Raw genomic sequence first — 57,389 nt, 5'->3', positions numbered from 1 at the left:
CGGGTTCCAGCGGTCCCTGTCACCGTGGAAGGTGCGGTCGGCCGAACCCTCGATGGGGTGCTTGCCCTCCGTGCTCACCGTGTGGTCGCGACCGTAGGCCTTGTAGTCGCTGGTCCCCTCCCCCCGGTTCCCGGTCCACTGGAGGTCGATCGCATAGCGGTGCTCGAGCTTCATGGTTCGATTCTCGCACCCCGGCTAAACTGGCCATCATCATGACTGACACCCTGAGCACGCCCACGTTCACCGTGGAGCAAGAACGCCGCATCGTCACCGCCGTCCCCGGCCCGAAGTCTCAGGAGCTGCATCAGCGCCGCCTCGCCGTGGTGCCCACCGGCGTGTCGTCGGCCCTCCCCGTTTACATCGCCCGCGCGAACGGCGCCATCCTGGTCGACGTCGACGGCAACCAGTTCGTCGACTTCGGCGCCGGCATCGGCGTGACCACGGTCGGTCACACCGAGACCGCGGTCGTCGCGGCCGCCGCCGAGCAGCTGCAGGATGTCATCCACACGCTCTTCACCATCACGCCGTACGAGGAGTACGTCCGCGTCGCCGAGCTGCTCGCCGCGCACACGCCCGGCGACCACGCCAAGAAGACTGTGCTGGTCAACTCCGGCGCGGAGGCCGTCGAGAACGGCGTGAAGATCGCCCGCAAGCACACCGGCCGCCGCGCCGTCGCCGTGCTCGACCACGCGTACCACGGCCGCACCAACCTCACGATGGCCATGAACTACAAGGCCATGCCGTACGCGACCGGCTTCGGCCCGTTCGCCGGCGACGTCTACCACGCGCCCAACTCCTACCCGTACCGCGACGGCCTCAGCGGCGCCGAGGCGGCCGCGCGCACCATCGCGTACCTGGAGAAGGTCATCGGCGCGACCGATCTGGCCTGCCTCGTCGCCGAGCCGGTCCAGGGCGAGGGCGGCTTCGTCGTCCCGGCCGAGGGATACCTCCCGGCGCTGCAGGAGTGGTGCACGGCCAACGGCGTCGTCTTCATCGCCGACGAGATCCAGAGCGGCATGGCCCGCACCGGCGCGTTCTTCGCCAGCGAGCACTTCGGCCTCGTGCCCGACCTGGTGCTGAGCGCCAAGGGCATCGCGGGCGGCCTCCCGCTCGCCGCGGTCACCGGCCGCGCCGAGATCATGGACTCCGCCCAGCCCGGCGGCCTCGGCGGCACCTTCGGCGGCAACCCGGTCGCCGCGGCGGCCGCGATCGCGGTGTTCGAGCAGATCGAGAAGGGCGACCTCCTCGCCCACGGCGCGCGCATCGAGAAGGCCCTCAAGCCGGCGCTGGAGAAGCTGCAGCAGAAGTACGACATCATCGGCGACGTGCGCGGCATCGGCGCGATGGTCGCGATAGAGCTGGTCCAGCCCGGTACCGGCGAGACCACCAAGGTCCCGAACCCGGAGGCCGTGAGCGCGATCATCGCCTACGCGGCGCAGCAGGGCATCCTGTTCCTCAACGCCGGCACCTACGGCAACGTGCTCCGCTTCCTGCCGAGCCTCGCCGTGAGCGACGAGCTCATCGCGGACGCCCTGTCCGTCCTCGACGACGCCTTCGCCGCGCTGTGACACCGGAGGTCTTCGGAACCGCCGAGGCGGTGGAGCTGGCGGTCGTCGAGCGCAGCGGGTTCGTCGAGTCCCGCCACGCCGGCTCGGCCGTGGTGCTCGGGCCGGACGGCGACGTCGTCCTCTCCCTCGGCGCGCCCGACAAGCCGGTGTTCCCGCGCTCCTCGCTCAAGCCGTTCCAGGCCGTGGCGGTCATGGGCGCGGGCGTGACGCTGGAGGGCGCCGGCGCTGTGCTGGCGACCGCGAGCCACGCGGGAACGCCCGCCCACATCTCCGTGGTCCGCGGGCTGCTCGCGCAGGCCCAGCTCACCGAGGACGCCCTGCACTGCCCCGCCGACTGGCCGCTCGACAGCGCATCGCGCGAGAGCGCCATCCGCGACGGCGCGCAGCGCAGCCCGGTGTTCATGAACTGCTCGGGCAAGCACGCCGCGATGCTGCTGGCCTGCCGGGTGAACCACTGGCCGATGGAGAGCTACCTCAGCCAGCAGCACCCGCTGCAGCAGCACATCCGCGACACGACGGAGCGCCTGACCGGCGAGAAGGTCGTCGCGACCGGGGTCGACGGCTGCGGCGCGCCCGTCCACGCCATGTCGCTGCTGGCGCTCGCGCGCGGCATCCAGCGGATCGGCACGGCGTCGGAGGGCTCCCCCTTCGCGCTCTTCCGCAATGCGGCCGTTCTGCGGACCGCGGTGCTCGCCAACGGCTGGGCGATCGACGGCCCGGGCCGGGCCAACAGCGTCGTGATCGACGAGCTCGGCGTCTTCGCCAAGCTCGGCGCCGAGGGCGTCATGGTGATGGCGGCGCCGGACGGCACCACGGTCAGTCTGAAGGTGCTCGACGGCAGCCTGCGCGCGGCCTCCATCGTGGCGCTGTCGCTGCTCGCCGACGCGGGCGGGATCGAGCGCGCCGCGGTGGACGCCGTCGCCCCGAAACTGGACCTCGCGGTCCTCGGCAACGGCGTCCCCGTCGGCGCCATCCGCCCCTCCTACACCCGCTGACCCCCGCTGACCTCTCGCCGAGGGGCACGTTGTTTCACTTTTCGAGCTCAGAAGTGACAACAACGTGCCCCTCGGCGGATGGGTTACTGGGTGCGCGCGAGGCGCTTCGCGCGGGCGGCCGCGGTGAGCTGGGAGATCAGCACCACGAGGATCGTCAGGATGAAGACCGCCGACGCGATCACGTTCGCCTGGGCCGGGATGCCGCGGGACGCCGCGATGTAGATGTACATCGGGAACGTCGTCACCGCCCCGGCGTTGAAATTCGTGATGATGAAGTCGTCGAAGCTCAGCGAGAACGACAGCAGTGCGGCCGACAGGATGCCCGGCAGCAGCAGCGGGAACGTGATCCGCCAGAACACCGCGTTCGGCGACCCGTACAGGTCGCGGCCCGCCTCCTCCAGCGCCGGGTCGAGCGACGCGACGCGCGCCTTCACCGTCACCACCACGAAGCTGATGCAGAACATGACGTGGGCGATGATGATCGTCCCGAAGCCCTTGTTGACGCCGAGGCTCAGGAACTGCGCCGCCAGGCCCGCGCCGAGCACGACCTCCGGGCTCGCCATCGGCAGGAACAGCAGCAGGCTGGTCTGCGAACGGAACCGGAACCGGTAGCGCATCAGCGCGATCGCGATCATGGTGCCGAGCACCGTCGCGATCACCGTCGAGACGATGCCGATGATGATCGACGCCGCGAACGCGTCGCAGATGCCGGCCGCGTCGCAGACGTTCGTCCAGTTGCGGAGGGTGAACCCGCGCCAGGCGATGTTGTTCTTGATCGCGTCGTTGAACGAGAACACGAACGTGTAGACGATCGGGATGAGCAGGAACGCCAGCGCCAGGAAGGCGTAGACGCCGAGCCCGAGGCCCTGGAACCGGAAGCGTCTCACAGCAGGTCCTCCGTCCCGCTCCGCCGCACGTAGAACCCGACGATCACCAGGATGACGGCCATCAGGATGACCGACATCGCGGCCGCCGCCGGATAGTTCTGCAGCACCAGGAAGTTGCTCTCGATGACGTTGCCCATCATCGAGGTGTCGGCGGCGCCGAGGAAGTCCTGCGACGCGTTGATGTAGTCGCCTGCGGCCGGGATGAACGTCAGCAGCGTCCCGGAGACGATGCCGGGCATCGACAGCGGGATGGTGATCTTGCGGAACGTCATCCAGTTGCTGGCGTAGAGGTCGCGGCCGGCCTCCAGCAGCCGGGTGTCCAGCCGCTCCAGAGTCGAGTACAGCGGCAGGGTCATGAACGGGATGAAGTTGTACGTCAGACCGAAGATGACCGAGAACGGCGTGCCCGTGATGTGGGCGTCCGGCGGGAGGACGCTGATCGCCTTGAGCGAGCTCGCCACCCAGCCGTCGTCGCTCAGGATCGACTTCCACGCGAGCGTCCGCAGCAGGAAGCTGATGAAGAACGGCGCGATGACCAGCGTCATCAGGAGGTTCTGCAGCACCGGCTTAGCCCGCATCTTCACGCCGATGAAGTACGCCAGCGGGTAGCTGATCACGAGCGCCGCGGCCGTGGCGATCAGCGCGTAGCCGAACGAGCGCAGGATCTGCGGCCAGTACTCCCCGATCGCGTCGGTGTAGTTCTGCCACTGGAACGCCGCGACGTATTGCCCGATGTCGCCCTCCGGCGCCGGCGCCTGGAACGACGTGATGATCAGCGAGACCAGCGGCGTCAGGAAGAACAGCACCAGGTACAGCACGCCGGGCAGCAGCAGGACCAGCGCGATCCCGGACTTCCGCCGCGCCGCGTGCTCCTGGTCCTGGGTGGCGGGAGGCCCGGTGAAGGCGGCGATGGCCATCTACGCCTCCTCCAGCTCGGAGAGCAGCCGCTCCTTCGCCTGCGCCGCCACCGCCTGCGTGTCGGTGTCGTCGGCGAACTTCCCGTCGACCGGCGGCTCGTCGGCCAGCACGAACGTGTGGGAGGCCTCCCACGACACCCAGACCCGGTCGCCGAAGCCGGCGGCCGGCCCGCTCGCGAGGTTCTGCGCGAAGACGATCACCGTGCCGATGCCCGGCACGTCCACGAGGTACTGCGTGCTCACGCCGCTGAACGAGACGTCGATGACCCGGCCGGGGCCCAGCCGGTTCGCGCCGGACGGGATGGTCTCCTCCCCCGCGTGCAGCGTCAGCTTCTCCGGCCGGACGCCCACGGTCACCGTGCCGGAGCTGCGCTGGGCGCGCGAGCGCGGCACCAGGATGCGGTGGCCCGCGACCTCCACGCCGAGCGTGTCGCCCGCGCTGTCGAGCACGGGGCCCGCGAACAGGTTCGACTGGCCGAGGAAGTTCGCCACGAACACGGTCGACGGCAGCTCGTACAGCAGCTCGGGCGCGCCCATCTGCTCGATGCGGCCCTTGTTCATCACCGCGACCGTGTCCGCCATCGTCATGGCCTCCTCCTGGTCGTGCGTGACGTGCACGAAGGTGAGGCCGACCTCGGTCTGGATGGACTTCAGCTCCAGCTGCATCTGGCGGCGGAGCTTGAGGTCCAGAGCGCCGAGCGGCTCGTCCAGCAGCAGCAGCGCCGGGCGGTTCACGACCGCGCGGGCGAGCGCCACGCGCTGCTGCTGGCCGCCGGAGAGCTGGGACGGGCGCCGCGCCGCGAGGTGGTCGAGCTCGACCAGCCGGAGCGCCTCGTGCGCCTTGGCGACCGGGTCGCCGATGCGGCGGCGGCGGAGGCCGAAGGCGACGTTCTCCAGGATGGTCATGTGCGGGAAGAGCGCGTAGCTCTGGAACACCGTGTTCACCGGCCGCTGGTACGGCTTCGTGCTCGTGACGTCCTTCCCGCCGATGAGGATGCGGCCCTCGGTCGGCTCCTCCAGCCCGGCGACCAGCCGCAGGGTCGTCGTCTTGCCGCAGCCGCTCGGGCCGAGCAGGGCGAAGAACGACCCGGCGGGGATCGTCAGATCGAGGCTCTCGATGGCGGTGAACCCGGGGAACCGTTTCGTGATGCCGGCCAGCTGCAGATCGGCGCCCGACTCGGCGAAGACTCCTTTCGGCATCAGGCCCCCAGGATCACTTTCTGGAACGCCGCCTGATACTTCTGCTCCTCCGCCGGGGAGAGCGTGCGGAAGACGTGCACCTTCGAGAGGGTCTCCTCGTCGGGGAAGATCAGCTGGTTGTCGGCCAGCTTCGGGTCGATCTTCACGGCCGCCTCCTTGGCGCCCTGCACCGGCGTGATGTAGTTCACCCACGCGGCGACCTCGGCGGCGACCTCCGGCTCGTAGTAGTAGTCGATCAGCTTCTCGGCGTTGGCCTTGCGCGTCGAGCCGATCGGGATGACGAAGTTGTCGCTCCACAGGGTGCCGCCGGCCTCCGGGATGGCGAACTGCCAGTTGTCGCCGGCTTCGGCGTTGAGCTGGGTGATGTCGCCGGACCAGCAGATCGCGGCGAGGGTGTCGCCGGACTTCAGGTCGTTGAGGTACGAGTTGCCCTTGATGTTGCGGATCTGGCCGTCGTTGACCTCCTTGGTCAGCGTGTCGATGGCCTTGTTGTAGTCGGCGTCGCTGAACTGCTTGGAGATGTCGACGCCCTGCTGCAGCAGGAGGAGGCCCATGGTGTCGCGCATCTCGCTGAGCACGCCGACCTTGCCCTTGAGGTCCGGCTTCCACAGGTCGTCGATCGACTTCAGGCCGTTCGGGAGCTTCGACTTGTTCCAGCAGATTCCGGCGAAGCCGCTCTGCCAGGGCAGGGACTTGGTGCGGCCGGGGTCGAAGTCGACGTTCACCAGGTTGGAGGTGAGGTTCTTCTTGTTCGGGATGGCCGACTCGTCGAAGGCCTGCACGTAGCCGAGGCGGATCCAGCGCGCGATCATCCAGTCGGTGAGACAGACCGTGTCGGCGCCGATGTCCTTGCCGAGGGCGAGCTGGTCCTTGACCTTGGCGTAGTACGTGTTGTTGTCGTCCACAGCGACGTCGTACTTCACCTTCATGCCGGTCTGCTTCTGGAAGGCCTCCAGCGTCGGGTACTTGCCGTTGTCGTCCTGGTCGAGGTACGCCTGCCAGTTCGCCCAGGTGAGCGTCTTGTCGGTGGCCGACTGGTCCTTTGCCGCGGTGGGCTTGCCCGACGCGCCTCCGGTCGAGCAGGCCGCCAGCGCGAGCGCTGCGGCGCCGGCCGTCGCGCCGGCCAGCAGACCGCGGCGCGTGAGCTGGGACGCGCGGGCCGACTGGACCAGCCGGCGGATCATCGGGTCGTCAGGGAGAGGCCTTGTGTTCACTGCGGAGCTCCTTCGGGTCTATCTGGTGTTGCCTGGAGGGCTTGCGCCGGAAGCACGTCGTCGTGCCGCCGCGGTGGGTCGATCCTGGCATAGGACCGGTGCGATCCGCACCCTTCAGCGGCCGAATCGTCCATTTGGAAACATGATCGTCACGAAATCCGTTCCGATTCGTCCGAAAGACGGGGGAAATCGCACACAGCGTTCGGTGCGCGGATGAGCGACGAGACGAACTGACGAAATCAGCCCCGATCGGACGCCGAATTTACGGAATCAGCACGATGGTGAGCGGATTGCTATCGAAATCATCCGTGAAGACAGCTAAGGTGAAGTCGAACCATCACGTCGAAGTGTGAGGAGCTGAGGAGCCCCATGAAGGTCGCGATCCCCCGCGAGATCAAGAACAACGAATTCCGCGTGGCGATTACGCCCGCAGGTGTGCACGACCTGGTCGGAGCCGGCCACGACGTGTATGTCGAGACAGGAGCCGGGGTCGGCTCCTCCATCCCCGACGAGCTGTATGTGGGCGCGGGGGCGACGATCCTCCCCGACGCGGCCAGCACCTGGGCGGCGGGCGACCTCATCCTCAAGGTGAAGGAGCCCATCGCCTCCGAGTACGGCTACTTCCGCGAGGGCCTGGTGCTCTTCACCTACCTGCACCTCGCGGCCGACGAGGCGCTCACCCGCGCTCTCGTGGACGCCCGCGTGACCGCCATCGCGTACGAGACCGTCCAGCTCCCGAACCGGGCGCTGCCGCTGCTCGCCCCGATGAGCGAGGTCGCCGGCCGGCTCGCGCCGATCGTCGGCGCCAACACCATGCTCAAGCCGAACGGCGGCCCCGGCCTGCTGATCCCCGGCGTCCCCGGCACCCACCCCGCCGTCGTCACGGTGCTCGGCGGCGGCGTCGCCGGCACCAACGCGACGTCGGTCGCGGTCGGCCTCGGCGCGGAGGTGACGGTGCTCGACACGAACATCGCGCGCCTGCGCGAGCTCGACGCCCTGTACGCGGGCCGCATCAAGACGATCGCCTCGAACAGCTTCGAGATCGACAAGGCCGTCACGGAGTCCGACCTCGTCATCGGCTCGGTGCTGGTCCCCGGCGCGAAGGCGCCCAAGCTGGTCAGCAACGAGCTCGTCTCGCGGATGAAGCCGGGCAGCGTGCTCGTGGACATCGCCGTCGACCAGGGCGGCTGCTTCGCCGACTCGCACCCGACCACGCACGCCGACCCCACCTTCACGGTGCACCAGTCGCTGTTCTACTGCGTGGCGAACATGCCGGGCGCGGTGCCGCACACCTCCACCTACGCGCTGACGAACGCCACGCTGCCGTACGCGCGGGCCATCGCGAACAACGGCTGGCAGGCCGCGCTGCGCGCCGACGCGTCGCTGGCGCTCGGCCTCAACGTGCACGACGGCCGCGTCACCAACGCCGGTGTCGCCGAGGCGCACGGGATCGTGGACGCGCCGCTCGCGGACGCGCTGGTCTGATCCGTACGACGTGGGCTGGGCGGGAGACCGCTCAGCTCACGTCGAACCTCAGCTGACGTCGAACCACTGATCGCCGATGTCGACCCTGGTGCCGCGCTCCACCCGGTAGCGGCGACCGGCCTCGCACTGCCGCGCGATGCCGCCGAGCATGCGGGCCACCGTGCCGTTGCCGGAGTACCGGTCGCAGATCCAGAGGTCGTCGCCCTCCAGGCCGAACTCCAGGTGGGTCTTGGAGACGCTCCTGGCCGGGTCGGAGATCGCGACGAGCTGGTCGACGTGCTCCCCCGGCTGTGTGATCGGACGGCGGCCGACGAGGCCGCTGCCGCGCACCTCGACCGACTCCCCCGTCGAGAAGCTCAGCCGGTAGACGCGCGTGCGCGCGGCCGGAGGCGCGGGAGGGGCGCTGTCGAGCGACACGACGTCGATCGCCTCGGTCGGCGGCAGGCCGTCCTCGTCCAGCTCCACGTCGCCCGGGAAGCGCCCGGCCACCGCGGGCTTCGAGCGACCGACCGGCGGCTTGGCGAGCGGCGGGACAATGGAGGTGTCGGACGGCCGGGAGTCGGCCATCTCGGGAGGCCGCACGCGCGTGGCCGTCACCGAGCTTCCGCAGTTGCCGCAGAACAGGGTCCCGTCCTTCAGCTCCGCTCCGCACACCCGACACGTCATCGCCTGCTCGTCCTCTCTCCCGTCCTCCCACGGTAACCGAGGGAGCGCAGCGAGACGGCCGCGAGCCATCGCTTCCACCGCGTGTCGCGCCGATCGAGCTGGCCGCGGAGGGCGTCCACCGCCTTCCAGACCGAGTCGGCCTCCTCGCGGCTGGGGGACAGCGGGCTGAACACGGCACGGTCGGCGACCTGGGCGAGCGCCGCCGCCCGCGTGCCGCCGATGGTGGTGGCGAACTCCAGACGCGTCGCGGCGGGCGGCCGGTCGTAGCCGTGGTCGACGGCGGCGTCGGCGAACTCGCGCCAGCCGCCCACGATCCGCTCGGCAGCGGTCGGCGCCGACCTCCGCAGCGACCGTCGCCGCCACTTGGCCGCGATGACTGCGAGGAACGGCGCCGCGACAACGGCGACGACGAGCAGCGTCCAGCCGATGACGGTCAGGATCGCCAGCAGCGTCTCCAGCACCGGGTTGGGCGCAGGCGGGTTGGTGCTGTCGACCTGCGCGTTCGGCGGCTCCTCGTTCTGCTGGGGCGTGTCGTCGATCGGAGGCTGCACGTTCGTCTGCGGACGGGAGATCTCCGTCGGCTGCTGCGGCTGCTTCGGCGGGACGGCGCGCGCCGGCGGCGTCGGGTCGACCGTGACCCAGCCGCTCGTGGTCTGGACCTCGATCCACGCCGACGCGTCCGAGCCGAGGAAGGTGACGGGGCCCCGCGCGTCGGCGGGCGCCACGAAGCCCATCACCACGCGGGCCGGGAAGCCGAGCTGCCGGGCCATCAAGGCGGCCGTGACGGCGTACTGCTCCTGGTCCCCCAGCATCGGCACATCGGTCAGAAGCTCGGTGATCCGGTCGGCTCCGTGACCGGAGCGGCTGGCCGGCTCCTTCGTGCCGACGCCGTGGGAGAGGTAGCCGTCGGTCTGCAGCCCCTTCAGCGCGGCGGCGAGTTTGGGACCTGCGCCGGTGACGCCTGCGGTGTACTTCTGCAGGGTGGACTGCAGCTCGTCGGGGATGACCGTTGGGCGCGGCACCGAGTCCGACCCCGGATCCACCTTGGCGAGCTGCGCCGGGCTGAGCTTCGGCGGAGTGACGGAGTCGGCGACGTAGGTGTCGCCGTCGTGCAGGGAGGCCATCACGGCGCCGGTGCCCGTCACGTCGTTGTAGAAGTACGCGCCGGACAGGTTCGTCGCGTGCGGGCCGTAGAACTGGATCTGCTCCAACTGGCCGGAGCCGGGCACCCACGGGCCGCGGTAGCCGCGCACGGTCACCGTCAGCTGGGTCGGCTCGCCCTTCGTGCCGCTCTGGTCGAGCCGGTACGGCAGCCGCACGAACGACCCGGAGGCGCTGGAGACCGCGTCGGTGCCGACCGAGTAGGTGACGCCGTCGTAGGTGTCCAGCGTCGCGATCCTGACGCGCCCGTCGGCGGGCAGGCCGGACACGCTCAGCATGGGCTCGGAGGCCGCGGACGGCTCGAAGTACGACCGGAAGCCGGTCAGCGGGCTCGGATAGGCGCGCGGGTCGAAGGGCTGCTCGACCGCGGTCCGCACCACCTGGCGGTCATTGGCCGGGGGCACGAGCGCCGTGGCTCCGATGCCGACCGCCGCGGCGACCGCGAGCATCACGGCCGCACCCGTCGCCGTCAGCACCGCCGTCGAGCCGCGCTCGCGCCGGGTCTCGACGGTGAGGCCGCTCTGCTCGCGCAGCGTGCGCACCGCGGCGGTCCTCCTGCGCAGCCGCAGCCGGATGTTCCAGACCAGCAGGAGCGCGAACAGGGTGAGCACCTGCCAGAGCGGCGCCGCCGTCACCGCCGAGCCGAACGCGATCCCGGCGATCAGCACCAGGACGGGCGGGACGCCGGCGAGCTCGGGGAACCGCGACCGCAGGGCGATGCTGGTCGTGATCGTCGACGCCAGCAGCACGAGGATGAACGCGGGCACCAGCAGCGCCTCGTACGACCCGACGGGCACCGAGATCGTGACGAGCTGCTTCCAGGAGAGCCAGGTCCCCTGCACCAGGTCGAGGAAGCCCGCCCAGCTCGGGAGCAGGCCGCCGCCGCCCGCCAGGCTCGGCACCGCGAGCTGGACCCCGGTCGCCAGGTAGACGAGGACGATGACGCCGGCCACGACGATGCTGGGCCAGCGGAAGGTCGCGCCGAGCACGCCGATCGCGCCGCCGAGCGCCAGCGTCACCACCAGCATCGTGAGGAAGGCGCCGGACTGGTACACCGGCCAGAACGACCACGCCGCGAGAGCCACCGCCGCCAGCGCGAACGCGGTGTCGAGCGCGGCGGAACGCCAGGGCAGCCGGCCGATCATGTCGCGAGCCGTTTCGCGAGGCTGCGCTGGAGGTCCTCCAGGTAGCCGATGGTCAGCACGCTGAGGTCGGCGACTCGGCGCAGGCTCGGCACCGCTCCCTCGTCGCACACGATGGCGACCACGTCGACACCGAGCGGGAAGTGCGCCGCCGCGGAGCGCAGCTGCGTGGCCGTCACCGTCGAGCCGCAGAGCAGGAAGGCGATGGAGATGCCCGCGGCGTCCTCGCTGGCCACCTGGGCGAGCTCGGGCAGCCGCAGCGCGGACTCCGCTGTCTCCACCCCGGCCAGGTCGTCGAGCAGCCGGCCGCGGCCGACGGTGCTGAGCCGCCGCGCGCTGAACAGCACGCGCTTGGCGAAGTCGGGCGTCTCGGCGCTCGCGACCACGGAGACGGTGCGGGAGTCGAGCATCGCGCGCACGCCGAGTGAGCCGGTGGCGCTGACGGCCAGCTCGAACTCCTCCTCGGTGGCGTAGTCGGCTTCCGACAGGCTGAGCGCGACCAGGAGGTGGCTGCGGCGGGTCTCCTCGAACTGCCGCACCATGTAGCTGCCGGTCTTGGCGGTGCTCTTCCAGTGGATGTTGCGCCGCTCGTCGCCCGGCATGTACTCGCGCAGCGCGTGGAAGGCGACATCGGACTGGGTCAGGTCGCGGGTCGGGGCGCCCTCCAGGTCGCGCACGAAGCCCGTGCTCATGCTGGGGATGGCGATGGTGCGCGGGTGCACGAACAGGTCGAGCGACTCGGCCCACACCATCTCGCGGCGCAGCAGGCCGATGGGGTCGGCGCGCACGGTCCTGACCGGGCCGATCGGCACGATCCCGCGCCTGCTCGTGGGCACCACGAACACGTCGGAGTGCTCCTCGCCGCTCGCGAGGGCCGGCGCTGCGAACTCGGCGAGCCCCGCGCCGACCGGGACCTCCACCCGCACGCCGGGGAGCCGGCGCCGCACCGGGTTGCGGACGGTGACCTCCCCCGGCGCCCGGTCCCCGACGACCACGCGGTTGGTCGGGAGGGCCAGCCCGACGTCGTACGCGATCCGGCCGACCAGGTAGAGCGACGCGATCAGCAGCAGCGCGGCGGCCATCCAGCCTGCCACGACGGCTTCCGTCCAGCCCAGGACGTAGCCCGCCACCAGCGCGAGCACGGTCACGACGAACATCGACCAGCCGAGCGGGGTGATCACCCCGCCGAGGGCTCGCGCGGCCGACGCCACGGCCCGGCCGACGACGGAGCCGGTGCGGACCACCCAGACGATGGCGTCCGCGAGGGCGCCGTCGCGCTCGCCGACGATCCGGGCCCGCGCGTTCGTGAGCTCGACCTGGGTGCGGGTGACGGTGCTGGTCACACGGCGGCCCGATCGCTGGGCGGCGGCACCTCGATGAGGAGCTGGCCGACGACGCTGGAGGCGGTGACACCCTCGAACTCGGCCTCGGGGTCGAGCACCAGGCGGTGCGCGAGCACCGGCTCGGCCAGGGCCTTCACGTCGTCCGGGGTCACGTAGTAGCGGCCGGACGCCGCCGCGAGCGTCTTGGCGGCGCGGACGAGCGCGAGCGCGCCGCGGACGCTGACGCCGAGCCGGATCTCGTCGGCCGAGCGGCTGGCGTCGACCAGCCGGGACACGTAGTCGTTGATGGTCGGGTCCACGTGCACGCCGCGTGCCAGGTCCGCCATCTCGGTGACGGTCTCGGCCGAGATGATCTCGGGGACCACGATGTCGTGCGCCCGGCGCTCGGCGCCCTCCAGGATGCGGAGGGTGGCCTCGTGGTCCGGGTAGCCGATCGACGCCTTCATGAGGAAGCGGTCGAGCTGGGCCTCCGGGAGCCGGTAGGTGCCGGCCTGCTCGATGGGGTTCTGCGTCGCGATCACCATGAACGGCTCGCCGACCGGGTGACGCACACCGTCGACGGTGACCTGCTGCTCCTCCATGACCTCCAGCAGCGCCGACTGGGTCTTCGGCGACGCGCGGTTGATCTCGTCGGCCAGCACGATGTTGGCGAACACCGGACCGCGGTGGAACTCGAACGCGCCGGTGCGCTGGTCGTAGATGTTCACGCCCGTGATGTCGCCGGGCAGCAGGTCGGGGGTGAACTGGACGCGGTTGGTCGTCCCGCGCACGCTCTCGGCCATCGCGCGGGCGAGCGAGGTCTTGCCGGTGCCGGGGTAGTCCTCCAGCAGCAGGTGGCCCTCGCTCAGCAGCGCGACCAGGGCGAGGCGGATGACGTGCGACTTGCCGAGGAGCACGCGGTCGATGTTCTGGACGAGGCGGTCGAACACGCCCGAGAACCAGCCGGCCTGCTCGGGGGTCATCGTCATGCTGTCGCCTCTCGTGGGTGTGAGCAGCGCCGCGCCTGCGCGCGGGCCGTCCTCAGTATGCCTGTCGTCGCTCATGGCATGCCTGAGGCTGGGTACGGGGTGGAGTACGTGTCGCCGTTGGCGTAGACCTTCACGGTGAGGGTCGGCTGGCCGCCGCCCTGCGGTGCGACGCAGACCGCGGTCTGCCCGACCGGCGGCATGTCCACCTCGACGCCCGGCACGCAGCTGTAGGTGACCCGGGTGTAGCCAGGGCCCGTGGGCCAGCTCGTCCAGGTGAACGTGTTGGTGGGCTGGTCGAACCGGGCGCCGCCGATCGCGGTGCTGACCGCGACGCCGAGCGCCTTGGTGAAGTTCTCCGCCGAGCAGAGCTGCGTGCCGTCGGGGTAGGTCTCGCAGATCTGGGTGATGCTCAGCGTGAGCGGCACCCCGTAGTGCTGCTGGCTGAGCGCGCCCGCGACGGTGCCGCTGGTGCCGGAGAGCTGCCCGCTGTCGACCACCGTGGCGCCGCTCAGGAGCTGGTAGCTGATGACCGGGCTGGAGCCGCTGCCGGTCTGGTAGTCGACCGAGGCTTGGTAGTCCCACGTGGTCGACGTGCTCGGCGTCGGGCCGGTTACCGTGACGTCCCGCACCGACCCCGGCTGCTGGTGCGTCGTCGCCGGGACGACCGCGCTCGGCGTGCAGCCCTGGCCGTTGTAGGCGTAGACGACGAAGTTGTAGGTCTGGTTGGCCTGGAGCCCGGTGAAGGTGACGTTGCCGCCCTGCGTGTGGATGAACGACCCCGACGTCGGGTCGACGTGCAGCACCGGGTTGCCGGTGTCCACGCCCGTGACGCTGCAGCCGGGCTGCGCCGTGCCCTGGAACACCGCGGCGTAATAGTCGGTGATCGTCTTGCCGTTGGCGCCGAAGACGCTCGGCCACGACAGCGTGGCGCTCGACCCGTCCGCGTTGTTCGGCGTCGCGGTGGGGGCGGTCCCGGTCAGGACCGGCGCGCCGGCGGGCACACCGCTCCCCGCGGTCTGGTTCCAGGTCGTCCTGCCCTGGTAGAAGGCGTTGTGGCTCGCCACCGTGAACCCGATCGCCGCGCCGTTCGCGATCCCCGGGTCCGTGACGTTCAGGGCGTAGCTGCCGTTGTCGGCCGGCCCGACCTGGACGGCGTTGCTGATGCCGCCGACGGTGACGACGTACGAGGTGATCGGGCTGGCGCCGGGCGCGTCGGCCGGCCGGTTCCAGGTGATCCGGAGCCCGTTGTTCAGCGGGGTGGAGCTCACGTTGGCCGGTGCGTTCGGGATGACGTCCGACCAGACCGGCTCGACGTAGTTCGTCGGGTCGGACAGGCCGAGCGCGTTGCGGGCCTGCACGGCGAGCACGACGGCGTTCTGCGGTCCGTTGCCCGGAGTGGTGATCGCGCACACCGTCGTCGTGCACTGCGTGGTGCCGAGGACCGCTCCGGTCGCCGCGCTCGTCATGGTGACCTGGAAGCCGGTGATCGGCGAGTTGTTGAACGCGCCGGGCGTCCAGCTGAGCGTCAGGCTGCGGTCGCCGATCGCCCCGATCTGCACGTTGGAGACCGGCGCCGGGCGGTCCTGGACCGAGACGGTCACCGTCCCCCAGGTGTAGCGGTCCGGGTCGTTCGTCGCGTCGGCGACCTCGTACTGCAGGGTGGTGTCCTGGGGGGCGGCCGTGCTCGACGCCGTGACCTGCAGCACCGCGTTGTCGGCGCTCGGGGTGATGGAGACGCCGTCCGGGAGCGCCCCGCCCAGCCCGCGCACGGCGAGCACGCGCAGCGGCTTGCCCGGGAACGGGTTCGTGGCGGCGTCGTTCGCCAGCACGTCCACCGTCGTCGTCTGCCCGCGCGGGGCGATCACGCGATCCGGCTGGGGGCTCGCCAGCGGGCGCGTCGACGGCACGATGTTGAGGTCGATCCGGCCGGCCTGACCGGCGTTGACGGCGTCCTTGACCCCGATCGAGATCGACGGCGTGCTGCCCTTCTGGACGTCGGCGCCCACCGAGATGGTCAGCTTCTGGCCCGACAGCGACAGCGAGACACCGTTCGGCCGCGGGTTCTGGATCGAGTACTGGAGCTCGCTCTGGTCCTTCGCGTACGGATAGCTGGTCAGCTTGGTCAGGTCGACCGTCTTGGACTGGCCCGGCTCGAAGTCGATGAGCGCGCCCGTGAACACCGGCGGCTGGTTCTCGCGGGGCGTCACGTCGATCGGCAGCACGATGGTCGCCACGTTGCCGTTCGGGTCCGTGGCGCTGTTGCCGTCGGTGACCTGGAACGAGATGCTCGCCGGGCCGAAGTACCGGCTGGTCGAGGTGTACTGGAGGGTGTCGGAGTTGACGACCAGGTCGTCGCCGTTGGCGTGCGTCGCCCGCACGGTCGCGGCGTCGGTCAGCTTCACCTTCCGGCCGCCGATGGCCACGATGTAGTCGTTCAGGTGGATGGTGAGCGTCTTCTCGCTGACCACCGTGAGCTTCGGCGCCCCGCGCTTGAGCTGCGGCAGGGCGTCGTCGTAGCCGGGGACGCGCACGAAGCCGTAGCCGGCGACGGACTCGTCCTCCGGATTGGCGACCTTGAACGGGATGATCTGGCTCTTTGCCGCGATCGTCACGTGCAGGCGCTTGCCTGCGGTCACCGTCGCCGTGCCTCCGTAGCCGGACACGACCGAGAGCTTCAGCGTCGACACCGGCCCGTCGGCGAAGAACACGTTGGAGAGCACGTTCACGTCCACCGTGTCCCTGCCGAGGATGTCGGAGAGCCCGAGCACGGTGTCGGTCACCACCGGCCGCGCGGGCGGCGCGTTCTTGTCGACGGTGACCCGGAGGAACGCCTGGCTGGTGCCGCCCTGCTCGTTCTGGATCGTGTACAGGAACCCGTAGGCGCCCTCCTGCTGCGGCGCGGTCACCACCACGATGTCGCCCTGGATCTTCGCCTTCGCCTTCCCGTCGAGCGAGGTGACCGCCGTCACGCTCAGCGGGCTCCCGTCCGGGTCGGAGTCGTTGGCCAGCACCTGGACGTTGAGGGTCTTGCCCGGCCGGGTGGTGACGTCGTCCTCGACCGCGACCGGGTTGCGGGCGCCCCCGGCGCGGGGCGCGATGCCGATCCGCACGGTCCCGGTCGCGCGCGCGCCGAGCGCGTCGACGACCGCGTAGGTGAAGGTGTCCGTGCCTGCGGCATAGGCGCCGGCCTGGAAGTCCATCCAGTCCGGCCCGGAGGCGACCACGGCGCCCTTCTGCGGGTTGGTCTCCTGACCGATGAACTGCACCGAGTCGCCGTCCGGGTCGATCCCGGAGAGCGGGATCGTGACCCGCACGGTGTCGCCGGCGAGCACCCGGGCGGTGACGGTCTTGGGCACCGGCGGGTTGTTGGTGGCGAGGTCGCGCTCGCGCACCGCGATGTTCACCTCCGCCGTGGCCCACTGCCCGTCCGCGCCGTACACCCGGTAGGCGGCGACGTAGTTGCCCGGCTTGGACGGCGCGAGGTAGCGCAGGTGGTCCCCGCTCGTGAACAGCAGGCCGGCGCCGGCCGGCAGCGGCGTGGCGAGGGTCGGGTCGAGGGTCAGCTTGTCGCCGTCGGGCTGGACGTCGTTGGCGAGCACCGGGACATCCACGGTGTCGTTCACCCGCACCGCGACCGAGTCCGGCACGGCGATCGGCGGCTGGTGCACGGTCAGCGGAGGGAGCTGGACGACGGTGACCGTCCCCTCCGTGTCGGCCAGGCCGTTGCTCAGCCGATAGTGGAAGTCGACGGGCGCGGTGAGCGGGCGGGTCAGCGAGACCCGGAGGGTGCGCTGCTGCAGGACCTGGACCTTGACGCCGGTCGACGGCGCGGGATCGGTCACCCCGGTGACCAGCAGCACGCCGCCGGATGGGTCGATGTCGGTGGACAGCACGTCCACGTCCTGCGTCGACTGCTCGCGGATGAAGGCGGTGTGCGGCACGGCGATCGGGGTCGTGTTCGCCCCGGGCGGCGCCTTCACCTCGATGCGCACCACGCCGGTCGCCGTGATCACGCCGTCCGTCACCGAGTACTCGATGTTGTGGGTGCCGGCCTGGTCGGACGAGAACCGGAAGGTGCCGCCCTGGTAGTCCGGTGTGATCGTCGCGTCCGCCTTGGAGGGCACTGTGCTCAGCCGGACGACGCCGTTGCCGCCGCGGACGTGGTCGAGCGGGCGGACGGTCGTCTCCTGGCCCTGGTACGCCAGGACGGCGAACGGGTCGGCGATGATCGGCACCTGCCCGGGCGACTGCACGGTGACGGCGAGCTGTCCCGTCCCCTCCGCGCGGCCGTCGGAGAGGGTGAGCGCGACGTCCTTGAGGCCGCCGCCCTGACCGTGGTCGGAGTAGGCGACTTGGCCCTGCGGCGTGAAGGTCACCGTGTCGGGCGCGGGCACGGACGCGCCGGCGAGGAAGTACGGGTCGCCGTCGGGGTCGTAGCACTCGTTGAGCGTCGACGTGGTGACCCGGCCGCCGGCCTGCACGACGGCCTTCGCCGGCCGGACGCAGACCGGGGGCGAGTTCTCCTCGGGCGTGCGGACCGTCACCGTCACGTGCGCAGTCGCCGTCCCGCCACGGCCGTCCGAGATCGTGTAGTCGAAGCCGATCGACCCGCTCGCCGTGGCCGGGAGCGTGATCTGCAGGAGCTGATCGGCGTTGGTCAGCTCGATCGTGCCCTGGCTCGCCGGGATGGCGGTGAACGAGTCGATCGTGAGCACGTCGCCGTTCGGGTCGTAGTCGTTGAGCAGCACCGGCAGCGGGGTCACCCGGCCCGGCCGCGCGCCGAACTGGTCGTTCACGGCGACCGGCGGCTGCTCCTGCTTGGCGTACTGCGGCGTGGTGTCCTGCTTGGACTGGTCGACCAGCTCCTGCGTCGTCTTCTTGGCGACCAGGTCGTCCCAGTTGTCGATGCGCGTGTTCCCGCTCTGCACGGCCCACGAGACGCCGGACCTGGCGTCGTTGAGGACCACCCGGTCGCGGTTCACCCGGAACGCCAGCACGGCGCCGGAGGGCACCTGGCTCAGCGTGCTGCGCGTGCCGGCGGACGGCGTCGAGCAGGTGTGCCACGCCGCGCCCGAGTTCCAGGCGGTGTAGGCGCAGCCGCCCACGACCACCGGCGCGGCCGGCGCTCCGGACACGGTGCCGAGCACGCGTTTGGGCGCCGTCCCGTCGAGCGGGACGCGGATCAGGCCGCCTGCGGTCGCGATCCAGATCGCGGTGCCGTCCGACGACGGCGCCTGGATGATCGGATCGGCGTCCTCGCCGAGCGCCGCCGCGAGGTCGATCGTGCGGCCGGACACCCAGAGCGTCTTCTCGTCGGGGTCGAACAGCGCCCACTGGCCGCCGGCCGAGGTGAGCTGGACGTGCGCGCCCGCTCCCCGCGACGGCACCTTCTCCGAGGAGGTGGCGGGCTGCTGCCCGCCGAGGTCGACGCGCACCAGGTTGCGCGTGGCCGGCTGGTAGGCGAACAGCACGCCGAAGGGGTCCATCGCGCCGACCGCCCGGCCGCCCAGGTCCATCGTCGGCGCCGAGCCAGAGTTGAACTGCTCCAGCTGCGACACCGAGGTCAGCCAGAGCTGCCCGGTGGTCTGCGAGAGCATCGCGACGTGGTCCCCCGCCACGGCGACCTGCGGAGACCGCGGCGGCAGCGCCACCGACTTGCCCGCCTGCGCCGTCGCCGGGTCGACGACGGCCGCGGTGTTGGCCTCCTTGTCGAGGAGCAGCACGTTCTGGCCGTCCTGCACGACGTCGAGCGCCTCGCCGGTGCCCGGCACGATCGAGTTGAGCGAGTCGATCTGCGTGTTCGCCCGGCCGAGGGCCTTCTTGGCGTCGCTGGCCACCCACACCGCCGCGTCGTTGAGCTGGAGGTGCTGGGCGCTGTAGCCTCCCGACACCACCGCGAGCGTCGCGACGACCGCCGCGACCACGGTCCCGCTCAGGGCGGTGGCCGCGATCGACTTGTGGGCAAGGAGCCAGGCGCGGATCATGGCGAGTCGGTCCTCTGGACGCACTTCTGCCCGCTCGGCGAGCCGGTCTTGCCGTCGCGGTTCACCGTGATGGTCACGCACACCGTCTGGCCGGGCTTCGCGTCGACGCGGAACTCGGTCGCCCGCTGACTGCTCGGCGGCTGGTCGTCGACCGTGACCTGGTAGCTGTCGCTGCTCTCCAGCCCCGGGTCGGTCCAGGTGAAGACGATGGTGCCCTGGCTGACCCGGCCGCTGAGGTCGCGCACGGTCGGGATGTCGCCGGAGGCGTTCGCGCGCACCAGCACGACCGTCGCCGTGACGGCGAGCACCACGACGAGGACCGCGCACGCGACCAGCGCGCCGATGAGCGCGCGCGAGAGGCGGGCGGGCGGTGCGGGCGGGGCCGTCGGCGAGCTGCCGGCGCTCTCCCGGACGATCGTGGGCGCCCGGGTCGCCCCGACCACTACGGGCGCGGCACGGCGACGGCGCCGCCTGGCCGCGCCGGGGTCGACGGCGAGGACGCCCTTGACGCGCGTGCGCTCCTCCGGGTCGTCGGCGGTGGCCAGCGCCCAGTCGTCCATCGCGACCTCGATCGGCGTCTGCGGGAGCCCGAGCTCGGCCTCCACCGACTGCAGCTCGCGGATCAGCTCCAGCGCGCTGCGCTGACGCGCGGACGGCTTGCGCGCCATCGAGCGCATGAGGATCTGCTCCAGCCGCGGCGGCACGTCCGCGCGTCCGATCGGCTGCGGGCGGCCCTTGGTGATGCGCTGGATCAGCTCGGCGGAGGTGTTCTCCTTGCCAGGCTGCTCGAACGGCGAGCGGCCGGCCAGCAGCGAGTAGATCGTCGCGCCGAGGGACCACACCTCGCTGGCGACGGCGCCGCTGGTCTCGTCGAGGAGCACCTCCGGAGCCGACCACGGGATGGAGAGGCCGATCGCCTCGGTCACATCGGCCTCGCTGAGCGTCGCCGCGATGCCGAAGTCGCTGAGCACCGGGTGGCCGTAGGCGGTGGTGAGGATGTTGGAGGGCTTGATGTCGCGGTGCAGCACCCCCGCGCGGTGCGCCGTCTCGACCGCGCTCGCGATCCGGACGCCGATGCTCAGCACCTCGGGCACCGGCAGCGGGTCGGAGCGGTAGCGCTGGCCGATGGCGGAGGAGCACAGCTCCATCACCAGGTAGGGCCGGCCGTCGGCGGAGACGCTCGCCTGGTACACCGTGAGGATGGAGGGGTGCGTGCTGAGCTGGGCCATCAGGTTGGCCTCGGCCTGGAACATCTGCTTGACCTGGCTGGTGACGACCTCGGCGAGCATCACCTTGACCGCGACCTGACGGCGCGGCATGTTCTGCTCGTAGAGGAACACGTCGGCGAAGCCGCCCGAACCGAGCACCCTGACGTACGAGAAGCCAGGGAGGTTCGGCGGCTGTGAAGGCAAGCGCCGAGCCAAGCAGCTCCTCCCGTCATCGGCCGTTCGCGTTCGCGAGGGCGAAGGCGTTCATCAATTGTAGGCAGCCGTCACAGCGCCTCAGGGGGCTCGGACCCGCTCTGGGGGCATCTCCATTACCCCCAACTCGGGGGCCAAATCAGCCCTCGGCGACCCCCGTGGAGGGGCCATCCGTCAGTGCCGGCGGGCCGCCCTGCGCGGGAATCCCTCGCGGTGCGAACCGCTCTCAGGGGTGGCCAGCACGTCGACCACGACCACGGTCACGTTGTCGCGCCCGCCGTTGCCGAGCGCGGCGTCCATGAGCTGCTGGGCGGCGTCCAGCGGGGAGGCGCCCTCGCCGAGGTAGTACCGGATGCCGTGCTCGGTGAGCTCCTTGGTGAGCCCGTCCGAGCAGACCAGCAGGCGGGAGCCGGCGACGATCGGGAACAGGAAGTAGTCGGGCACCGGGTCCTCGTTGAACCCGACCGCGCGCGTGATCACGTTGCTGTGCGGGTGGACCTCCGCCTCCGCCGGCGTGATCGCCCCGGCGTCGAGCAGCTCCTGCACGATCGAGTGATCGACGGTGAGCTGCTCCAGCGTGCCGTCGCGGAAGCTGTAGACGCGGGAGTCGCCGATGTTGAAGACGAGCCAGTACGGCGACCCGTCCGACAGCGTGAGCGCGATGCCCGTCACGGTGGTGCCGGTGCCGAGATCCGTCTGCCCGACGCCGCGGCCCATGTCGTCCACCGCGTCGCGCAGCGCCTCGGTCAGCGAGGACTCCGTGACGAAGTCGACCCTGACCTTCTCGGCCAGCCGGGTCACGACCGCTGTGCTCGCGAAGTCGCCCGCTGTGTGGCCGCCCATGCCGTCGGCGACCGCGAAGATCGGCGAGCGCGCCAGGAGGCTGTCCTCGTTGACGCTGCGCCGGTAGCCGGTGTCCGACAGCGCCGCCCAGGACAGGCTGATGCGTGCGTCTGCGCCGCCCGGCACGACCACGGTGTGGCGCCGGTTGGTGCGACCGATCTGGGTCACTCGCGTCCTTCTTCTCGACGGTCCGCTTCCGGCAGCGGCCGCGGGGTCCCCGTGGTGCCGCCGGCCGGGACGGCGGTGATCTCGATGATATTACCGTCGCCGATCTCCACAACCGTTCCGGGAAGGACGACCGTGGACTCCCCCGGACGCAGCCGCTCGTCCGCGCCGCCGGGCCGGTGGACACGGGTGCCGTTAGTCGAGCGCAGGTCGGTGACGACCACGGCGTCCCCCGACTGCTCGATGCGCACGTGCGTGGAGGACACCTCCTGCTCGGGCGACTGCACCGCGACGAGGCGCGGCGCGACGCCCGACTCGACCCGCGGGAGCGTCGGCTTGCGGCCGATCAGGATCGGCACGTCCAGCTCGAGGATGTCCCCCGGGACGACCCGGACGGCGAACCGCTGCGGCGGCGGGACGACCTCCGCGCCGCCGGCCGGCGTCGTGATCGCGCCGGGAACCGGCGGCCGGCCGATTCCGGGCGTGTCGCGCAGGTCCGGCCGCTCGGTCGCGGCGCCCGGCTCCTCGATGTCGATCGCGCCAGGCAGCTCGTGCGCGACGGGGACGGGCTGCACGACGGGCGCGGCCTCCGGCGACTCGGCGAGCCCGGCCGTCGCGGGGACGTCCGGCTCGTCGGCGTGCGAGAACAGGCTGGAGCTGCGGTTGCGCGAGCGGATGATCGTCTCGTCCAGCTCGGACTCCGGCACCCCGGCGACGACGTCCTCGGTCGGCTGCGGCCTCCCGCCGGCGGTGCGCTCGACGCGTTCCAGCGGCGTGCTCGACCAGGTCAGCAGCTCGCCGTCCACGACGCCGAGCCCGATGGGCAGGGAGCCGATCGACAGCCGTGCCACCGACCCGGTGGGGAGGTCGTCGCCCCCGATCGCGAGCCCGGTGACGTTGCGGAACTCCGCGAGCACCCAGGGCTGGACGCCGCCCGACCCGAACCGCCGCGCGCCGCCGACCGAGTAGATGTCGAGCGCGGCCGACCCGCGGACCACGGCGGTGACGACGATCTCGCCGGAGGCGTTGGGCTCGCCGAGCTCGGCCACCGCGAACGAGCGAACGCTGTCCGGCCCGGCGAGCGGGAACGCGCCGACGACCGACTCGATCGTGGCGAGGTCCGAGTCGGCCAGCCACCACACCGCGTCCACGATGCTGTCCGCGGCCGTGCTCTCCACGCAGGCGACGAACCGCCGTCCGGCGATCAGCAGCCAGCGCGACGGGCCGGCGGTCGGGGCGTAGCGGGTGAAGCCGGGAGTCACCGCGGTTCCTCCTGGTCGACGATGGACCGGGGCTGCTCCCCGATGCAGGACGTACTGGTCGTACCGATGTTAGACCAGGCGCGATGTCAGACCAGGCGCGATGTCAGACCAGGCGGAACGGGGTGCCGACGCAGCGCACGGCGTCCTCCCCCGTCGCCACCACGTCGCCGACCAGCACCGCCGGGTCGGTGGAGACCATCGCCCGTCCGGCCTCGTTGACCAGCACCGCCGGGCGCCCGGCGCCGAGCATGGCGGGCAGCAGCTCGCGCTCCAGCCGCTTGACGTAGACGTCCACACCGACGACGCCGATCATCCGGCCGTCCCGCTCGACGGGCGAGGTGACCGTGACGATGTAGTCGCACGCGCACAGGTGGTCGACGTACGGTCCGGTGATGTGGGTGCGGTGCGTGGTCTGCGGGATGCTGTACCACTCCAGCGAGCGGAAGTCGCGCAGATAGTCGGAGTACGACCGGGAGGCCAGGTCGAGCCGGCTCGGCTCGGTGGTGGAGCCGAACACCGGGTTCTCCTCCAGCGGCCCGAGCCACCAGGAGAAGTGCAGGTCGTCGCCGCCGGTGAACTCGGGGGCGGCGATGAACCCGGCGCCGACGAGCAGCGGATCGTCCTCCTGCAGCAGCGGGATGACCAGCGCGCCGACCGTCGCGTCGAGCGTCGCAGGCGCGGTCGGGGCCGCGGTGTCCTCTCCGAGGATCGCGTCGCGCCAGCCGGCGAGCGACTCCTGGATGCGCGCGAACAGCGCGCTCACGCGCTCAGCCGCGGCCTCGACGCCCGCGGTCGCTATGACGTCAGCCATCGATCGTCCCTCCCGTCTCGATCCGCGCCTTCGCGGCCAGCAGCCAGCGCGCGACGCCCGTCAGCAGCGCGCTGATCTCGGCCCGGGCGGCGCCGGCGTCGCCCGCCGCGACGGCCGCCGCGATCACGCGGGCGGAGTCCGCCGTCCCCGCGCGCAGTCCGGCGTCGCGCATCCCGAGCCAGAGCAGCGGGCCGAACTCGGCCTGCAACCGGATCTGCTCGCGCACCAGCCGGGTCGACTGGCTGAGCACGGCGAGCTCCAGCAGGAAGCCCCCCGCGTTCCGGCGGGCGGCGGCCGGGCCGGTGAAGTCGGCGGCGTCCAGCCACGCTGACAGCCGCGCGTCGTCGGCGGCGGTCGAGCGCTCGGCCGCGCGATCGGCGCAGCCCGCCGCGATGGCCGTCACGTAGACGGCGAGGTCGCCCAGCTCCACATGCGACAGGCCGCGCAGCCGGGTCGCGAGCAGCGCCTCGTCCCCGTCGCCGGGGTGGACGACGAAGGAGCCGCCGTCCCGTCCGCGTCGGGTCTCGACCAGTCCCGCCTCGCGCAGCATCCCGAGGCCCTCGCGCGCCGTGACCAGGGCGACGCCGAAGCGGCGGGCGAGCTCGGCCTCGCTGGGCAGCCGCTCCCCCGGGGTCAGCACGCCGAGGACGATCGCGTCGGCGAGGCGCCGCGCGACCTGCTCGGCGCGACCCGCGTCGGAGAGCTGCGCGAAGACCGCATCCCGCGCCCCTGGCGCCGGCCGGGTCGTTCCGGCAGCATCGCGAGTGGAGGTGGTCACGCCTCCCACGATAACCCGATCCAATCATTCGATATAGGATGAATAACCGACGGCTCGTGCGATCGACCGTCCGAGCGAAGGAGCGAGCATGGCCGACGGCATCCTCTCCGGCCTGCGCGTCGCCGACTTCTCCCGGGTCCTCGCCGGCCCGTACGCGACGATGACGCTCGCCGACTTCGGCGCCGATGTGGTCAAGATCGAGAGCCCGGTCGGCGACGACACGCGCTCCTGGCGGCCTCCCGTGGACGAGGCGGGCGAGTCCACCTACTTCGGCGCGGTCAACCGCAACAAGCGCTCGGTGGTCTGCGACCTCGGCACGCCGGAGGGTCTCGCCGCCGCGCGCGCCCTCGCGGAGACCGCCGACGTCGTGGTGGAGAACTTCCGCCCGGGGGTGATGGAGCGGTTCGGGCTGGACGAGGACAGCCTCCGTCCCGCCAACCCCGGGCTGATCTACTGCTCGATCACCGGCTTCGGCCGGGCGGAGGGCGCCGGGCTGCCGGGCTACGACCTCCTCGTCCAGGCGGTCGGCGGCCTGATGAGCATCACGGGAGCGCCGGACGGCGAGCCGAGCAAGGTCGGCGTCGCGCTCGTGGACGTGCTCACCGGGCAGAACGCGCTCGCCGGGATCCTGCTCGCCCTGCGCGAGCGGGAGCGCACCGGCCTCGGCTCGCGGGTCGACGTCGACCTGCTCGGCTCCCTGCTCGCCGCTCTCACCAACCAGGCGTCGAGCACGCTCGCCACCGGCCGCTCCCCCGGCCGGCTCGGCAACGCGCACCCGAGCATCGCGCCGTACGAGCTGTTCCGCGCGGCCGACCGGGAGCTCGTGCTCGCGGTGGGCAACGACCGGCAGTTCGCCGCGTTCGCCGCCGCGATCGGCCTCCCGGAGCTCGCGGCCGACTCCCGCTTCGCGACCAACGAGGAGCGCGTGCACCACCGCGCCGCCCTGCGGGCCGTGCTGGAGCCGGTGCTCGCCGCCCGCCCCGCCGCCGAGTGGGTGGCCGTGCTCGGCGCCGCGCGCGTCCCGGCCGGGCTCGTCAACAGCGTCGGCGAGGCGTTCGCGTTCGCGGACTCCCTCGGGCTCGACCCGGTGACGACCACGGCCGACCCCGAGACCGGCCGCGTCTCCCGCCAGCCCGCGACGCCCATCCACCTGAGCACGTCGCCCGCCGTGCACCGCACCCCGCCGCCGCTGCTCGGCGCGCACGACCCCCAGTGGCTGGACGCCGTCCGCCCGTCCACCGAAAGGACCACCCGATGACCACGCAGACGCTCGCCTCCGCCGCTTCCGCACTCGACGAGGCCTTCAGCATCGACCACCTGCTCACCGACGACGAGCTGCGCTGGCGCGACGCCGCCAGGCGCTTCGCGGTCGAGCGGATCGCGCCGGTGATCGAGCAGGACTTCGAGGACAAGCACTTCCGCCGCGAGTTCGTGGCCGAGCTCGGCGCGCTCGGCTTCCTGGGCATGCACCTGAAGGACCCTGGCTGCGCGGGAGCGGGCGCGGTCGCCTACGGCCTGGTCTGCCACGAGCTGGAGGCCGCCGACAGCGGCTGGCGCACCTTCGTCTCGGTGCAGGGCTCGCTCGCCATGAGCGCCATCTCCAAGTTCGGCTCCGAGGAGCAGAAGGCCGAATGGCTGCCGCCGATGGCCCGCGGCGAGCGCATCGGCTGCTTCGCCCTCACCGAGCCGCAGGGCGGCAGCGACCCCGCCGCGATGAGCACCACCGCGCGCCGGGACGGCGACGACTGGGTGATCGACGGCGCCAAGCGCTGGATCGGCCTGGCGGCACTCGCCGACGTCGCGATCGTGTGGGCAGCCACGGAGGACGGCGTGCGCGGCTTTGTGGTGCCGACCTCCACCGGAGGTTTTGCCGCGACTGCGATCGACGGCAAGCTCTCCATGCGCGCGTCGGTGCAGTGCGACATCGTCCTCGACGGCGTGCGCGTCCCCGCCTCCGCGATGCTGCCGGGCGCGCGCGGCCTGTCCGGTCCGTTCTCCTGCCTCAACGAGGCCCGCTACGGGATCGTCTGGGGCGCGATGGGCGCCGCCCGCTCGTGCCTGGAGGTCTCCATCGAGCGCGCGACGACCCGGGAGGTGTTCGGCCGCCCGATCGGCGCGACCCAGCTCATCCAGCAGAAGCTCGCCGACATGCTGGTGGAGTACGAGAAGGGGATGCTGCTCGCCCTGCACCTCGGCCGGCTGAAGGAGGCCGGGCGGCTGACCCCGACGCAGATCAGCGTCGGAAAGCTGAACAGCGTGCGGGAGGCGCTCGCCATCGCGCGGGAGGCCCGCACCATCCTCGGCGGCGACGGCATCACGAGCGAATTCCCGGTGATGCGGCACATGGCCAATCTGGAGTCGGTGCGCACCTACGAGGGGACGGACGAGATCCACACGCTGGTGCTCGGGCGGGCGCTGACCGGGCTGGCGGCGTTCTGATGAGCGACGTCACCGCCGCTGCCGAGGCCGCCGCCGACGCCGCGCTGATCCCGACCACCCGCGAGGAGCGCGCGGCCTGGCTCGACGCCCTCGCCGCCGCACTCGAACGCGACCGGACCGCTCTGGTCGCGCTCGCCGCCGAGGAGACGCACCTCTCCGAGGCCCGCCTCGACGGGGAGGTCACCCGCACCGCCGCGCAGCTCCGCTTCTTCGCGGGCGTGGCGCGGGAGGGCGGCTACCTGGAGGCGACGATCGACTCCCCCGACCCGTCGCTTATCCCGCCGCGGCCCGACCTGCGCCGCATGCTGCGCCCGGTCGGCCCGGTCGCGGTCTACACGTCGTCCAACTTCCCGTTCGCGTTCTCGGTGCTCGGGAACGACACGGCGTCGGCGCTCGCCGCGGGCTGCCCGGTGATCGTGAAGGCGCATCCCGGGCACACGCGGCTGTCCCGCCGCACTGCGGAGTTGGCCGCGTCGGTGCTGCCCGCCGGCTGGTTCGCGCTGGTCGAGGGGATGGAGGCCGGCGTCGAGCTCGTCCAGCATCCCGCCGTGCGCGCCGCGGGCTTCACCGGCTCGGAGCGGGGTGGGCGCGCGCTGTTCGACCTGGCGTCCTCCCGGCCCGACCCGATCCCGTTCTACGGGGAGCTGGGCAGCGTCAACCCCGTCGTCGTGACCCGTGCGGCCGCCCGTGAGCGCGCCGCCGAGATCGGCGCGGGCCTCGTCGGCTCCTTCACGCGCGACGCGGGGCAGTACTGCACCAAGCCCGGCCTGGTGTTCGTGCCCTCGGGCGAGGGCGTGGACGACGCCGTGAGCGCCGCGCTCGGCTCGGCTCCGGCCTCCCGTCAGCTCACCGCGGGGATGAGCGCGGCCTACGCGTCGGCCGTCGAGGCGCTGGGAGGCGACGACGCCGTGACGGTGCTGCTCGGCTGCGACGAGCCGGGGACCTCCACACCCGCGGTCGCTCTCACCGACGCGGCGGCGTTCCTCGCCGCACCGGAGGCGTTCCTGGAGGAGCACTTCGGCCCGGTCACGGTCCTGGTCTCCTACCGCGACGACGAGCTCCGCGCGCTGATCGCAGCGCTGCGCCCGTCGCTCACCGCCACCGTCCACCGCGGCACCGGCGAGGACGTCACCGCCCTCGCCGCCGCGGTCGCCCCGATCGCCGGCCGCCTCCTGTTCGACGGCTGGCCGACCGGCGTCGCGATCGGCTGGGCGCAGCACCACGGCGGCTCCTGGCCGGCGACCACGGCGAGCCTCCACACCTCGGTCGGCGCGACGGCCATCCGCCGCTGGCTGGCGCCGATCGCGTACCAGGACGCGCCGCAGGAGGTCCTGCCTCCCGAGCTCCGCGACAACAACCCGCTCGGCATCCCCCGCCGCGAGTCCTGACCCGCCCCCACCCACCGTAGCGGGGGGGGGGGGGCCGCCCCCGCGCAGGACGCGGGCAGCGGGGGCCCCACCCCCCCGTTGGGTTACGGTGATCGGGGGTGGTGCCCACCCCTGGACGCCCGGGAGCGCGGCCGGCCGTCGGTGCACAGTTCCGACGGCGAGCCGCGCCCGGGTCAGTCGGCCGGGGCCGGCTCCGCGGTGGCCGCGGGCGCGACCGTCCCGCTCCGGTGCGCCCGGAGCAGCTCCGCCACCCGAATGGCGTCGCCCGCCGGCGCGTCCGACGCGCGGTCGGGCCGCGCGAGGAACAGGTACAGCAGTCCGGCGCCCGCGACGATCCCGAGGCCGATGAGCACGATCCAGTCGTTGAACCAGTTGCCCGTGCTCGTCGGCCAGGCCAGCAGCACCATCGCGAAGATCCCGTAGGCCAGCGCCAGGATGTTGACGACCATCCCGCCGCGTCCCAGCGAGAACGGGCCGGCCGGACGCCAGCCCTTCACCCGCTGCCGCAGCGACGCGAGCACAACCGACTGGAACGCCACGTAGATGCCGAGCACCGCGAACGCGGTCACCTGGGTGATCAGGCCGTCCGGCCCGAGGTAGACGATCAGGCTGATCACCACCGGGATGCTGCACGCCACGATCAGCGCGTTCACCGGCACCTTGGTGCGCGGCGACACCCGCGACAGCCAGCGGTGCGCCGGGATCATCCCGTCGCGCGCGAAGGAGAACAGCAGCCGGCTCGCCGCCGCCTGCAGGCTGAGCACGCAGGACAGGAACGCCGTCACCGCGACCACGAGGAAGATCTTCGCGCCGACGTCGCCGAGGGCGGACTGCAGGATCTCCGGGATCGGGTCGACGTCCTTGCCCGCCACGATCTTCGCCAGGTCGGGCGCTGCCAGGATGTAGCCGCCGAACGCGAACAGCGCGGACACGCCGCCGACCAGGATCGTCATCATCATGGCGAGCGGGATGCGCTTGGCCGGGTTCGCGACCTCCTCGGCGACGTCGCCGCACGCCTCGAAGCCGTAGAAGAGGAACAGCCCCGCGAGCGCCGCGCCGAGGAATGCCACCAGGTACGAGCCGTGGCCCTGGACGCCCATCGTGTCGAAGAACACCGAGAACGGGTGCTTGCGCTGGAAGATCAGCAGGTAGAGGCCCACCGCGATCACGCCGATGAGCTCCGCCGACAGCCCGATGCGGGCCACGGTCGCCAGCGTCTTCGTCCCGGTGAAGTTCAGCCCGAGCGCCACGACCAGCAGCAGCACGGTCAGCCCGAGGGTGACCTCCTTGGTGGCGGGGAGGCCGAACAGGCTGGCGAGGAACCCGCTGCCGTACGACGCCACCGCGGTGATGGTCACGATCATCGCCCAGATGTAGACCCAGGCCGCCATCCACGCGTACCGCCGGCCCCACAGCCGACGCGCCCACGGGTAGATGCCGCCGTGGATGGGGTACTGCGAGACCACCTCCCCGAAGACGAGCGACACCAGGAACTGGCCGGCGCCGACGATGACGATCCACCAGATGGAGGGCGGGCCTCCGGTCGCCATCGCGACGGCGAACAGCGAGTAGACGCCGACGAGCGGCGAGAGGTACGTGAATCCGAGAGCGAAGTTGGCCCACAGGGTCATGGACCGGTTGAAGGAGTCCTCGTACCCGAGGACGGCGAGGTGCTCGCCGTCTCCGAGATGGGCCGAGGACGAGGGTTCTGAGGACATCGAATGCCTTCCGGGTCAGCCGCACACGACGATGTGTGTGCCAGGCAGCGTAGCGGAGGGCGAGCCGAATACCTATAGGAACGGATGTTTAAGGGCGGACGGCGTGTCGCGTAGTGTTGCGGTCGATGACCTCCGACCGGCCGGCACCGCGGCTCAGCGCCGCGCTCGTCGCCGTCGCCCTGGTCGTCGCGGTGGTCGGGAGCCTGAGCGCTCCGCTGATCACCTCGGTGGCGACCACCCTGCGCGTGCCGCTCGCGGCGGCGCAGTGGACGCTCGGCTGGCCGCCCGTAACCGGGCTCTCAAGGACGAGAGTGCCGCATGACAAGGCAGACCGAGAGGCGATGAGGCACGTCGCCATCACGGCGCGAGCAACCATGGGGTCGCGTCGATAACGCTAGGAAGTCGCTCGCTTCGCCTTGATTCTCGCCGTGCGAGCAGGTCCCTGATACACCTCGTTCAGGACTTCGTCCATCAGTGCCAGAACTTCGGAAGCGTCGTCGCTTGACGGAACATCACTGATGTCGCCGTGCGCCATGTCGTTGCCCATGTGACGAATCTCGTGAGCGGCTTCGTTCGTGCTCGCCCGAATTAGCGATGCGACAGCCATCGCGTCAATCTTCTGATAAAGGCTGCCTGTGGTGATGCCTTTGTCCTTGGCCGTTGCTTCCACGACAGTGCGCGCCATCAGGATTGCAGCCATGACGGCGTTGATGCTAGCGGCGGAGTGTGCCTCCTTCGCTGCCGCTGCGATGTCGGCAGGCACGTCTTCAAACTCTGGTGACTCTCCCGACGCGGGGTACCACGTCATGATGGTTGCTCGCTCGAAACTCATGCTCGGAAGGCCGGCCGAGGGGTATGTGTCCGACACCCCTAAACTCGCCCTCCCACAGTTGTCGCATATCGCTGTGCCTTGCAGGAGTGACGTCATGACCTGCCCACGCTGTACCGACCTGACGTCCGCCCATTGGACAGTCATATGAGAGTGTCGTTCACAGAAGGGACAGTGCGTGGATGCCATGTGGGACATCATGACAGCCTCGCCCGGCATTCCGCTTGCCCGCTGGCCGCCCGTAGTTTCTTCGAAGGTGACTGATGCCCACGCGCAGCGTCGGCTTCAGCATCGGGAGCGCCCTCGCCGGCCTCCTGCTGGCCGCGGCGACGCCCGCCGGGGCGCTCGTGCCCCCAGCGGGCGGGTACGTCGCGGCGTCGCTGTGGGTGCTGCCGCTCCTCGCAGCCGGCACCCTGATCGTCACGCTGCGCAGGCGCGCCTGATCACTCCCCGATGTACGACATGACGTGCTTGAGGCGCGTGTAGTCCTCGAAGCCGTACATCGACAGGTCCTTGCCGTAGCCGGAGTGCTTGAAGCCGCCGTGCGGCATCTCGGCGACGATCGGGATGTGGGTGTTGATCCACACGCAGCCGAAGTCGAGGCCCTTGGCGAAACGCATCGCGCGGCCGTGGTCCTTCGTCCACACCGAGGAGGCCAGGCCGTAGCGCACGCCGTTGGCCCAGCGCAGCGCCTCCGCCTCGTCGGTGAACTTCTGGACGGTCTGGACCGGCCCGAAGATCTCGTTCTGCACCGCGTCGTCGTCCTGGCGCAGCCCCGACACGATGGTGGCCTCCCAGAAGTAGCCGCGGTCGCCCTGGCGGCGGCCGCCGAGCTCCACGTTCGCGTGCTCGGGCAGCCGGTCCACGAAGCCACTCACCTGGGCGAGCTGGTTCGCGTTGTTCAGCGGGCCGTAGAGGATGCCGTCCTCGCGCGGTGCGCCGGTGCGGGCGTTCTCGCGCGCGTACTGGGCGAGCGCCGCCACGAACTCGTCGTGCACGCCCTCCTGCACCAGCAGGCGCGTCGCCGCCGTGCAGTCCTGGCCGGCGTTGAAGTACCCGGCCGCGACGATCCCCTCGACGGCCTTCTGGATGTCGGCGTCGTCGAATACGATCACCGGCGCCTTGCCGCCCAGCTCCAGGTGCACGCGCTTGAGGTCGTAGGAGGCGGCGCGTGCGACCTCCATGCCCGCACGCACCGAGCCGGTGATCGAGACGAGCTGCGGGGTCGGGTGGTCGATCATGGCGGCTCCCGTGCTGCGGTCGCCGAGCACGACGTTGAGCACGCCGGCCGGCAGGAACTCGCTCGCGACCTCCGCCAGCAGCAGCGTCGACAGCGGGGTGGTGTCGGAGGGCTTCAGCACGGTGGTGTTTCCGGCGGCCAGCGCGGGGGCGAACTTCCAGACCGCCATGTTGAGCGGGTAGTTCCAGGGCGTCACCTGGCCGACGACGCCGATCGGCTCACGGCGGATGAAGGAGGTGTGGTCCGGCATGTACTCGCCCGCCGAGCGCCCCTCCAGGTTGCGGGCGGCTCCCGCGAAGAAACGGATCTGGTCGACGGACAGCAGGATCTCGTCCTCGACCAGCGTGCCGCGCGGCTTGCCGGTGTCCTGCGACTCGGCGTCGGCGAACTCCTCGGCGCGCGCCTCCATCGCGTCGGCGATGCGGAACAGCGCGAGCTGGCGTTCTCCCGGCGTGGTGCTCCCCCACACCTCGAAGGCGGCCTCGGCCGCGCGGTACGCGTCGGCGACGTCCTCCGCCGTCGAGACAGGGGCGGTGGCGTACACGTCCTCGGTCGCGGGGTCGATCAGGGAGATGCTGTCGCTCCCGCGCGCGGCGGTGCGCGCTCCGGCGACGAAGTTGTGCAGTTCGGGTGTGGTGGTCGTGCTCAGCGGTGAACTCATGGCGGGGAGTCTACTGATTTCGTCAGTGAATCGGCCAGTAATGTGCGGATTCGCTTGCTAGACCGCCCCGCCACTGACAGAATCGCTCCATGAGTACCCCTCGGGCAACGAACGGCACGAAGGCTGCGGTCATCGACGACGTCTCCAAAGCGATCATCGAGCAGCTGCAGGTGGACGGCCGGAAGTCCTACGCGGAGATCGGCAAGGCCGTCGGTCTCAGCGAGGCGGCCGTGCGTCAGCGCGTGCAGAAGCTGACCGAGTCGGGTGTGATGCAGATCGTGGCCGTCACCGATCCGATGCAGCTCGGCTTCTACCGCCAGGCGATGATCGGTGTGCGCGTCACCGGCGACACGCTGGTGATCGCGGACAAGCTCGCAGCGATGCCCGCCGTGGACTACGTGGTCCTCACGGCGGGGACGTACGACATCCTCGCGGAGGTCGTGTGCGAGAACGACCTCGACCTCATCACCATGCTCAACTCCGAGATCCGGACCCTCGAGGGAGTGCTCTCCACCGAGACGTTCGTGTACCTCAAACTCCACAAACAGTTCTACAACTGGGGAACGCGATAACAATGACGACAACCGTTGAAACGTTCGGTGAGCCCATCACACCCGATGAGGCGGACCTGCAGGCGAAGGCGCGCGACCACCTCTGGATGCACTTCGCGCGCCAGTCGGTGATGGAGGAGGGCCACGGCGTCCCGATCATCACCCGCGGCCAGGGTCACCACATCTGGGACGACCACGGCAAGCGCTACATCGACGGCCTCTCCGGCCTGTTCGTGGTGAACGCCGGCCACGGCCGCAAGCGCCTCGCCGAGGTGGCCGCGAAGCAGGCCGAGCAGCTCGCCTTCTTCCCGATCTGGTCCTACGCCCACCCGAACGCGATCGAGCTCGCGGACCGCCTCGCGCACTACGCGCCGGGCGACCTCAACCGCGTCTTCTTCTCCACCGGCGGCGGCGAGGCCGTCGAGACCGCCTTCAAGCTGGCCAAGTACTACTGGAAGCTGCAGGGCCGCCCGACCAAGCACAAAGTGCTCTCCCGCGCCGTCGCATACCACGGCACCCCGCAGGGCGCGCTGGCCATCACCGGCATCCCGGCAATGAAGGAGATGTTCGAGCCGCTCACCCCCGGCGGGTTCCGCGTCCCGAACACCAACTTCTACCGCGCGGGCGAGATGGGCGCTCCCACCGACGACGTGGAGGCCTTCGGCGTCTGGGCCGCGAACCGCATCGAGGAGATGATCCAGTTCGAGGGTCCCGAGACCGTCGCCGCGATCTTCCTGGAGCCGGTGCAGAACTCCGGCGGCTGCTTCCCGCCGCCTCCCGGCTATTTCCAGCGGGTGCGCGAGATCTGCGATAAGTACGACGTGCTCATGGTCAGCGACGAGGTCATCTGCGCCTTCGGCCGCATCGGCCACATGTTCGCCTGCGACCAGTACGGCTACGTGCCCGACATGATCACCTGCGCCAAGGGCATGACCTCCGGGTACTCCCCCATCGGCGCCACGATCATCAGCGACCGGATCTACGAGCCTTTCAAGCACGGCAACACGTCGTTCTACCACGGCTACACGTTCGGCGGTCACCCGGTGTCCTCCGCCGTGGCGCTGGAGAACCTGGACATCTTCGAGGAGGAGCGCCTCAACGAGCGCGTCCGCGAGAACTCGCCGCTGTTCCGCGCCGAGCTGGAGAAGCTGCTCGACCTCCCGATCGTCGGCGACGTCCGCGGCGACGGCTACTTCTTCGGCATCGAGCTGGTGAAGGACAAGTCGACCAAGGAGACGTTCAACGACGACGAGTCGGAGCGCCTGCTGCGCGGCTTCCTCTCCAAGGCGCTGTACGACGCGGGCCTCTACTGCCGCGCCGACGACCGTGGCGACCCCGTCGTGCAGCTCGCCCCGCCGCTCACCATCGGCCCGGACGAGTTCGTGGAGATCCGCCAGATCCTGGAGTCGGTGCTCACCGAGGCGAGCAACCACCTGTAAGGCATGCACCACCGGACGAGTCCGCGCACCGCACCACTTGGGCGGGGCGCGGGCTCGTTCTCTTTTTCCGTGACGCAATGAGGAGTGACGTGGACTACCGCAGTGTCGGCTTCTGGTTCGACTCGATCGCCGAGGCCGAGGACGGCTTCCGCCCCCGCCCCGCCCTGGCGGACGACGCCACCGTGGACGTGGCCATCGTCGGCGCCGGCCTCACCGGCCTCTGGACCGCCTACTACCTCCAGGAGCTCGACCCGGGCCTGAACATCCTGCTGCTGGAGCGGGAGGTCGCCGGCTTCGGCGCATCCGGCCGCAACGGCGGCTGGTGCTCGGCGCTGTTCCCGTGGTCGGCCTCCCGGCTCGCGGCGCGCTACGGCCGGGACGCGGCGGTCGCGCAGCGGCAGGCGATGGTGGACACCGTGGCCGAGGTCGGCCGCGTCGCCGCCGCCGAGGACATCGACTGCGACTACCTCCGCGGCGGCACCGTGACGTTCGCCCGCGACCGCGTCCAGCTCGCCGCCGCACGAGCCGAGTTCGCCGAGTCGGAGGAGTTCGGCGTCGACCGGGTGTCCCTCGCGGGGACCGAGACGGTCCAGGCGCGGTACGGGGTCCCGGACGCCGTCGCCGCGACCATCACGCCCGCCTGCGCGCGCGTCCATCCCGCCAAGCTCGTGCGCGGCCTCGCCCGCGCCGTCGAGCGCCGCGGCGCCACGATCGCGGAGGGCACGGAGGTCCTGAGCTGGGCGGACGGCGTCGTGCGCGTGCGCGTCGGCGACGTCGAGCGCACCGTGACGGCGGGCACCGTCGTGAACGCGACCGAGGGCTACGGCTCGCAGCTCCCCCAGGTCGGCCGGAGCGTCCTCCCGCTGTACTCGCTGATGATCGCGACCGAGCCGCTGTCCGACGCGGTGTGGGACCGCATCGGCATCGAGCACGGCCAGACCTTCGCCGACTTCCGGCACCTGATCGTCTACGGCCAGCGCACCGCCGACAACCGGATCGCGTTCGGCGGCCGCGGCGCCCGCTACCACCTGGGCAGCGCCATCCACGCCTCCTACGACCGCTCACCGCGCGTGCGCGACCACCTCGTGCGCACCCTGGGCGAGCTGTTCCCCGCGGTCGCCGGCGTGCGGATCACCCACCACTGGGGTGGCCCGCTCGGCGTGCCGCGCGACTGGCACGCCGCGGTCGGCATCGACCGCGACACGCGGGAGGCCTGGGCCGGCGGCTACGTCGGCGACGGCCTGAGCACGACGAACCTCGCCGGCCGCACCCTCGCCGACCTGATCGCCGGCCGCCGCACCGAGCTCACGGGGCTCCCCTGGGTCGGCCACCGCTCCCCCCGCTGGGAGCCCGAGCCGCTGCGCTTCCTCGGCGCCAACGCGGGCCTGGTCGCGATGGAGGGCGCCGACCTGGAGGAGCGCGCCACAACCCGCCCCTCCCTCATCGCCCGCGCCCTGGCCCCCCTCACCGGCCACTGACCCGAAACGTGACTAATCGCGGAAATCCGCCGCGCGATTTCCGCGATTAGTCACGTTTCGGCGGCGGGTTAGGCGTCCTCGAAGCGGAGGTGGCGGACGCTGCGGCCGTTTCGGCGGACGAGGCGCAGCGCCTCCACGCCGATGCGGATGTGCCGCTCCACGAACTGCGCGGTCACCCCGCGGTCGCTCTCGGCGGTCTTGACGCCCTCCGGGATCATCGGCTGGTCCGAGACCAGCAGCAGCGCGCCGGCGGGGATGTGGTTGGCGAACCCGGCCGCGAAGATCGTCGCCGTCTCCATGTCGACCGCCATGCACCGGGTCTGCCGCAGGTAGGTCTTGAAGGTGTCGTCGTGCTCCCACACCCGCCGGTTCGTCGTGTAGACGGTTCCGGTCCAGTAGTCGTAGCCGGCGTCGCGGATGCTGGTGGAGACACCGCGCTGGAGCTGGAACGCCGGCAGCGCAGGCACCTCCGGCGGCAGGTAGTCGTTCGACGTGCCCTCGCCGCGGATGGCCGCGATCGGCAGCACCAGGTCGCCGAGCTGGTTCTTCTTCTTCACCCCGCCGCACTTGCCGAGGAAGAGCGCCGCCTTCGGGCTCACCGCGCTCAGCAGGTCCATGATGGTCGCCGCGTTCGGGCTGCCCATCCCGAAGTTGATCATCGTGATGCCGTCGGCCGTCGCGTTCGGCATCGAGCGGTCGGTGCCGCGGACCTCGGCGCCGTACCACTCTGCGAACCGGTAGACGTAGTCGCCGAAGTTGGTCAGCAGGATGTGCTCGCCGAACTCCTCCAGCGGCGTGCCGGTGTAGCGGGGCAGCCAGTCCCGCACGATCTCCAGCTTCTCCTTCATCGCTCCCCCTTCACGCGGCCCGAGGGCGTCAGCCTACCGTCGTGCCGAGCAGCGCGCCGATCGCGAACGTGGCCGCCAGGGCCAGCGCGCCGCCGATGACCACGCGCAGCATCGCCTTGCCGCGCGAAGCGCCGCCGATCCAGGCCGCGACGTAGCCGGTGGCCGCCAGCGCGATCAGCACGATCACGAAGGTCAGCGGGATGCGGATGGCTGGCGGCGTCAGGATGGTCAGCAGCGGGAGGATGCCGCCGATCGTGAACGAGATCGCAGACGCGATCGCCGCGTGCCACGGGCTCACCACGTCGTCCTGGTCGATGCCGAGCTCGGCGGACAGGTGCGCGGCAAGCGCGTCGTGCTCGGTGAGCTCGATCGCGACCTGGCGCGCCGTCTCGGGCCTGAGGCCTTTCGCCTCGTACAGCCCGGTCAGCTCGGCCAGCTCCTGCTCCGGCATCTCCTCCAGCTCGCGGCGCTCCTTCGCGATGAGCGCATGCTCGCTGTCGCGCTGGCTGCTCACCGACACGTACTCCCCGAGCGCCATCGAGATCGCGCCGCCGACGAGGGCGGCGAGGCCGGCGGTCAGGATGGCGGGGATGGCAGGAGTGGCGCCCGCAACACCGACGACGACCGCCGCGACGGACACGATGCCGTCGTTGGCGCCGAGGACGCCGGCCCGCAGCCAGTTCAGCCGTTGCGCGATCCCCTCGCGATGGGGTTCGTCGGGGTGCTTTCCGTTCACGGTCTCCGCGGTCATAGCGTCAGCCTAGGAACGTCACGCCCGGGATTCCAGCAAGCGCAGCCGAACCTAACCCCGAGTCGCAACCGACCCCGGCCGACCTAACCCGCGGCCGGCTCGCCCGCGGCAGCCTCGGCGCGCCGCGCATCCCGCAGCCGCCGCTGGACGCGGTACTCGTGGACGGTCAGCCCCACGATGAGGAGGTCGAACACGGTCAGCCCGAGCAGCCCCCAGGAGAAGTGCCTCGCCAGCTCCCAGCTCTGCCAGCCGATGAACACCACCAGGAAGCCAATCATCCACGGGTAGGCCCACAGCTGCTCCTTCAGAACCGCCCAGACGAGCACGACCTTCACGACGCCGTGCAGCAGCAGGTAGACCGCGCCGAACAGTGTCGCCGAGCCGGTGAGGGTGTGGCCGAAGTGGACGATCCAGTTGGAGACCGGGTCGTTCGGGTCCTCGCCGAGCTCGTGCTGCGTGAGGAAGACGACGAGGTCGTTCATCCGCTGCGGCGTCAGGAACAACAGCAGGACGCCGCCGATGAGCTCCAGCACGCCGTCCGCGCCCTTCAGCACCAGGGTGACGCGGAAGAGGACCTCCAGGAACCGCTCCCGGCGGTCGATGGTGCCGTGTTCGGCGTCGCGCTCCGTGCTCATTGCCCCATCGAACCACCGGACCGGAGCGCGCTCATGGCGTTGGCGGCGAGTTTCATGAGAGTAGACTCAGAAATCTTACGTTCGAGAAAGGCTTCCGTGTGACTCCCGTGCTCTCCTCCCTCCTGGACGACGTCCTCCGCCGCAACGCCGGCGAGCCGGAATTCCATCAGGCGGCACGCGAAGTGCTCGGCTCGCTGGGCCCCGTCATCGAGGCCAACCCGCACTACGCCAAGGCCGCCGTGCTGGAGCGGATGACGGAGCCGGAGCGCCAGCTCATCTTCCGCGTGCCGTGGACGGACGACGAGGGGAACATCCGGGTCAACCGCGGCTTCCGGGTGGAGTTCAACTCGGCGCTCGGCCCGTACAAGGGCGGCCTGCGCTTCCACCCGAGCGTCACGCTCGGCACGGTGAAGTTCCTCGGCTTCGAGCAGATCTTCAAGAACGCGCTCACCGGCCTCCCGATCGGCGGCGGCAAGGGCGGCAGCGACTTCGACCCGAAGGGCCGCTCCGACGCCGAGGTGATGCGGTTCTGCCAGTCGTTCATGACCGAGCTGTACCGGCACCTCGGCGAGTACACGGATGTTCCGGCGGGCGACATCGGCGTCGGCGGCCGGGAGATCGGCTACCTGTTCGGCCAGTACAAGCGCATCACCAACCGCTACGAGTCGGGCGTGCTGACCGGCAAGGGCGTCGGCTGGGGCGGCTCGCTGGTCCGCACGGAGGCGACCGGCTTCGGCGCTGTCGTGTTCGCGCAGCGGATGCTCGCCACCCGCGGTCGCTCGTTCGACGGCGCGCGGGTGCTGGTCTCGGGCTCCGGCAACGTCGCGCTCTACGCCATCCAGAAGGTGCACCAGCTCGGCGGCACCGTCGTGGCGTGCTCGGACTCCTCCGGCGTCGTCTACGACCGCGACGGTCTCGATTTCGAGCTGCTCCGCCGGCTCAAGGAGGTGGAGCGCGCCCGCCTGTCCGAGTACGCGGCCCGGCGCGGCCCGTCCGCGGAGTACCGCCCTAACGGGGACATCTGGGCGCTCGCGGCCGAGACCCCGATCGACGTCGCGATCCCCTGCGCCACGCAGAACGAGCTGGACGCGACGGCCGCCGCCACCCTCGCGGGCAACGGCGTCGCTGCCGTGGTCGAGGGCGCGAACATGCCGTGCACCCCGGAGGCCGTCCACGTGCTGCAGGCGGCGGGCGTGCTGTTCGCGCCGGGCAAGGCGGCGAACGCGGGCGGGGTGGCGACCTCCGCCCTGGAGATGCAGCAGAACGCGTCGCGGGACGCCTGGACGTTCGAGTACGCCGAGCAGCGCCTCGACGACATCATGACCGCCATCCACGACAGCTGCGCGGAGACCGCCGAGCGCTACGGCGCCCCGGGAGACTACGTGCTGGGCGCGAACGTCGCCGGGTTCGTCCGGGTCGCGGACGCGATGCTCGCCCTCGGGGTCATCTAGCCCGCGAGACGGCGCATTCTCCGCCGTCTCGGGCCTCCAGCCCCCACTTCGCGCCGTCTCGACGGCTGGTCAGCGCCCGATGCGCTTGCGCAGCCATTCGATGCGCTGCTGGAGCTGCGACACGCTCGCCTGGGCCACCGCCGGGCCGCCGCACACCCGGCGCAGCTCGGCGTGGATGAGGCCGTGCGGCTCCCCCGAGTTCTTCGAGTAGAGGCCGACCAGGCTGTTGAGGAGCTGCCGCTGCTCCTTGAGCGTGCGGTGCAGCGGCGCGGGCGGGTGCCCGTCGGCCGCGGCCGGCCGGGACGAGTGCCGCCGCGCCTGCCGCTGCTGGCGCTGCATCAGGAGGTCGTGCACCTGGTCGGGCTCCAGGATGCCGGGGAGCCCGATGAAGTCGAGCTCCTCGTCCGTGCCCGGCACCGCGAACCCGCCGAACTCGCGCCCGTCGTAGACCACCCGGTCGAAGTTGGCTTCCGATCCGAGCGCCTCGAACGCGAACTGCTCGGTCAGCGCCTCCGACGCGCGGGACTCCTTGTTGGCCTCCGCGACCAGGGCGTCCTCCGGGTTCCAGAGGTCGCCCTCCCCGCCTTCCTGCGACGGCCGGTCGAGCGCGTGGTCGCGCTCCAGCTCCAGCGCGTTGGCGAGCGCCATCAGCGTCGGGACGTTCGGCAGGAACACCGACGCCGTCTCGCCGCGGCGGCGCGCACGCACGAAGCGCCCGATCGCCTGCGCGAAGAACAGCGGGGTGGAGGCGCTGGTCGCGTACACGCCGACCGCCAGCCGCGGCACGTCCACGCCCTCCGACACCATCCGCACCGCGACCATCCACCGCGAGTCGCCAGCGGAGAAGTCGGCGATCCGGTCGCTGGCCTCCTTCTCGTCGGAGAGCACGACCGTGACCGGCTCCCCGCTGATCTGCTGCAGGAGGTCGGCGTAGGCGCGGGCCGCGTAGTGGTCGGTGGCGATCACCAGGCCGCCGGCGTCCGGGATGGAGTTGCGCACCTCGGTGAGGCGGCGGTCCGCCGCGCTCAGCACCGCGGGGATCCACTCCCCGCGCGGGTCGAGCGCCGTGCGCCACGCCTGCGACGTGATGTCCTTGGTGTTGCCCTCGCCGAGCCGCGCCTCCATCTCGTCGCCGGTCTTGGTGCGCCAGCGCATATGCCCGGCGTAGACCATGAAGATCACCGGGCGCACGACGCCGTCGCTGAGTGCGCGGCCGTAGCCGTAGTTGTAATCGGTGACCGAGGTGCGGATGCCCTGCCGGTCGGGCAGGTAGGCGACGAACGGGATCGGCGCGGTGTCGGACCGGAACGGCGTCCCCGTCAGCGACAGTCGCCGGGTGGCCCGCTCGAAGGCGTCGCGGATCCCGTCGCCCCAGCTGAGCGCGTCCCCGCCGTGGTGCACCTCGTCGAGGATGACCAACGTGCGGTAGGACTCGGTGATGTCCTTGTGCAGGCTCGGCCGCATCGCGACCTGCGCGTAGGTGACCGCCGCGCCCTTGTAGTGCCGAGCGTACCGGCCGTCCGCGTTCCGGAAGTCGGGGTCGAGGTGGAGGCCGACCCTGGCCGCGGCCTCCGCCCACTGCCGCTTGAGGTGCTCGGTCGGCGCGACCACGGTCACCCGCTCGACCACGCGCCGCGAGAGCAGCTCGGTCGCGAGCCGCAGCGCGAACGTGGTCTTTCCCGCGCCCGGCGTCGCAGCCGCGAGGAAGTCGCGCGGCTCGTTCACGAAGTAGGCGTCGAGGGCCTCCGCCTGCCAGGCGCGGAGCTTGCCCGCGGTGCCCCAGGCGGCGCGCTCGGGGAACGACGGCGACAGGTGCTCCGCGGCGAAACTGCCCGCACGCGAGCCGACCGAGAGGTCGAGCTCGGCGCCGTCCGCGGGTACGCCAGCGCTCATCCCGGGCTCATCGGGCAAGGCTGCTGCGTTCGTCTCCACTTGGATCGAATCTACCGGAGCCGCCTGACAATCGTCGGCGGGCGTCCCCGCGATGCAGAATGGTGGGATGGTCGAAGCTCAGCATCCGTGGTCCCGCTACGTCGCGCTCGGCGACTCGTTCACCGAGGGGATCGGCGACCCGGAGCCGCTCAGCCCGGGCGGCCACCGCGGCTGGGCCGACCGCGTGGCGGAGGTGCTGAGCAGCAAGACGGACGACTTCGCCTACGCGAACCTGGCCGTCCGCGGCAAACTGATCAAGCAGATCCTGGACGAGCAGGTCGACGCGGCGGTGGCCCTCCGCCCCGACCTCATCACCATCTCGGCCGGCGGCAACGACGTCATCCGCCCCGGCACCGACCCCGACGCGATCGCCGCCCTGTTCGACGAGGCGGTCCGCCGCCTCAGCGCGGACGGCGCCACAGTGGTCGTCTTCACCGGAGTGGACGTGGGCTTCTCCCCGGTCTTCCGCGGCATCCGCGGCAAGGTCGCGATCTACAACGAGAACGTCCGCGCGGTCGCCGCGAAGTACGACGCGATCGTGGCCGACCAGTGGTCCCTCACCGAGATCCAGGACGTCCGCATGTGGGCCCCCGACCGCCTCCACCTCGCCCCGCTCGGCCACCACACGGTCGCCCGCATGGTCCTGGCGGCCCTCAACGTCGACAACGACCTCCAGCCGCTGGAGCCCGAACCGCTGCCGGTACGGACGTGGCGGCAGGCCCGCGCGGAGGACCTGTCCTGGGCGCGCGAGTACCTGGTGCCGTGGGTGCTGCGGCGCATCCGGCACCAGTCGTCGGGGGATCATGTGCTGCCGAAGCGGCCGCAGGCGGGGCCGTTTGTTATCGAGGTTGTGGAGGAGGAGTAGGGCGACGCTACGTGCCGGTGAGACTCACCTGCTTCTCCGCGAGTAGTGCGACGAAAGCCGGCGCGATGTGTTGCGCATAGGCCTCCGTGATGTGAGTGGAGTCGAACTTGACCGGAATCCCATCGGCGAAGGCGGGACATTTGCCGGTCACGCAGAAGAGCGGGATGGTGTCGATGACCTGTCCACCGGTCGCGGCCATCGTCTGTTCGACCGACAGCGCGTATTTCTTCCAGCTCCCAGTCACGGTGGTCACACAGGCAGCCGGGCTGGCGCGAGGCGAATAGCATTCCCGCACATCCTTCTGAGCGGGCGGCGGGGTGAGTAGCACGACCTTTCCGGCTTCACGCGTCACCCTTTCGAGATACCGCTTCAAACCCTCCTGGTGTTCCGCGGCGGTGATCTTCTTGCCTGTGTCGAGATTGATGTCCGCCGCCGGCCCGTTCGCTATGAAGAGCATCTCCGGTTTCATCGCGGCGATGTTCGAGATCGCCAGCTCTTTTCGCCCCGGACAGGCTTTCTCGTAAGCGGGGGTTGGGCTATTCGTGCGGATGTCGACGAACGGACAGCTGTACATTCCGAGCGACGTGACGCGGAGTTGCCCTCCCGATGCCTCGACAATCGCGCGGAACATCGCCACGTACGCTATCGACATCGAATCGCCCACGAGTGCCACGGAGTGAGGGGCGTCGGGGTCACCCCAGGTGCACGCTTCGAGTCCCGGGTAGTGCGGACTCGCACACGCGTGCGTGTACTTCTCGAACTGGTAGCTCTCGACGACGCTGCCCATGCTGGGGTCGAGCTCCGGCCAGCTCTTCGCCGCAAGCGCGGTCCTGATCCCGCTCGAGAGCGAGTCGAGCGCCGCCGCCCGGTCTGCCCCGCCGTCGAGCAGGTTCTCCGCCTGAGGCGACGTGGTCGCCTCCGCCTCTGCGTTGTGGCCCCTGCCCTGCTGGTCCACACTGAACGCGAGGACCAGCATCCCCACCGTGGCGGCTGCCACGGCTGCCAGAGCGATCGTCTTTCCCCGAGAGCGGGGCGCCCACCGCCTCTTCCTCCGCTTCGGCTCCAGCCAGTTCGACCGCCGCACGGTCTCCTCCACGAAGCGATACGACAGCTCGGCCAGTCCGAGGCTCACAACCATCGACGCCGCTGCCGGGATCGGCGTCTTGTCCGCCGGCAGCCCGCGGAACTCCTCGGTGATGAGGATGAGGGCCGGGAAGTGCCATAGGTACAACGAGTAGGAGATGTCGCCCACATGCGAGAGCACGGGATTGGCCAGTGGGTTGAGCCATGAGCGGTGCGGTTGCCAGGGGAAGGCGATGAACACCGCAGTACTGGTGACCGCGACCAGCGCCCACGGCGCCGGGAAGCCCGCGCCGGACGGGGTGATGACGGAGGCCGTGATCATGCCTGCGAGCGAGAGCAACATGATCGCGGGGCGCCACCGCGCCTGCACCCGGTCGAAGAACGGCATGCAGAACGCGACCGTCGAACCGATGGAGAGCTCCCACAGCCGCGCCGGGGTGATGAAGTACGCGGTGGCGCTGTCCGCCTGGGTGAGTTGGAGCGCCAGCAGGAACAGCGCGACAGTGATCGCCAGACTCACCAGCGCGGCCGTGACACGGGGCCGCTGGAGGCGCGCCACGAGCAGCCCCAGCAGCAGGACCGCGACCGGCCAGACCAGGTAGTACTGCTCCTCCAGACTCAGTGACCAATAGTGCTGCAGCGGGGAAGCCTGACCGCCCTGCGCGAAGTAGCCGGTCTGAACGGCGGCGAACCGCCAGTTGGAGACGAAGAACAGCGCGGCGACGCCGTCCCACGCCGTCGACAGGAACCGCCCGGACCCGAACAAGGCGAAGGCTCCGGCGAGGGTCACGACGATGACGCTGACCGATGCCGGAATCAGTCTTCGGATCCGGCGTCGGTAGAACGCGAGGAACCTGATGGTCCCCGACCGCTCGTACTCCCGGTACAGCAGCGACGTCATCAGGAACCCCGAGATGACGAAGAAGATGTCCACTCCGACGAACCCGCCCGCAGGCCACTCGAACGCGTGGTTCAGCACGACGAGCCCGACCGCCAGAGCGCGCAGTCCCTGAAGATCCAACCGCTTCACGGTCGGTGGGGTCGCCGGCCGGGGCATTGTGCCCGTGGCCGATCGGCGGCCACGGGCGATGGCGCGCGAGTGCGGCCGGGTGTCAGACGTCATGAACGGGACCTCAACGTTTGGGTGGGAGAAGCCCAATCACACTAAGTCGACGGTCGGCGTCGACAGCTCACCGGCAGGTCGCTTCACCCGCGTGCACTCGAAGTGCCCGCACGCTCTTCACCCGGTCAGTCGCCCGCGGTGATATTCAAAGCGTGGATTATCCAGGCTTATAAACACTAGGTATAAACGCCATACAGGACCTTACGTCCCCAATCCCCCCGGGTGCGCCAACCGCCACCCGAACCCCGGGTCCGGCACATCCTTCGCCAGCGCCAGCTCCACCGTCTTCGCCGCCCCGTTGACCGTGAAGGTCACCCGCCCGACGACATCCCCCTTGAACCCCGACTGGAGGCGCTGCGTCGTCAGATCGACGGTGACCGGCGTGTTCGACCACACGACGAAGCTCTGGCCGGAGGTCGCCACCACGTTGGAGGCGGCGCCCCACTCGGTCGTGTAGGAGCCGAAGACCTGGCCGGTCGTCGCCGCCGTCACCTCGTGGAAGCCCGCCTGCATGCTCGTCAGGAGCCCGCTCACCCCGGCCCACAGCGTGTCGTGGTCGGCCGCTCCCAGCACCACGCCGAGCACGCGCACCTTCTCCTTACCGACCGGGACCTCCGCCGAGAACAGGAGGCAGAATCCCGCCTCGTCGGTGTTGCCGGTCTTGATGCCGTCCACGCCGTCGACGCCGAGCAGCGAGTTGGTGTTGTCCTGGGCGCCCGCGCCGGGAAGCGTCGCCGACTTCTGCGAGACGATCGCGGAGAGCGCGGGCGAGGCGAGCACGAGCTTGCCGATGCCGATCAGGTCCTTCGTGGTGCTGACGTTGCCCGGGTCGAGGCCGTCCGGGGTGACGACCTTGGTGCCGGTGAAGCCTTTCGACGCGAGCCAGCCGTTCGCCGCCTTGAGGTAGGCGGACGTCGACCCGTAGGCCCAGTTCGCCAGGGAGATCGCGTAGTTGTTGGCCGACGGGAGCAGCATCGCGGTGAGCGCCTGCTTCTCGGTCATCGACGTGCCCGCCTTCACGGGAGCCCAGGAGCCGCCTGCGGCGATGACCTGGTTCCAGATGTCGACGTCCTTCTGGGTGAACGAGATCGTCGGGCCGTCCGCGTTGCCGTCCAGCGGCTTGGCCTGGAGGACGACGAGCGCGGTGATCGTCTTGGTCATGCTCGCGATCGGCATGCTCGCGTCGCTGCCGTGGTACTCCGTCGCGCCGGGATAGTCCGGCGCGGTGATCGCGGCCGACCCGTAGCCGGGCCAGTTCAGCTGCGCCGCGGTCTGGGTGAGGGAGGTCTCGTGCTGGGTGACGGCGGCGGTGGCCGGGATCGGCGTGATGACCGAGCCGAACACGTAGAGCAGGGCGATCAGCAGCACGCCCCCGACACCGAAGACCACGATCCGGCGGCGGCGGTACACCTGCTTGCGGTTCACACGGCGCGGGGGATCGGCGAGGACTTGCTGAGGCACCTTCGGATTCTAGGGGGACGCACTGAGGTGTCCGCTGAGAACGCGCCAGCCGGAGCCGGAACCGACGGCGCGACCGGGACGACCCTCACGCCACCCGCATCGCCCACAGCACCACCGCGCTCGCGGACGCGACGTTCAGCGAGTCCACCCCGTGCAGCATCGGGATGGTGACTACGGTGTCCACGGCCGCCAGCGCCCGCCGGCTGAGCCCGTCGCCCTCCGACCCGAACACCAGCGCGGCACGCTCCGGGGCGCGGGCGGCGTACTCGTCCAGCGGGACCGCGTCGTCCGCCAGCGCGAGCGCCGCGATCTCGAAGCCGGCCTCGTGCAGCAGCGGCGCCACCTCGTCCCACTCCGGGATGCGCGTCCACGGCACCTGGAGGACCGTCCCCATGCTCACGCGCACGCTCCGCCGGTACAGCGGGTCGGCGCAGCGCGGGCTGACCAGCACCGCGTCGGCGCCGAGGCCGGCGACGCTGCGGAAGATCGCGCCGACATTGGTGTGGTCCACGATGTCCTCCAGCACCACGACCCGCCGGGCGCCGGCCAGCAGCGCGCGCGGGTCCGGCAGCTCCGGCCGGTGCATCGCCGCCAGCGCGCCGCGATGGAGGTGGTATCCGGTGAGCTGCTCCAGCAGCGCGGACTCCCCCACGAACACCGGCACGTCGGGATAGTCGGCCAGCAGCGGGGCCACGTCGTCCAGCCACTGCTCCTGCAGCAGCACCGACCGCGGGCGGTGTCCGGCGGCAAGCGCGCGCGTGATCACCTTGGTCGACTCCGCGATGTAGAGGCCGCCCTCCGGCTCGCTCACGCGCCGCAGCGCGACGTCCGTCAGGCGGGAGTAGTCGGCGAGGCCGTCGGCGGTCAGGTCGGTCACACGGAGGATCTGCACCCGTCCAGATTGCCAGTAGCCGGAAACAAACTCGAAAAGCGGCCGGTTTAGACTGCGGGGAGGACCGACCGGGAGGTGTCTGTGACCACGCTGACGAGCGAGCTCTCACCCGAGCTCTCGCGCGGCATCGACGAGGTCGAGGGGCTGCTCGCCGGGCGGACGTTCGCCGTCCTCACCGGCGCCGGCGTGTCGACCGACTCGGGCATCCCGGACTACCGCGGCGAGGGCGCTCCGAAGCGCACGCCGATGACGTTCCAGCAGTTCCTCGCCGACGACCGCTACCGCAAGCGGTACTGGGCCGGCAGTCATGTCGGCTACCGGCGGTTCGCGGCGGCCCATCCGAACGACGGCCACCGCGCTCTCGCGGCACTGGAGGCCGCGGGCGCGGCGAACGGCGTCATCACCCAGAACGTGGACGGCCTCCACAAGCAGGCGGGCAGCCGCCGGGTGGTCGACCTGCACGGCTCGATGGACCGTGTCGTCTGCCTGGTCTGCGGCCAGATCTTCGCGCGCGAGGCGATCACCGCGAGCATCGACGCGGCGAACCCGTGGCTGGAAACCGAGGGCGCCGTGGAGATCGCGCCGGACGGCGACGCGATCGTGACCGACGTCGACTCCTTCGTCATCCCGGACTGCACGGTCTGCGGCGGTCATCTGAAGCCCGACGTGGTCTTCTTCGGCGAGTTCATCCCCGCAGAGAAGTACCGGGAGGCCAGCTCGCTGGTGCGCGCGGCCGACGCGCTCGTCATCGCCGGCTCGTCGCTCGTGGTCAACTCCGGCATCCGGCTCCTGGAGGAGGCGCGCCGCAAGCGTCTCCCGATCGTCATCGTCAACCGCGGCGAGACCAAGGGCGACGCGCGGGCCACCGTTAAGCTGGACGGCGGGACCACGGAGACGCTGGTCGAGTTGGCGCGCCGGCTCGCCTGACCCGCCGCGCGTCCTCGACGAAAGGACGCGCGTGACCTTCATCTCCCTCGTTCGCCACGGCCAGACCGACTGGAACCTGGCCAAGCGCATCCAGGGCTCCAGCGACATCCCGCTCAACGGCACCGGCCGGGCGCAGGCGGAGGCGACGGGACGCGCGCTGTCGGGAGGCCGGTTCGACGCCGTGTACGCGAGCCCGCTCAGCCGGGCGCTCGACACGGCTCGGATCATCGCCGGGCACCTGGGGCTCGGCGAGCCGGGCAGGCTGCCGGCGGTCGCCGAGCGGCAGTACGGCGAGGCGGAGGGGCTGACCGGCGCCGAGATCCTGGAGCGCTGGCCGGAGGGCACGCCCGTCCCCGGACGCGAGACCCGCGAGGAGGTCGTCGAGCGCGCGCTCCCGGCACTGCTGGAGCTGGGCGACGCGCATCCGGGCCAGAACCTGATCGTGGTCAGCCACGGCGGGGTCATCGGCTCGCTGGTGCGGCACGTGACCGACCACGCGCTGCCCGGTCCCGGCGAAGTCATCCCGAACGGGTCCGTGCACCGTTTCCGCTACGACGACGGACGGCTGACGCTCGACCGGTTCAACCTCGGGCCGGAGGACCGCGACCTCTACACGGCGTCGGTGCTCTGAGGGCCGGTGCTCACCCGTCGCCCGCGCCGGGCCGCCCTGGTGGCCGTCGCGGTGAGCACCGTGAGCAGGTGGTCCGCCGACGCCGACCACGTGAACCGTCCGGCCTCCCGCCGCGACGCCGCCGACCGCTGCGCCCACACGCCCGGCTGCTCCAGGTGCCGCACCCGCGCAGCGAGCGCGTCGGCGTCGTCCGCCGGGAAGTACAGCGCCGCCTCACCGCCGATCTCCCGGAAGATCGGGATGTCGCTGACGACGACCGGCGTCCCGAGCGTCATGGACTCCACCAGCGGGATGCCGAAGCCCTCGTCGCGCGACGCCGTCACCAGCGCGGTCGCCCGGGCGAGCGTCTCGGCGTAGTCCTCGTCCGTCGCGCCGTCGTGGAAGACCAGCCGCGCTCCCGGCGCCAGGGCCGCGAGCCGGTCGCGCTCAGCGGGGGTGACCCGGCTCATCAGGTGTAGCTGGTAGTCGGGGAGCTGCGCGGCCGCGCGCACGAGCGTGTCCACGTTCTTGTACGGCATGAACGAACCCATGTAGACGAGCACCTTCGCCTCCGGGGCGGTGCGCGCCAGGCGCTCCTCCGGGAGGGCCGGCATGTCCGCCGCGTTGGGCACGACGTAGACGGGCCGCTTGGTGAGGTGGTGCTCGGCGATGAGGTCCTTGGTCGTCTCCGACACGGTCACGACCGCGTCCGAGCGGTTGAGCAGTATCCGCTGCGGCCACCACGCCAGGTGGTACAGCCGCCAGAGCACGCGGACGAACCCCGGGAGGTCGCGCGGCGGTGTCGGGTGCCGGTAGTAGATCAGGTCGTGCACCGTGAGGATCAAGCGGTAGCGCCGCCCGAAGCTCCCCATCGTCTGCATGGGCGTGAATACGACGTCGGGCTTCAGCTTGTTGACCCGGCGGGCCACCAGCGGCTCCAGTACCGAGGTCGGGGCTGGCGCGAGCTCCCACGGGAGGTCGGGCAGCAGTTCGAGCTGGCGGTGGTCGCTGATCAGCATCGTGACCGCGTGCCGCTGGGCCAGCGCGCCCACGAGTCCCGCGGTGAAGCGGCTGATGCCGTCGTGCCGGCCGATGCGGGTGTAGCGGCAGTCGAAGACGATCCTCACGCGCGGCCTCCACGCTCGGCCAGGAAGTCGGTGATCGCCCGGGCGGCCTCCACCGGCTTCTCGTAGTGGATGAGGTGCCCGACCCCGTCGATCTCCACCAGCCGCGCGTCCGGGAACAGCCCGCGCAGGCGGCGCTCGGCGGCGATCGGCGTGATGTCGTCGTCCACCGCCGCGACCAGCAGCGTCGGCTCCGGGATGCGCGCCGCGAACTCGCTGACGTCGTGCGCGACGGAGGCCCGGAAGGCCTGCAGCACCACGCGCCGGTCGCTGAAGGCCGAGAAGTAGCTGTCGTGCTGGCCGTGGATCCACGCGCGCAGCGGGCGGTCGCGGGTCTTCGCCATCGCCTCGCTCATCACCCGGACGATGATCCGGTTGCGCAGCAGGGCGAAGCCGAGGCGCTCAGGCAGCGCAGCCGCGAGCCAGTAGTAGAAGATCGCGAGGCGCGTCAGCACACCGCGCGGCCCGGCGAGTGCGGGCTGGCCGATCGGATTGACCAGCACGACCGCATCGGGACGCTGTCCCGCGTACTCGGCCGCGTCCTCCGCCAGCGTCGCCGCGACCACGATCGAACCGAACGAGTGCCCCAGCAGCACCACGCGTCCGCGGAGGCCGAGCGCGGCGACGAACTCGCGCAGCCAGCGCGAGTACCCGGGGATGTCGTGGTCCTGCTCGGTCATCGGGGTCGACTCGCCGAAGCCCGGGAGGTCGGGAGAGATCAGCCGCAGGCCCGCGCCGAGCTGCGCGACCACCGGCTCCAGTCCGTGGTGGTCGCCACGGAAGCCGTGCACGAGAACGAGCGTCGTCGCGGCGTCGGGATCGCCGTAGTCCCAGTAGCGTGTCAGCCCGCCGAGGATCGGGAGCTCGGCGCGGCGGACCGGGACGCGGCCGAGTGCCTCCGCGTACGGAGCGGCGGCGTACCGTGTCGAGGAGGTCATCGTCGTCCAGTCTAGGCCGGGTCCCCGCGGGAACCTGGTGAATGCGGCCGGAGGACTGGACAGCCCACCGCCCGCAGGTCCTAGACTTCTCTGGATGTAATCGCTTGCATGACCCCACCGTGCACGACCCCCGAGCTCGCTGCCCCGATGGCGTGGCCGCTCGAGAAGGAGAACCGTGAGTTTCACCGCGCCCATCACGCTGCCCGGGCTCACCCTCGATCCGCAGTGGTACCGCCGTGCCGTGTTCTACGAGGTCATGGTCCGCTCCTTCGTGGACAGCAACGGCGACGGGTCGGGCGACATCGCTGGCCTCACTTCCAAGCTCGACTACCTGCAGTGGCTGGGCATCGACGCGCTCTGGCTGCCGCCGTTCTTCCAGTCGCCGCTGCGCGACGGCGGCTACGACGTGTCCGACTTCAAGGCGATCCTGCCGGAGTTCGGCACGATCGAGGAGTTCCGCGACCTTGTCACCAAGGCGCACGAGCGCAACATGCGCATCATCATCGACCTCCCGATGAACCACACCTCCGACCAGCACGAGTGGTTCCAGCAGTCCCGCAGCGACCCGGAGGGCCCGTTCGGCGACTTCTACGTCTGGAACGACACCGACGACAAGTGGCCGGACATCCGCATCATCTTCGTCGACACCGAGGACTCCAACTGGGCCTTCGACGAGGCGCGCAGGCAGTTCTACTTCCACCGCTTCTTCTCGCACCAGCCCGACCTCAACTTCGAGAACCCCGCGGTGCACGACGCGATGTTCGACGTCGTCCGGTTCTGGCTCGACCTGGGCGTGGACGGCTTCCGCCTCGACGCGATCCCGTACCTGTACGAGTCGGACGAGGGCAACGGCGAGGGCGAGCCGCCCACCCACGAGTTCATCAAGAAGCTGCGGGTGATGGTCGACCGCGAGTACCCCGGCCGCATGATGATCGCGGAGGCGAACCAGTGGCCCCGCGAGGTCGCGGCCTTCTTCGGCTCGGAGGACGAGCCCGAGTGCCACATGGCGTTCGACTTCCCGGTGATGCCGCGCATCTTCTACGCGCTGCGCAGCCAGCAGGCCTCCGAGCTGATCCGGGTGCTGTCCGAGACGACGGACGTGCCGGAGGGCTCGGCGTGGGGCGTGTTCCTGCGCAACCACGACGAGCTCACCCTGGAGATGGTCAGCGAGGAGTACCGCCAGGCGATGTACGGCTGGTACGCCTACGACCCGCGGATGCGCGCCAACATCGGCATCCGCCGCCGGCTGGCTCCCCTGCTCGACAACTCTCGCGCCGAACTGGAGCTCGCCCACGCGCTGCTGTTCTCGCTGGAGGGCAGCCCGTTCCTCTACTACGGCGACGAGATCGGGATGGGCGACAACATCTGGCTGCCCGACCGCGATAGCTCGCGCACCCCGATGCAGTGGACGCCGGACCGCAACGCCGGGTTCTCGACGGCCGACCCCGGCAAGCTCTTCCTCCCGGTCGTGCAATCGCTCGTGTACCACTACAACCAGGTCAACGTGGAGGCGCAGCTCGCCCAGTCGCGCTCGCTGCTGCACTGGATCCGCAACGTCATCCACGTGCGCAAGGCGCACCCGGTGTTCGGCCTCGGCGACATGCGCGTGCTGCCGACCGACCACGAGTCGGTGCTCGCTTTTGTGCGCACCTACGAGGGCAGCGGCACGCACTTCGGCGACCAGCCGGAGGACGTGCTGTGCGTGTTCTCGTTCGCGCACAATCCGGTGTCGGTGACGCTGGAGGCGCCGGAGTTCGCTGGCCGCGCGCTGTACGACCTGTTCGGCGGCGCGGAGTTCCCGACCGTCGCCGAGGACGGCCGGTTCACGCTGACGCTCGGCACGCAGAACTTCTACTGGCTGCACATCGAGCCGCGGCGGCCGTAGCCGGTTCCGCGGCACGCCCGCCCCATTCCGCAGCGCTGACGGAGGTCGTTCCTACGCTGGCTGCATGAGCACCTGGCATCACGAACTCGGCGTCTTCGATCTGGAGACCACGGGCGTGGATGTCGAATCGGCGCGCATCGTCACCGCCCACGTCGGGCTGCTCGGCGAGAACGGCGAGGTCAAGCACGGGCGGTACTGGCTGCTGGACCCCGAGGTCGAGATCCCGGCGGAGGCCACCGCGGTGCACGGCATCACCACCGAGCTCGCCCGCGAGAAGGGCATGGACGCGGGCGCCGGGGTCGAGGCGATCGTGGACCAGCTCCGCCGCCTGTTCGACCGCGGCATCCCCGTCGTCGCCTACAACGCGCCCTACGACTTCACGCTGCTCGACCGGGAGGCCCGCCGCCACGGCATCGAGCCGCTGCACGCCCCCGGGCCCGTCATCGACCCGCTCGTCATCGACCGCGCCGTGGATCGCTACCGTCCGGGCAAGCGCACGCTCACCGTCACGGCGACGCACTACGGCGTCGAGCTCCTGGCCGCGCACGACGCCGCCGCCGACGCGATCGCCGCCGGCCGCCTCGCCCAGGCGCTCGCGCAGCGGCACGTCGAGGAGCTCGCGGTCGGCGCCGTGGAGCTGCACAGCAAGCAGGTGGACTGGTGCCGCGAGCAGGCGGCCGACTTCCAGGAGTACATGCGGCGCGTCCGCGACCCGGAGTTCACGGCGTCCGGAGCGTGGCCGGTGCACGCCTGGGAGGCGTGACGGGTCCCACCCCGCAGGCTGGGGACTGGCCGGGCGTCCACTGGGTCGCTACTGTCTGAGACATGAGTGACTCCGACCAGAATCCGCAGCCCCTGCCGCCGCAGCAGCCGCAGGCCCCGCAGTACGGCGCCTACCAGCCGCCGGCGCAGCCCGGGTACAACACCATGTCGATCGTGGCCTTCATCCTCGCGTTCTTCGTGAGCATCGTGGGCATCATCCTGGGCTTCGTCGCCCTCTCCCAGATCAAGCGCACCGGCGAGCAGGGCCGCGGCCTCGCCCTCGCGGCTGTCATCATCGGCTTCGTGGAGGTGGCGATCGGCCTCCTGATCTTCATCCTCGTGCTGATCGGCCTCGGCATCGCGGCCTCGAACGGCTACAAGACCTACTGAGGCGTCCGCGCACGCAGAAGGCCCCCGTCGGCGACGGGGGCCTTCTGCGTTGCGGCTTACTTGCCGAAGTTCTTGTAGCGCGTGTTGAACTTCTCGACGCGGCCGGCCGAGTCGAGGATGCGCTGCTTGCCCGTGTAGAACGGGTGCGACTCCGAGGAGATCTCGACGTCGATGACCGGGTAGGTGTTGCCGTCCTCCCACTCGATGGTCTTGTCGCTGCTCACGGTGGAGCGGGTCAGGAAGGTCGCACCCGAGGCCAGGTCGCGGAAAACCACGGGGGCGTAGTCGGGGTGGATGCCAGTCTTCATGAGGACTTCCTTGTTGCGTAGTGTTCGGTCGGTCGTGTCCGCGCGCGAAAGCGTGGGGACGAGAAGCTTTATGGTTCACACCTGCTGCGGGGAACCAGCTATCGAGTTTAGCAGATACCTCAGTCGCCCGTGGCCTGACGCGCCCGGGCGGTGAAGCGGCCCTCGGTCTCGGTGAGCTCCACGTCGACGCCGAAGGTCTCGCTGAGCGACTCGCTCGTCAGCACCTCGGCGATCGGGCCGGCGGCGGTGACGCGGCCGTCCTTCAGGAGCAGGGCGCGGTTGAAGCCGAGCGGGATCTCCTCGACGTGGTGGGTGACCATGACGATCGCGGGCGACTTGGGGTCGCTCGCGTACCCGCCGAGCAGCTGCACGAGCTCCTCACGGCCGCCGAGGTCGAGGCTCGCCGCGGGCTCGTCCAGGAGCAGGATCTCCGGGTCGGTCATCACCGAGCGGGCGATCTGCACGCGCTTCTGCTCGCCGTCGCTCAGGCTGCCGAAGGTGCGCTCGGCGAGGTGGTCGAGGTGCCACTCCGAGAGCACGCGGCGGGCGCGGCGCTCGTCGATGTCCTCGTACAGTTCGTTCCAGCGGCCGGTCACCGCGTAGGCGGCGGTCATCACCACGTCGAGCACGCGCTCGGTGCGCGGGATGCGCCGGGCCAGCGCGGTGGACGCGAAGCCGAGCAGCGGGCGCAGCTCGGACAGGTCGCTGTGGCCGACGGTCTCGCCGAGCACGACGGCCTCCCCCGACGACGGGTGGATGGCCGCGGCGGCGACCTGCAGCATCGTGGTCTTGCCCGCGCCGTTCGGGCCGAGGATGACCCACCGCTCGTCCGGCTCCACCGTCCAGTCGACGTTCTGGAGGACGGGGTTGCCGTCCCGGACTACGGACACGTCGTGAAGACGGAGAACACTGCCTGCCATGCGCTCTAGCCTACCGGCGTCAGGCGGAGGTCACGGACCGGTAGATCGCGCGGGTCTGCTCGGCGATCGCGGTCCAGCTGAACTCGGTCTCGGCGCGCGCGCGGCCCGCCTCGCCCATCCGGGCGGCCCGCTCGGGGTCGGAGGCGACCTCGGTCAGGGCGGCGGCGAGGTCGCGCACGAACGCCTCCGGGTCGGTCGGCGTCCCCGTGCCGTCGTGGAGCTGGTCGATCGGCACCAGCCGGCCCGTCACGCCGTCGACGATGACCTCCGGGATGCCGCCGGTGGCGGTGCCGACGACCGGGAGGCCGCACGCCATCGCCTCCAGGTTCACGATCCCGAGCGGCTCGTAGATCGACGGGCAGACGAACACGGTGGAGGCCGTGAGCGCCGCGCGCAGCTCGTCGTTCGGGAGCAGCCGGTCGATCCAGACGACGCCGTCGCGCTCGGCCTGCAGCCCCTCCACCAGCCCGGTCACCTCGGCGAGGATCTCCGGGGTGTCGGGCGCGCCGGCGCACAGGATGACCTGCACCTCCGGCGGCAGCATCCTGGCCGCGCGCAGCAGGTACGGAAGGCCCTTCTGCCGGGTGATCCGGCCCACGAAGATGACCGCGGGGCGGTCGGGGTCGATGCCGAGCGCCCGCGCCTTGCCCTCGTCGTGCAGCGGGGTCCAGCGCTCCAGGTCGATGCCGTTGTAGACGACGGTGACCTTCTGCGGGTCCAGCGCCGGGTAGGAGGCGAGGATGTCGCGGCGCATGCCGTCGCTCACCGCGATGACCATGTCCGCCGCCTCGAACGCGGTCTTCTCGATCCAGCTCGACACGCGGTAGCCTCCGCCGAGCTGCTCGGCCTTCCACGGCCGCAGCGGCTCCAGGCTGTGCGCGGTGACGACGTGCGGGACGCCGTGCAGCAGCTTGGCGAGGTGGCCGCCCGCGTTGGCGTACCAGGTGTGCGAGTGGACCACGTCCGCTCCGCCGCAGTCCTGCGCCATCTGGAGGTCGACGCCGAGCGTGGTGAGCGAGCCATTGGCCGCCGCCAACTCCGCCGGGACGCGGTACGCGAACGTGTCCGCCTCGTCCCGCGGCTCCCCGAAGCACCGCACGCGGACCTCGGTATCGGTCCTCAGCGCGCGGACCAGCTCGGTCACGTGCACCCCGGCGCCGCCGTAGATGTCCGGCGGGTACTCCTTGGTCAGAAGATCAACGCGCATGACGAGAACGCTAGTACAGCCCCCCGGTTGCCTCTACTGTGGTGCCTATGGCAGCAGGCAAGAAGATCTTCGGCATCGTGCTCGCAGGCGGCGAAGGGAAACGGCTGATGCCGTTGACCGCCGACCGCGCCAAGCCCGCGGTGCCGTTCGGCGGACAGTACCGGCTCATCGACTTCGCCCTGTCCAACCTGATCAACTCCCAGCTGCGCCAGATCGTCGTGCTGACCCAGTACAAGTCGCACAGCCTCGACCGCCACGTCTCGCAGACCTGGCGGCTCGACGGGATGCTCAACTCGTACATCGCGTCCGTGCCGGCCCAGCTGGGGCGCGGCATGCGCGGGTTCTGCGTCTCGGCCGACGCCATCCTGCAGAGCCTCAACCTGCTGCGCGATGAGCGGCCCGACATCGTGGTCGTGGTCGGCGCCGACCACGTCTACCGCATGGACTTCAACCAGATGCTGCAGGCCCACATCGACTCGGGCGCTCCCGCGACGGTCGCGGCGATCCGCCAGCCGATCGCGCTCGCCGACCAGTTCGGCGTGATCGAGGTGGACGCGGACAAGCCGGACCGGATCGCGGCGTTCCGCGAGAAGCCGAAGGACCCGGTGGGCCTGCCGGACTCCCCCGACGAGGTGCTCGCCTCGATGGGCAACTACGTCTTCGACGCGGACGCGCTCATCGACGCGGTGATCCGCGACGGCGACCGGCCCGACTCCAACCACGA

49 protein-coding genes (2 of these 49 running past the window's edge) are annotated in these 57,389 nt (G+C 70.9%); 19 read left to right on the top strand and 30 right to left on the bottom strand.

The window, feature by feature from the left end; translation table 11 throughout:
• Positions 1–174, bottom strand: the 5' end (the start) of a protein-coding gene (locus ABCS02_RS07680; protein WP_345834993.1) for an OsmC family protein. 300 nt of this gene lie to the left of the window's left edge; 174 of the gene's 474 nt are visible here — the first part of the coding sequence; its start codon is at positions 172–174; its stop codon lies beyond the left edge, outside the window.
• A gap of 38 nt (positions 175–212) precedes the next feature.
• On the opposite strand from ABCS02_RS07680, the gene gabT reads away from it, so the two are divergent.
• Both gabT and ABCS02_RS07670 read left to right on the top strand, forming a co-directional pair.
• Positions 213–1,568: a 4-aminobutyrate--2-oxoglutarate transaminase gene (gabT, locus tag ABCS02_RS07675; RefSeq protein WP_345834992.1), complete on the top strand. Its 1,356-nt coding sequence runs from the start codon at positions 213–215 to the stop codon at positions 1,566–1,568.
• The gene (locus ABCS02_RS07670; protein ID WP_345834991.1) at positions 1,565–2,563 is read left to right on the top strand and encodes an asparaginase; all 999 of its coding nucleotides are present in this window, start codon (positions 1,565–1,567) and stop codon (positions 2,561–2,563) included. The genes gabT and ABCS02_RS07670 overlap by 4 nt, the downstream gene beginning before the upstream one ends.
• 83 nt (positions 2,564–2,646) lie before the next feature.
• Here ABCS02_RS07670 and ABCS02_RS07665 read toward each other — a convergent pair whose 3' ends face one another.
• From ABCS02_RS07665 to ABCS02_RS07650, 4 genes are read right to left on the bottom strand one after another with little or no spacing between them, the layout of a single operon-like run.
• A complete protein-coding gene (locus ABCS02_RS07665) occupies positions 2,647–3,450 on the bottom strand; it encodes an ABC transporter permease (RefSeq protein WP_345834990.1) in 804 nt (267 codons plus the stop codon).
• Positions 3,447–4,367: an ABC transporter permease gene (locus ABCS02_RS07660; RefSeq protein ID WP_345834989.1), complete on the bottom strand. Its 921-nt coding sequence runs from the start codon at positions 4,365–4,367 to the stop codon at positions 3,447–3,449. Before ABCS02_RS07660 ends, ABCS02_RS07665 begins: the two co-directional genes overlap by 4 nt.
• Complete coding sequence (locus ABCS02_RS07655; RefSeq protein ID WP_345834987.1) at positions 4,368–5,567, bottom strand: ABC transporter ATP-binding protein; 1,200 nt, start codon at positions 5,565–5,567, stop codon at positions 4,368–4,370. It lies immediately after the preceding gene.
• Entirely contained in the window at positions 5,567–6,751 is a 1,185-nt protein-coding gene (locus tag ABCS02_RS07650) for a spermidine/putrescine ABC transporter substrate-binding protein (protein ID WP_345835193.1), read from the bottom strand. The genes ABCS02_RS07655 and ABCS02_RS07650 overlap by 1 nt, the downstream gene beginning before the upstream one ends.
• A gap of 399 nt (positions 6,752–7,150) precedes the next feature.
• Here ABCS02_RS07650 and ald point away from each other — a divergent pair, with 399 nt between their 5' ends.
• Positions 7,151–8,266, top strand: coding sequence for an alanine dehydrogenase (gene ald / locus ABCS02_RS07645; protein ID WP_345834986.1), 1,116 nt, complete (start codon positions 7,151–7,153; stop codon positions 8,264–8,266).
• Between the two features lie 48 nt (positions 8,267–8,314).
• Here ald and ABCS02_RS07640 read toward each other — a convergent pair whose 3' ends face one another.
• The 10 genes from ABCS02_RS07640 to ABCS02_RS07595 form a co-directional block, all read right to left on the bottom strand.
• Positions 8,315–8,932, bottom strand: a complete 618-nt coding sequence (locus tag ABCS02_RS07640; RefSeq protein WP_345834985.1) for a zinc-ribbon domain-containing protein — start codon at positions 8,930–8,932, stop codon at positions 8,315–8,317.
• A complete protein-coding gene (locus ABCS02_RS07635) occupies positions 8,929–11,238 on the bottom strand; it encodes a transglutaminase domain-containing protein (protein ID WP_345834984.1) in 2,310 nt (769 codons plus the stop codon). Before ABCS02_RS07635 ends, ABCS02_RS07640 begins: the two co-directional genes overlap by 4 nt.
• Positions 11,235–12,578: a DUF58 domain-containing protein gene (locus ABCS02_RS07630; protein WP_345834983.1), complete on the bottom strand. Its 1,344-nt coding sequence runs from the start codon at positions 12,576–12,578 to the stop codon at positions 11,235–11,237. The genes ABCS02_RS07635 and ABCS02_RS07630 overlap by 4 nt, the downstream gene beginning before the upstream one ends.
• Complete coding sequence (locus ABCS02_RS07625) at positions 12,575–13,546, bottom strand: MoxR family ATPase (RefSeq protein ID WP_345834982.1); 972 nt, start codon at positions 13,544–13,546, stop codon at positions 12,575–12,577. Before ABCS02_RS07625 ends, ABCS02_RS07630 begins: the two co-directional genes overlap by 4 nt.
• A 71-nt stretch (positions 13,547–13,617) precedes the next feature.
• On the bottom strand, positions 13,618–19,530 hold the full coding sequence (locus ABCS02_RS07620; RefSeq protein ID WP_345834981.1) for an Ig-like domain-containing protein: 5,913 nt from the start codon (positions 19,528–19,530) through the stop codon (positions 13,618–13,620).
• The gene (locus ABCS02_RS07615; protein ID WP_345834980.1) at positions 19,527–20,942 is read right to left on the bottom strand and encodes a serine/threonine-protein kinase; all 1,416 of its coding nucleotides are present in this window, start codon (positions 20,940–20,942) and stop codon (positions 19,527–19,529) included. The genes ABCS02_RS07620 and ABCS02_RS07615 overlap by 4 nt, the downstream gene beginning before the upstream one ends.
• A 183-nt stretch (positions 20,943–21,125) precedes the next feature.
• Positions 21,126–21,962 carry a protein phosphatase 2C domain-containing protein gene (locus ABCS02_RS07610; protein WP_345834979.1) on the bottom strand — a complete coding sequence of 279 codons (837 nt, stop codon included), beginning with the start codon at positions 21,960–21,962 and terminating at the stop codon, positions 21,126–21,128.
• The gene (locus ABCS02_RS07605; protein ID WP_345834978.1) at positions 21,959–23,221 is read right to left on the bottom strand and encodes an FHA domain-containing protein; all 1,263 of its coding nucleotides are present in this window, start codon (positions 23,219–23,221) and stop codon (positions 21,959–21,961) included. Before ABCS02_RS07605 ends, ABCS02_RS07610 begins: the two co-directional genes overlap by 4 nt.
• A 103-nt stretch (positions 23,222–23,324) precedes the next feature.
• Positions 23,325–24,032, bottom strand: a complete 708-nt coding sequence (locus ABCS02_RS07600) for a cache domain-containing protein (protein WP_345834977.1) — start codon at positions 24,030–24,032, stop codon at positions 23,325–23,327.
• Entirely contained in the window at positions 24,025–24,810 is a 786-nt protein-coding gene (locus ABCS02_RS07595; RefSeq protein ID WP_345834976.1) for a GntR family transcriptional regulator, read from the bottom strand. The genes ABCS02_RS07600 and ABCS02_RS07595 overlap by 8 nt, the downstream gene beginning before the upstream one ends.
• 88 nt (positions 24,811–24,898) lie before the next feature.
• Between ABCS02_RS07595 and ABCS02_RS07590 the strand changes: the two genes are divergently transcribed.
• Genes ABCS02_RS07590 through ABCS02_RS07580 form a run of 3 tightly spaced genes read left to right on the top strand, consistent with a single transcriptional unit; the run spans position 24,899 to position 28,637 of the window.
• Entirely contained in the window at positions 24,899–26,068 is a 1,170-nt protein-coding gene (locus ABCS02_RS07590; RefSeq protein WP_345834975.1) for a CoA transferase, read from the top strand.
• Positions 26,065–27,249 (top strand): acyl-CoA dehydrogenase family protein, encoded by a 1,185-nt coding sequence (locus ABCS02_RS07585; protein WP_345834974.1) that lies wholly within the window; start codon positions 26,065–26,067, stop codon positions 27,247–27,249. Before ABCS02_RS07590 ends, ABCS02_RS07585 begins: the two co-directional genes overlap by 4 nt.
• Positions 27,249–28,637 (top strand): aldehyde dehydrogenase family protein, encoded by a 1,389-nt coding sequence (locus tag ABCS02_RS07580; protein WP_345834973.1) that lies wholly within the window; start codon positions 27,249–27,251, stop codon positions 28,635–28,637. The genes ABCS02_RS07585 and ABCS02_RS07580 overlap by 1 nt, the downstream gene beginning before the upstream one ends.
• Before the next feature lie 173 nt (positions 28,638–28,810).
• On the opposite strand, the gene ABCS02_RS07575 is transcribed toward ABCS02_RS07580, so the two are convergent.
• Complete coding sequence (locus tag ABCS02_RS07575; RefSeq protein WP_345834972.1) at positions 28,811–30,355, bottom strand: amino acid permease; 1,545 nt, start codon at positions 30,353–30,355, stop codon at positions 28,811–28,813.
• Between the two features lie 125 nt (positions 30,356–30,480).
• Here ABCS02_RS07575 and ABCS02_RS07570 point away from each other — a divergent pair, with 125 nt between their 5' ends.
• The gene (locus ABCS02_RS07570) at positions 30,481–30,747 is read left to right on the top strand and encodes a hypothetical protein (RefSeq protein WP_345834971.1); all 267 of its coding nucleotides are present in this window, start codon (positions 30,481–30,483) and stop codon (positions 30,745–30,747) included.
• A gap of 2 nt (positions 30,748–30,749) precedes the next feature.
• On the opposite strand, the gene ABCS02_RS07565 is transcribed toward ABCS02_RS07570, so the two are convergent.
• A complete protein-coding gene (locus ABCS02_RS07565; protein WP_345834970.1) occupies positions 30,750–31,118 on the bottom strand; it encodes a DUF4145 domain-containing protein in 369 nt (122 codons plus the stop codon).
• Positions 31,119–31,447: 329 nt separating this feature from the next.
• Here ABCS02_RS07565 and ABCS02_RS07560 point away from each other — a divergent pair, with 329 nt between their 5' ends.
• Entirely contained in the window at positions 31,448–31,627 is a 180-nt protein-coding gene (locus ABCS02_RS07560) for a hypothetical protein (RefSeq protein ID WP_345834969.1), read from the top strand.
• Here the strand turns inward: ABCS02_RS07560 and ABCS02_RS07555 are convergent, their stop codons facing one another.
• Positions 31,628–33,085 (bottom strand): gamma-aminobutyraldehyde dehydrogenase, encoded by a 1,458-nt coding sequence (locus ABCS02_RS07555; RefSeq protein WP_345834968.1) that lies wholly within the window; start codon positions 33,083–33,085, stop codon positions 31,628–31,630.
• Positions 33,086–33,174: 89 nt separating this feature from the next.
• On the opposite strand from ABCS02_RS07555, the gene ABCS02_RS07550 reads away from it, so the two are divergent.
• From ABCS02_RS07550 to ABCS02_RS07540, 3 genes are all read left to right on the top strand, one after another.
• Positions 33,175–33,657: an Lrp/AsnC family transcriptional regulator gene (locus tag ABCS02_RS07550; protein ID WP_208039325.1), complete on the top strand. Its 483-nt coding sequence runs from the start codon at positions 33,175–33,177 to the stop codon at positions 33,655–33,657.
• 2 nt (positions 33,658–33,659) lie between these two features.
• Entirely contained in the window at positions 33,660–35,075 is a 1,416-nt protein-coding gene (locus ABCS02_RS07545; RefSeq protein ID WP_345834967.1) for an aspartate aminotransferase family protein, read from the top strand.
• 89 nt (positions 35,076–35,164) lie between these two features.
• Positions 35,165–36,553, top strand: a complete 1,389-nt coding sequence (locus ABCS02_RS07540; protein WP_345834966.1) for an FAD-dependent oxidoreductase — start codon at positions 35,165–35,167, stop codon at positions 36,551–36,553.
• 68 nt (positions 36,554–36,621) lie between these two features.
• Here ABCS02_RS07540 and ABCS02_RS07535 read toward each other — a convergent pair whose 3' ends face one another.
• From ABCS02_RS07535 to ABCS02_RS07525, 3 genes are all read right to left on the bottom strand, one after another.
• Positions 36,622–37,401, bottom strand: coding sequence for an AMP nucleosidase (locus ABCS02_RS07535; RefSeq protein WP_345834965.1), 780 nt, complete (start codon positions 37,399–37,401; stop codon positions 36,622–36,624).
• 28 nt (positions 37,402–37,429) lie between these two features.
• The gene (locus ABCS02_RS07530; RefSeq protein ID WP_345834963.1) at positions 37,430–38,152 is read right to left on the bottom strand and encodes a VIT family protein; all 723 of its coding nucleotides are present in this window, start codon (positions 38,150–38,152) and stop codon (positions 37,430–37,432) included.
• Between the two features lie 83 nt (positions 38,153–38,235).
• Entirely contained in the window at positions 38,236–38,787 is a 552-nt protein-coding gene (locus tag ABCS02_RS07525) for a DUF2127 domain-containing protein (RefSeq protein ID WP_345834962.1), read from the bottom strand.
• 98 nt (positions 38,788–38,885) lie between these two features.
• Between ABCS02_RS07525 and gdhA the strand changes: the two genes are divergently transcribed.
• Positions 38,886–40,238 (top strand): NADP-specific glutamate dehydrogenase, encoded by a 1,353-nt coding sequence (gene gdhA / locus ABCS02_RS07520; protein ID WP_345834961.1) that lies wholly within the window; start codon positions 38,886–38,888, stop codon positions 40,236–40,238.
• 69 nt (positions 40,239–40,307) lie between these two features.
• On the opposite strand, the gene ABCS02_RS07515 is transcribed toward gdhA, so the two are convergent.
• Positions 40,308–42,131: a DEAD/DEAH box helicase gene (locus ABCS02_RS07515; RefSeq protein WP_345834960.1), complete on the bottom strand. Its 1,824-nt coding sequence runs from the start codon at positions 42,129–42,131 to the stop codon at positions 40,308–40,310.
• Positions 42,132–42,237: 106 nt separating this feature from the next.
• On the opposite strand from ABCS02_RS07515, the gene ABCS02_RS07510 reads away from it, so the two are divergent.
• Entirely contained in the window at positions 42,238–43,035 is a 798-nt protein-coding gene (locus ABCS02_RS07510) for an SGNH/GDSL hydrolase family protein (protein ID WP_345834959.1), read from the top strand.
• Between the two features lie 7 nt (positions 43,036–43,042).
• Here the strand turns inward: ABCS02_RS07510 and ABCS02_RS07505 are convergent, their stop codons facing one another.
• The 3 genes from ABCS02_RS07505 to ABCS02_RS07495 all read right to left on the bottom strand — a co-directional run bounded on the left by ABCS02_RS07505 (position 43,043) and on the right by ABCS02_RS07495 (position 47,594).
• Positions 43,043–45,241 carry an acyltransferase family protein gene (locus ABCS02_RS07505; protein ID WP_345834958.1) on the bottom strand — a complete coding sequence of 733 codons (2,199 nt, stop codon included), beginning with the start codon at positions 45,239–45,241 and terminating at the stop codon, positions 43,043–43,045.
• A gap of 201 nt (positions 45,242–45,442) precedes the next feature.
• Complete coding sequence (locus ABCS02_RS07500) at positions 45,443–46,702, bottom strand: D-alanyl-D-alanine carboxypeptidase (RefSeq protein WP_345834957.1); 1,260 nt, start codon at positions 46,700–46,702, stop codon at positions 45,443–45,445.
• A gap of 85 nt (positions 46,703–46,787) precedes the next feature.
• Positions 46,788–47,594 (bottom strand): RNA methyltransferase, encoded by an 807-nt coding sequence (locus tag ABCS02_RS07495; protein WP_345834956.1) that lies wholly within the window; start codon positions 47,592–47,594, stop codon positions 46,788–46,790.
• 90 nt (positions 47,595–47,684) lie between these two features.
• On the opposite strand from ABCS02_RS07495, the gene ABCS02_RS07490 reads away from it, so the two are divergent.
• Positions 47,685–48,521, top strand: a complete 837-nt coding sequence (locus ABCS02_RS07490; RefSeq protein WP_345835192.1) for a Sir2 family NAD-dependent protein deacetylase — start codon at positions 47,685–47,687, stop codon at positions 48,519–48,521.
• 31 nt (positions 48,522–48,552) lie between these two features.
• Positions 48,553–49,152: a histidine phosphatase family protein gene (locus tag ABCS02_RS07485; protein WP_345834955.1), complete on the top strand. Its 600-nt coding sequence runs from the start codon at positions 48,553–48,555 to the stop codon at positions 49,150–49,152.
• Here the strand turns inward: ABCS02_RS07485 and ABCS02_RS07480 are convergent.
• Both ABCS02_RS07480 and ABCS02_RS07475 read right to left on the bottom strand, forming a co-directional pair.
• Positions 49,131–50,258 carry a glycosyltransferase family 1 protein gene (locus ABCS02_RS07480; protein ID WP_345834954.1) on the bottom strand — a complete coding sequence of 376 codons (1,128 nt, stop codon included), beginning with the start codon at positions 50,256–50,258 and terminating at the stop codon, positions 49,131–49,133. The genes ABCS02_RS07485 and ABCS02_RS07480 overlap by 22 nt on opposite strands.
• Complete coding sequence (locus ABCS02_RS07475) at positions 50,255–51,193, bottom strand: alpha/beta hydrolase (RefSeq protein ID WP_345834953.1); 939 nt, start codon at positions 51,191–51,193, stop codon at positions 50,255–50,257. Before ABCS02_RS07475 ends, ABCS02_RS07480 begins: the two co-directional genes overlap by 4 nt.
• A 175-nt stretch (positions 51,194–51,368) precedes the next feature.
• Between ABCS02_RS07475 and treS the strand changes: the two genes are divergently transcribed.
• The 3 genes from treS to ABCS02_RS07460 all read left to right on the top strand — a co-directional run bounded on the left by treS (position 51,369) and on the right by ABCS02_RS07460 (position 54,230).
• Positions 51,369–53,078 carry a maltose alpha-D-glucosyltransferase gene (gene treS / locus ABCS02_RS07470; protein ID WP_345834952.1) on the top strand — a complete coding sequence of 570 codons (1,710 nt, stop codon included), beginning with the start codon at positions 51,369–51,371 and terminating at the stop codon, positions 53,076–53,078.
• Positions 53,079–53,142: 64 nt separating this feature from the next.
• Positions 53,143–53,841: a 3'-5' exonuclease gene (locus tag ABCS02_RS07465; protein ID WP_345834951.1), complete on the top strand. Its 699-nt coding sequence runs from the start codon at positions 53,143–53,145 to the stop codon at positions 53,839–53,841.
• 62 nt (positions 53,842–53,903) lie between these two features.
• Complete coding sequence (locus tag ABCS02_RS07460) at positions 53,904–54,230, top strand: DUF4190 domain-containing protein (protein WP_345834950.1); 327 nt, start codon at positions 53,904–53,906, stop codon at positions 54,228–54,230.
• Between the two features lie 56 nt (positions 54,231–54,286).
• On the opposite strand, the gene ABCS02_RS07455 is transcribed toward ABCS02_RS07460, so the two are convergent.
• The 3 genes from ABCS02_RS07455 to glgA all read right to left on the bottom strand — a co-directional run bounded on the left by ABCS02_RS07455 (position 54,287) and on the right by glgA (position 56,665).
• On the bottom strand, positions 54,287–54,538 hold the full coding sequence (locus ABCS02_RS07455; protein ID WP_090038270.1) for a type B 50S ribosomal protein L31: 252 nt from the start codon (positions 54,536–54,538) through the stop codon (positions 54,287–54,289).
• A gap of 119 nt (positions 54,539–54,657) precedes the next feature.
• Positions 54,658–55,458 (bottom strand): ABC transporter ATP-binding protein, encoded by an 801-nt coding sequence (locus ABCS02_RS07450; protein ID WP_345834949.1) that lies wholly within the window; start codon positions 55,456–55,458, stop codon positions 54,658–54,660.
• A 19-nt stretch (positions 55,459–55,477) separates the two neighbouring features.
• A complete protein-coding gene (glgA, locus tag ABCS02_RS07445; RefSeq protein ID WP_345834948.1) occupies positions 55,478–56,665 on the bottom strand; it encodes a glycogen synthase in 1,188 nt (395 codons plus the stop codon).
• A gap of 47 nt (positions 56,666–56,712) precedes the next feature.
• Here glgA and ABCS02_RS07440 point away from each other — a divergent pair, with 47 nt between their 5' ends.
• Positions 56,713–57,389, top strand: the 5' portion of a protein-coding gene (locus ABCS02_RS07440) for a glucose-1-phosphate adenylyltransferase (RefSeq protein WP_345834947.1). It continues 568 nt past the right edge of the window; only the first 677 of its 1,245 coding nucleotides appear in the window; it begins with the start codon at positions 56,713–56,715; its stop codon lies off the right edge, out of view.

Source organism: Microbacterium sp. X-17 (genome assembly GCF_039615055.1).
Note: the sequence above shows the minus strand (reverse complement) of the source record. Positions and strands in the feature narration are given on the sequence as shown.

Excerpts from the sequence above, each read along its gene's own strand:
- ABCS02_RS07620 (WP_345834981.1), bottom strand. The coding sequence starts at position 19,530 with ATGATCCGCGCCTGGCTCCTTGCCCACAAGTCGATCGCGGCCACCGCC.
- ABCS02_RS07625 (WP_345834982.1), bottom strand. The coding sequence starts at position 13,546 with ATGACGATGACCCCCGAGCAGGCCGGCTGGTTCTCGGGCGTGTTCGAC.
- ABCS02_RS07585 (WP_345834974.1), top strand. The coding sequence starts at position 26,065 with ATGACCACGCAGACGCTCGCCTCCGCCGCTTCCGCACTCGACGAGGCC.
- ABCS02_RS07555 (WP_345834968.1), bottom strand. The coding sequence starts at position 33,085 with ATGAGTTCACCGCTGAGCACGACCACCACACCCGAACTGCACAACTTC.
- ABCS02_RS07535 (WP_345834965.1), bottom strand. The coding sequence starts at position 37,401 with ATGAAGGAGAAGCTGGAGATCGTGCGGGACTGGCTGCCCCGCTACACC.
- glgA (WP_345834948.1), bottom strand. The coding sequence starts at position 56,665 with ATGCGCGTTGATCTTCTGACCAAGGAGTACCCGCCGGACATCTACGGC.
- ABCS02_RS07650 (WP_345835193.1), bottom strand. The coding sequence starts at position 6,751 with ATGATCCGCCGGCTGGTCCAGTCGGCCCGCGCGTCCCAGCTCACGCGC.
- gabT (WP_345834992.1), top strand. The coding sequence starts at position 213 with ATGACTGACACCCTGAGCACGCCCACGTTCACCGTGGAGCAAGAACGC.
- ABCS02_RS07600 (WP_345834977.1), bottom strand. The coding sequence starts at position 24,032 with ATGGCTGACGTCATAGCGACCGCGGGCGTCGAGGCCGCGGCTGAGCGC.
- ABCS02_RS07560 (WP_345834969.1), top strand. The coding sequence starts at position 31,448 with ATGCCCACGCGCAGCGTCGGCTTCAGCATCGGGAGCGCCCTCGCCGGC.
- ABCS02_RS07460 (WP_345834950.1), top strand. The coding sequence starts at position 53,904 with ATGAGTGACTCCGACCAGAATCCGCAGCCCCTGCCGCCGCAGCAGCCG.
- ald (WP_345834986.1), top strand. The coding sequence starts at position 7,151 with ATGAAGGTCGCGATCCCCCGCGAGATCAAGAACAACGAATTCCGCGTG.
- ABCS02_RS07580 (WP_345834973.1), top strand. The coding sequence starts at position 27,249 with ATGAGCGACGTCACCGCCGCTGCCGAGGCCGCCGCCGACGCCGCGCTG.
- ABCS02_RS07505 (WP_345834958.1), bottom strand. The coding sequence starts at position 45,241 with ATGACGTCTGACACCCGGCCGCACTCGCGCGCCATCGCCCGTGGCCGC.
- ABCS02_RS07570 (WP_345834971.1), top strand. The coding sequence starts at position 30,481 with ATGACCTCCGACCGGCCGGCACCGCGGCTCAGCGCCGCGCTCGTCGCC.
- ABCS02_RS07510 (WP_345834959.1), top strand. The coding sequence starts at position 42,238 with ATGGTCGAAGCTCAGCATCCGTGGTCCCGCTACGTCGCGCTCGGCGAC.
- ABCS02_RS07635 (WP_345834984.1), bottom strand. The coding sequence starts at position 11,238 with ATGATCGGCCGGCTGCCCTGGCGTTCCGCCGCGCTCGACACCGCGTTC.
- ABCS02_RS07455 (WP_090038270.1), bottom strand. The coding sequence starts at position 54,538 with ATGAAGACTGGCATCCACCCCGACTACGCCCCCGTGGTTTTCCGCGAC.
- ABCS02_RS07590 (WP_345834975.1), top strand. The coding sequence starts at position 24,899 with ATGGCCGACGGCATCCTCTCCGGCCTGCGCGTCGCCGACTTCTCCCGG.
- ABCS02_RS07530 (WP_345834963.1), bottom strand. The coding sequence starts at position 38,152 with ATGACCGCGGAGACCGTGAACGGAAAGCACCCCGACGAACCCCATCGC.
- ABCS02_RS07550 (WP_208039325.1), top strand. The coding sequence starts at position 33,175 with ATGAGTACCCCTCGGGCAACGAACGGCACGAAGGCTGCGGTCATCGAC.
- ABCS02_RS07450 (WP_345834949.1), bottom strand. The coding sequence starts at position 55,458 with ATGGCAGGCAGTGTTCTCCGTCTTCACGACGTGTCCGTAGTCCGGGAC.
- ABCS02_RS07515 (WP_345834960.1), bottom strand. The coding sequence starts at position 42,131 with ATGAGCGCTGGCGTACCCGCGGACGGCGCCGAGCTCGACCTCTCGGTC.
- ABCS02_RS07575 (WP_345834972.1), bottom strand. The coding sequence starts at position 30,355 with ATGTCCTCAGAACCCTCGTCCTCGGCCCATCTCGGAGACGGCGAGCAC.
- ABCS02_RS07465 (WP_345834951.1), top strand. The coding sequence starts at position 53,143 with ATGAGCACCTGGCATCACGAACTCGGCGTCTTCGATCTGGAGACCACG.
- ABCS02_RS07545 (WP_345834967.1), top strand. The coding sequence starts at position 33,660 with ATGACGACAACCGTTGAAACGTTCGGTGAGCCCATCACACCCGATGAG.
- ABCS02_RS07640 (WP_345834985.1), bottom strand. The coding sequence starts at position 8,932 with ATGACGTGTCGGGTGTGCGGAGCGGAGCTGAAGGACGGGACCCTGTTC.
- ABCS02_RS07660 (WP_345834989.1), bottom strand. The coding sequence starts at position 4,367 with ATGGCCATCGCCGCCTTCACCGGGCCTCCCGCCACCCAGGACCAGGAG.
- ABCS02_RS07655 (WP_345834987.1), bottom strand. The coding sequence starts at position 5,567 with ATGCCGAAAGGAGTCTTCGCCGAGTCGGGCGCCGATCTGCAGCTGGCC.
- ABCS02_RS07525 (WP_345834962.1), bottom strand. The coding sequence starts at position 38,787 with ATGAGCACGGAGCGCGACGCCGAACACGGCACCATCGACCGCCGGGAG.
- ABCS02_RS07475 (WP_345834953.1), bottom strand. The coding sequence starts at position 51,193 with ATGACCTCCTCGACACGGTACGCCGCCGCTCCGTACGCGGAGGCACTC.